Origin of the sequence: Baekduia sp. (assembly GCF_035685985.1) — a bacterium.
Lineage (GTDB): Bacteria > Actinomycetota > Thermoleophilia > Solirubrobacterales > Solirubrobacteraceae > Baekduia.
In genome coordinates this window covers 392,307-449,177 of record NZ_DASRZV010000024.1, presented here as the reverse complement: position 1 = coordinate 449,177, position 56,871 = coordinate 392,307, and the positions used below count along the sequence as shown (strand labels likewise).

Here is a 56,871-nt window from a genome sequence, read left to right as displayed (position 1 = left end):
CGCGCACCGAGCCGGTGGCCAGGACCGTCGCGCGCGCCGCCGACAGCACCCGGTCGCCGACGCGCACGTCGCCCTCGGGCGTCAGCGTCCCCGTCCCGGCGACCAGCGCGACGCCGTTCTTCTTCAACAACCCGGCGACGCCGCCGGTCAGGGTCTCGATGACCCGCGCCCGGCGCGCGCCGATCGCGCCCCAGTCGACCCGCGGCGCGCCGTCGACCTCGATGCCGAGCTCGGCCGCGTGCGCCACCTCGCTGAGCAGGTCGGCGCTGCGCAGCACGGCCTTGGCCGGGATGCACGCGTGGTTCAGGCAGCGCCCGCCGACGGTGCCCTCGCGCTCGACGACCGCCGTGCGCAGCCCGAGCTGCGCGGCCCGGATCGCCGCGACGTAGCCGCCCGGGCCGGAGCCCACGACGACGACGTCGAACGCGTCAGCGGGCACCGTCGTGCTCCTCCGCGGGCTCGCCTTCCAGCTCCTCGCGCAGCGCGGGCCCCGTCTCGGCGATCCCCTGCTTGAACTCGCGCAGCCCGCGGCCCAGCGAGCGCCCCGCCTCGGGCAGGCGCCTGGGCCCGAGGACGACCAGCGCGATCACCAACACCACCAACAGCTCCGCCGGCCCGACGCCCGGCATCACGCACCCACCGTCCACGCCGCGTCGGTCACCGGGAAGCCGCCCGCGGCGACCGCACCGGCGTCGCGCTTGAACACCATGAACGACCGCGTGAACTCGATCACGACCTCCGCGCGCTGGTTGATCCCGCGCGTGCGGATCGCGACGATCCCGCACTCCGGCCGCGAGCCCGACGGACGTGCGCCGGTCACCTCGGACTCGGCCCACAGCGTGTCGCCGGCGTGGACGGGCTTGGGCAGCTTGATGTCGCCCCAGCCGAGGTTGGCGACCGCGTTCTCGGACGTGTCGGCGACCGACAGCCCCACGACGATCGCCAGCGTCAGCGTCGACACGACCAGCGGCTTGCCGAACTCCGTCTCCTTGGCCAGCTCGGCGTTGAAGTGCATGGGGTTGGTGTTCATCGTCAACAACGTGAACCACGTGTTGTCGGTCTCGGTGACCGTCCGGCCGAGGCGGCCGCGGAACACCTGGCCGACCTCGAAGTCCTCGAAGAAGCGCCCGCGCCACTCGGCGGTCGGCGCGGCGGATGCGGGAAGAGCGTCAGCAGTCATGGGTCGTGAGGGGGTTGTGGGGATCGGAGAGCAGCTCCGCGCTGTGCTCGCCCAGGAACGGGCCGCGGCGCGGCGTTGGCGTATAGGTGGAGAAGCGCAGCGGCGAGCGGACCTGGCGGACCGTGCCGAGGACCGGGTGCTCGGCCTCCTGGAGCAGCTCGCGCGCGGCGACCTGCTCGTCGGCCAGCGCCTCGGCCACCGTGTTGATCCGCGCGCAGGGGACGCCGGCCGCGGTCAGCAGCGCCTCCCACTCGGCGACGGCGCGCGTCGCGAAGATCGCGTCGAGGATCTCCTCCAGCTCCTCGCGGTGCGCGTCGCGCGCCGCGAAGTCGGCGAAGCGCGGGTCGGCCGCGAGGTCCTCGCGGTCCAGCGCCCGGCAGAGCGCCCGCCACAGGCCCTGCTTCGGGCAGGCGACGACCATCCAGCCGTCGGCGGCCGGAAAGTTCTGGAACGGGACCATCGACTGGTGCGCCGACCGCGCGCGGCGGACCGGCTGCTTGCCGTGCGTCGCCGACCACGTCGCCATGTAGTTGAGCTGCGACAGCGCGGTTCGAAGAGCGACAGGTCGAGGTCGCAGCCGACGCCGTCGCGCCGCGCGGCGTGGATCCCGGCCAGCAGGCCGATCGCGGCGAGGTAGCCGCCGGAGAAGTCGACCAGCGACAGGCCCGAGCGCGCCGGCGGCGCGTCGGGCTCGCCGGTGATCGACTGCCACCCGGCCAGGCCCTGGACGGTGAAGTCGTAGCCGCCCTGCGCCGCGCGCGGGCCGGTCATGCCGAAGGCCGACAGCGAGCAGCAGACGATCCGCGGGTTGTGCGCCGCCAGCTGCGCGTAGGTCAGCCCGAGCCGCTGCGGCACGTCGCCGCGCAGGTTCGAGAAGACCGCGTCGGCCGACGCGACGAGGGCATGGAACGCGTCTCGGTCGTCCGCGTCGCGCAGGTCGAGCGCCACCGAGCGCTTGCCGCGGTTGAAGGACTCGAAGAACAGCGACGACTCACCCTCGGCGAACGGCGGGACGTAGCGCCCGACGTCCCCGCCGGCGGCCGGGTCCTCGACCTTGACGACGTCGGCGCCGAGGTCGGCCAGCTGCATCGTCGCCCACGGGCCGGCGCCGTACTGCTCGACGGCGACGATCCGGACGTCGGCCAGCGGGGCGGTCATGCCCGCGCCTCCGACGCCGACGATGCCGCCGACGACGCCAGCGTCTCCCGCGCCGCCCGCGCGGAGGCCGCGTCGACCATCGCGCCGTCGACCCGCGCCGCGGCGCCCGCGTCGAGCAGCGCGCGCGCCGCCGCGACCTCCGCGTCGGTCGGCGCGAACGCCCGCCGGCACGGCGCGACCTGCGCCGGGTGGATCAGGAGCTTGCCGTCGAAGCCGAGCGCGACCGCCCGCGCGCACGACGCGGCAAAGCCGTCCTCGTCGTCCAGCCGCGCGTAGGGCCCGTCGATCGCGACCAACCCATGGGCCTTGGCCGCGTTGACGACGCGCGCCTGGGCGTAGAGCCACTGGTCGGGCACCGCGGGCACGCCGATCGCCGGGGCGCGCTGACCCAGCGCCGCGGCGTAGTCGCCGGGCCCGAAGACCAGGGCCGCGACCCGATCCGGGGCCGCCGCCGCGATCGCGTCCACCGCGGCGACCGCGCGCGGCGACTCCACCAGCACGTCGATCGCGAGCCGCCCGCCGGCGGACCCCATCCGACGCTCCTCGTGGTCGAGCAGCGTCGCCACGAAGGCGACGTCCTCGGGGCCGGCGACCTTCGGAACCAGCACGGCGTCCGCCAGGCCGACGAGCCCGTAGACGTCGTCGAGCAGCTCCGCCGTCCCCAGGCCGTTGATCCGGACGGCGACGCGCGGCGCCGCCCACTCCAGCTCCGCCAGCGCGCGCCGGGCGATCGCCAGCGCCTCCGCCCCACGACGCTCGGGCGCCACCGCGTCCTCGAGGTCCAGGTACACGCAGTCGACCGCGGTCGACGCCGCGCGCCGGAGCTTCTTCTCGTCGTCCCCCGGGACGAACAGACCGCTGACCATGCTCACTGCAAACGTTTCCAATCGATCGGTGAAACACTCGACGGAGCGACGACGCGCGCGGCGACGCCCTTCCGCCCTACCGCGGCGCGGCCACGGACGCGCCGGACGCGTACGCGGTCGGCAGCGTCACGTCGCCCGGGCCGGCCTCGCCGTCGAGCAACGCCATCAACATGCGCGCGGCCTCGACGCCCGCGTCGCGCGGGACGCGGCGGACCATCGCGATCTGAGGGTCGTGGAACTCCGCGACCGCGACGTCGTCGCAGCCGACGAACGACAGGTCGGCCCCGACCCGCACGCCCGCCTCGCGCAACGCCCGCAGCGAGCCGTGCATCAGCACGTTGCCGCCCGCGATCAGCGCGGTCGGACGGTCCTCGGCGGCCAGCAGCTCCCGCGTCGCCTCGTAGCCGAACGGGATCGAGAAGTCGCCCTCGAGCACCGAGCAGTGCAGCCCCGAGCGCTTCCCGTACACGTCGACCACGCCGGCCTTGCGCTCGCGCGCCGGGCGGCGCGGGCCGCCGACGAGCATCGCGATGCGCTCGTGGCCGAGGTCGCGCAGCGCCTCGGCGGCCTCGCGCATCCCCGTGCGATGGTCGAACTTCACGCTCGGCAGCCTGGTCCCGCGCGGCGCGTCGCGGTCGATCAGGACCAGCGGCACGTCGACCTCGGCGATCGCCTTCTTGACCGCCGGGTGGCGCTCGTCGCCGTGCGCGAGCAGGATCGCGTCGACCCGGCGCCGCTGCAGCAGCGCGATGTTGGCGGCGTCCAGCTCCGGGTCGCCGCCCGCGTCGGTCAGCAGCAGCGAGTACCCGGCGCGCCGCAGCTCGCCCTCCGCGCCGATGACGGCGTCGGTCAGCACGGTGTTGCTGATGTTCGACGCGGCGAAGCCGATCGACATCGTGGTCTGCCGGCGCAGCCCCTGCGCGAGCATGTCGGGGTGGTAGCCCAGCTCCTCGACCACCGCCATCACCTTGTCGCGCATGTCGGTCGACACGTCGGGATGGCCCGACAGGACGCGCGACACCGACGAGATCGCGACCCCCGCCTGCTGGGCGACCTCGCGCATTCCGGGCCGACGACGGCGATCTTCTTGGAGGGCTCGCGGCATCAGTCGAGACGATACTAGGCGTGAACGTTCCCGGAAACCTTTGCACCGGTCGTTCGGTCAGGTGATCCCCAACCAATCCGGCGCGAGGTCACGGCCAATCTAACCGACCCTCTCGGACCGACCGCTGAGCGCGCTGCGATACGCCGCCGCGAGGATCTCCACCGTGCGGGCGCCGAGCTCGCCCGGCGCGCGGTTGACCGCGCCCTCGACGCCCAGCGCGAGGTCCAGGAGCGCGTGCGGCGGCCCGTCGCAGTCGTAGAGCCCGCCGGGCGGCCCGAGGTCGACCGTCTCCTCCCCGTCGTAGCGCCCCAGCCACGCGCGGCCGTTGGCGATGTCGAGCGAGAGCTGGCCCTCGCGGCCGACCACGTGGATCGTCAGCTCGTTCTCGACCACCCCGATCCCGTTGTGCGAGGACGTGCCCGACAGCGTGCCGATCGCCCCGCCGGCGAAGCGCAGGGCGATGGCGTCGTGAAGCTCGACCGGCGCGTCCAGCGGCGCGCTCATGAACGCGAAGACCTCCGATCCGCGCAGGCCCGTCAACCACAGCGCCGCGCCGAGCGCGTGCGACAGCTGGGCCTGGGCGTAGCCGCCGCCGCTGAGCGACGCGTCGGTCCACGTCGCCTGCTCGGGCAGCGCGTCGGTGGCCGCCTTCGGGTAGGCGCCGGAGTTCGACAGCAGCTCGCGCGTGAACGAGGACATGCGGATCGCGACGTGCTCGATCGCCCCCACGCCCCGATCCTCCATCAACCGCTTGGCCTCGCGCAGCAGCGGCCGGAAGTTCCAGCCGAACGACACCACCAGGTGGCGCTCCAGGCGGTCGGCGGTGGCGACCAGGTCCCACGCGTCGGCCGGGTCGATCGTCACGGGCTTCTCGACCAGCACGTGCGCGCCCGCCTCCAGCGCGGCCTTGGCGTGCTCGTGGTGCAGCGCGGTCGGCGACGCGACGACCGCGACGTCGATCCCGGCGGCCAGGACGTCCCGGTAGTCCTCGCTGACCACCGCGAACCCGAAGCGGTCGCGCAGGGCCGCCAGCAGCGCCGGGTCGCCGTGGCGCGCGGCGCCGACCGGCGTGACGTCCTTCGGGCGCTGCATGAGGTTGGGCAGGTGCGAGGCGACCGCCCACGAGCCGGCGCCCAGGACGCCGAGCCGCAGCGGCGTCACGACGCCCCTCCGCCGAAGTGGTACACCTCGCGCATCGCGGTGGACTCCGGCCCGTCCTCGCCGAAGGCCATCAGCGGGTCCATCAGCTCGCCCCAGCGGCGGTGCACGTCCGAGGACCACAACTTGGCCCACGCCTCGTCGTCGGCGACGTCGGACGCGACGACCAGGATCGGGTCGTCCTCGTAGATCGTGAACTCGCGGATGCCGGCAGCGACCATCTCGGCCTCCAGCTCCGGCCACACCGCGCCGTGGTGGCGGGCGTACTCGGGCAGCGCGCCCGGCTTGAGCTTCATGATGAACGCGCGGCGCATCAGATCCGGTACAGCTCCTCGGCGGTGCCCACGAAGAAGCGCCGCCGCTCGGCCTCGGTCAGGTCGGCCGTGATCGACGCATAGGCCTCGACCACGTCGCGGTAGCCCGAGTACAGGCGGTCGACGGGCCAGTTGGTGCCGAACAGGCAGCGCTCGATCCCGAACGCGTCGAAGCACCGATGCACCCACGGACGCAGCGAGTCGACCGTCCACTCCGGGTCGCCCATCCCCAGGCCCGAGACCTTGATGTAGGTGTTGGGCGCGCCCGCGAGCAGGTCGAGCGCGTCGGACCAGATCTCGAAGAAGCCGTCGGTGCGCTCCATCGGCACCGCCGCGTGCTCGAGGATGAACGTGACGTCGCCGAGGGCGTCGGCCGCGTCGCGCGCCTTGGCCATGTCGACGGCCTGCACGTCGATGTCGAGGACGAGCGAGCGCTCGGGCAGCAGCGCCGCGCCCCGCCGCCACGCGTCGTCGGCGAAGAAGTCGCCGTCGGGCCGCCGCCCGAAGTCGCGGATGCCGCGGAGGTTCGCATAGGCCATGTGTCGGTCCAGCTGCTCCGCCGCGTCGTCGGCCGCCAGGTCGACGTAGGCGACGATCCCGTTCGGCCAGCCGGTGCGGTCGGCCGCCGCCTGCAGGAACGCGGTCTCGGCGACCGGGTCCTCGGAGTCCAGCGCGGCCTGCACGTTGACGACCTTCGTCAGGCCCGTGAAGCGCGCCTCGGCCTTGAGGCCCTCGGGCTTCCAGGTCAGGTGCTTCATGTCGTCGATGTCGCCCAGCCGCGGGTGCACGAACTCCGGCTCCAGCCAGGAGAACCGCAGGTTGGGGTCCTTCTGGTCGATGAAGTGCACGTGCGTGTCGATGAACTCGATCATGCGCTCCCCCCTTTCAGTACATGAGCTGGCCGCCGCTCACGTTGAGCGTGGCGCCGGTGATGTAGGCCGCGTGGTCGGAGACCAGGAACAGGACGCTCGCGGCGACCTCGCGCGGCTGCGCCATGCGGCCGAGCGGGATCATCTTGACGAAGTCGGCGAGCTGCTCGTCGGTCTGGCCGCCGCGCATCATCGCGGTGTCGGCCGCGCCCGGCGCGACCGTGTTGACCGTGATGCCGTGCGGCGCCAGCGCCCGCGCCAGCCCGCGCGACATCGAGACCACGCCGCCCTTGGTCGCCGCGTAGACGACCGAGCCGCCGAAGCCGCCGCTCTGCCAGCCCTGCGAGGTGAAGTTGACGATCCGGCCGCCCTCCCCGCCCGCGATCAGCGCCTGGGCCACCGTCCGGTTCAGGAAGAACGTGGCCTTGAGGTTCGTGTCGACCTGGGCGTCCCAGTCGTCCTCGGTGATGTCGTCGATCGAGTCGCGCCGGCGCAGCACCGCGGCGGCGTGGACGAGCGCGTGCGGCCCGCCCAGCTCGTCGCGCGCCCGCTCCACCAGCGCGGCGTGCCAGGCAAGGTCCTTGAGATCGCCGGCGACCGCGACATGTCGACCCTCCGGCGCGCCCAGCTCGGCGAGCAGCGCGTCCAGCGGCTCTTGCGCGACGTCGACGGCGAGCACGCGCGCGCCCGCCTCGTGCAGCAGCGCGACGACCTCGCGCCCGATCCCGCCCGCCGCGCCGGTCACGATCACGACGCGGTCGGCCAGCCCGCTGACGATCGGCTCAGGCATCGAGTCGCAACCTCTCCACGACGTCCTCACGGACCTCGACGCCCAGCCCCGGGCCCCGCGGCTGGGGCATGAAGCCGCCCGAGTGCGCCAGCGGCTCGGTCACCAGCTCGAACTGCGCGACGTCGCGCAGCGGCTTGACCTCGAACTGCCGGCAGACCGGCGTCGACCACGAGATCGCCAGCGACGCGGCCGAGACGATCGCGGTCGACCACGCGTGCGCGTTGGCCTCGCGACGCGCGGCCTCCACCCGCGTCACCGCGTGGCGGAACGCCGTCAGCCCCTCGGCGCGGCCCGGGTCGAAGCCGAGCACGTCGCAGGTGCCGGACTCCAGCAGCCGCTGCACGCCTTCGAGGCCGAACTCCTTCTCGCCGTAGGCGATCTTCGTCTGCGTCTTGGCGCGCAGCTCGCGGTAGCCGTCGGGGTCGAAGTGGCCGAGCGGCTCCTCGACCCAGTCGACGGCGTGCTCCTCGAACGCGCGGATCCGCCGGACGGCCTCGGAGACGTTCCACTGGGTGTTGACGCCCAGGTCCACCATGAACGACTTGTCGGGGCCCATCGCCTCGCGCACGCGGCGGACGTACTCGACGTCGCGGTCGTGCTCGTAGCCCAGGCGCGCCTCGCCGCGCTTGCCGAAGCCGATCTTCATGCCGTGCAGCCCGGTCGCCGTCCACGCCGCCGCCTCCTCGGCGAGCGCGCCGAGGTCGGCCTTGGCCGCGTGGCCGGAGGCGATCGCCGGCAGCTCGTCCTTGACGGGACCGCCGAGCAGGTCGAGCACGCGCGTGTCGAGGAGCTTGCCCTTGAGGTCCCACATCGCGATGTCGATCCCGGCCAGCGCGATCGACGCGACGCCGCCGTTGCCGTACCACCACATGTGCTTGCGCAGGGCGCGCCAGGTGCCCTCGGTGTCGAGCGGATCGGCGCCGACGACGACCTCGCGCAGCCCGTCCACGAGCGCCACGACGGCGCGCGAGGCCTCCGGCCAGTAGGTCACCGACTCGCCCCAGCCGACGGCGCCGTCGTCGTGCACCAGCTTGATCAGCGTGACGTGCCGGATCCGCCCGTGGTCGTTGGGCTCCTCGTAGCCGATCGGGATCGCCTCGATCGACGCGACGCCGCTCACGCCGCCACCTCCGCCTCGCGACGCTGGGACGGCGGCGCGCTCACGCACGCCTCGCTGCCGGGGTCGAACAGGTACAGGCGCGCCCCGTCGACCCACAGCCGCGAGCGCCCGCCCTCGCGCGCCGGGCTCTGCGGCGCCAGGCGCGCGGTCACGCGCTCGGCGACCAGCCGGCCGGTCTCGTCCTCGCCGGTGTCCTCGTCGTCGACGCGCAGGACCGTCTCGGCGCCGAGCGAGAAGAACACGCAGATCTCCGAGCCCAGCGACTCCACCAGGTCGATCGTGGTGTCGAGCGCGAGCACCGGGCGGTCGGCGGGCTCGGGGTCGACCGCCGCGTCGTGGAGGTCCTCGGGCCGCACGCCGACGACGACGTCGCGCCCGGTCGGCGCGGCCGCGTCGAGCCGGCGCCGCTGCTCGTCGCTGAGCGCGACCGTCCCGAAGGGAAGCTCGAGCGCGTCGCCGGCGCGCGTGGCGCGCAGGAAGTTCATGGCCGGCGAGCCGATGAACCCGGCGACGAACATGTTGGCCGGGTTGTTGTAGACCTCGGATGGCGTGCCGACCTGCTGGAGCACGCCGCGGCGCATCACCGCCAGGCGGTCGCCCAGGGTCATCGCCTCGGTCTGGTCGTGGGTGACGAAGATCGTGGTCGTCTCCAGCCGCCGCTGCAGCAGCGAGATCCCGGTCCGCATCTGCACGCGCAGCTTCGCGTCGAGGTTGCTCAGCGGCTCGTCCATCAGGAACGCCCGCGGCCGCCGGACGATCGCGCGCCCCATCGCGACGCGCTGGCGCTGACCGCCCGACAGGGCGGCGGGCCGCCGGTCGAGGTACTCGGTGAGGTCGAGCAGCCGCGCGGCCTCGTCGACGCGCGCGGCGATCTCCTTCTTCTTGAGCTTGGCCACGCGCAGCGAGAACGCGATGTTCTCGCGGACGGTCAGGTGCGGGTACAACGCGTAGCTCTGGAAGACCATCGCGACGTCGCGCCGGGCGGGCTCGACGTCGTTGACGCGCACCCCGCCGATGTTCAGCGCCCCGTCGGTGATCGACTCCAGGCCGGCGACCATCCGCAAGGCGGTGGACTTGCCGCAGCCGGACGGGCCGACCAGGATCATGAACTCGCCGTCGGCGACCGTGAGGTCGAGGCCCTGGACCGCGACGTTGCCGGTCGGGTAGCGCTTGACGACGCCGTCGAACTGGATCTCCGCCATGTTCAGGCTCCTGCTCCTGCGATCGCTGCCGTTGTTGATGTGATGGCCTCGAAGCGACGCTGCACCGTCTCCCACCACGGGTCGAACACCAAGGCCTCGGTGATGATCTCGACATCGGCCTCGGCGTGCGCGGCGACGTCGATCGCCAGCTCCTGGCCGGACCACGTGACGCCGCCCGGCGTCGCGTAGCGGACCCAGGGCGAGCCGGGGCCGTTGCGCGAGCGCGTGCGCGGGACGGCGTCCAGCGGCGTCTCGATGCCGAGCATGCGCAGGCGCACGTCGAACAGCTCGCGCGGGTCGGGGTGGTAGAGCCACTGGCCGTCGCGCTTGAGCCGCACCACCAGGACGACGTGGTCGCCGCGCGCGACCTCCGGCAAGGTGATGGTCATGCTCGCGGCGCGCTCGCCGGCCGTCAGCGCGGCGCCCAGCGCCGCGACGTCGAGCGTCCGCGTCGGGCGGCCGAGCGGCGCCCGCGCCGTGCCGCCGGACCCCTCGCGGTCCAGCTCGACCACGCGCGTCTCGAACGGCGCGAGGTCGGCGGCGCCGTCGGCGCCGGGGACGGGATGCAGCTCGATGGCCCTGCCCTCCCCCAGCGCGGTGTCCTCCGGCACCGGCGCGTGCGCGAACGTCGGGTTGAACAGCGTGACGATCCGCCCCCGCGCGCCCTGCTGCAGGTAGCCGTAGGGCCGCGCGGTCCACGGGTCGGCGCCGACGCGGCGCGTCGCGCTGAGGTCGAGGTCGCGCTCCTGTGCCCAGGCCAGGACGTCGCCCAGGAACGCGCGATCGCCCGCGTCGAGCAGCTTCAGGTCGCCCCACAGCTGGAGCAGGCGCGAGCCGCGCGCGGCGTCGAGCAGGAACGCGTCGCGCCACTCCTCGCGGCCGAGGCGGTTGGCCCAGGCGACGTCGCCGACCCAGATCCCGAGGCTGTCCTGGCCCTCCAGCGGCAGCAGGTCGCGGGCGTGCTCGATCGACTGGTCGACGTTGAGGCTGATCGACTGGCGCGCCGACCACGCGGGCGCGCTGGCCGGCGACGCGGCCTCCAGCTTGATGCCCTTGTCGAACGTCAGGTCGCCGAAGCGCAGCCAGAACGGCGAGCGGAAGCCCCAGTACCAGATGACCCACAGGTCGGGGTTCGCGTCGCGCGCCCGCCGGGCGACGTCGATCAAGGCCTTCATCATCGGCTCGACCGAGTAGATGCCGGGGAGGTGGTCGTGCCCCGAGGCGGTGCAGTGCAGCGTGACGCAGTCGAGCTTGAGGAGCGACAACGACAGCTCCTCGGCGTGCCGCGGGATCGCCTCCAGCGCGGAGGTCCGGTACGGCTCGGCGGCCATGCAGTAGCGCGGCTCGTGCAGGAACAGCGAGGCGAACTCCTCGTTCCACGAGAACTTGCCGCCCGCCTCGTGCACGAGCGCCGCGGGCGCGGGCGCGACGCCGCCGGCCAGCGCGGCCTCCATGCCCGGCGCCTCGGCGGCGGTCCAGAGGCCGCGGGTCGTCGCCCACCACAGCCCGGCGCGCAGGCCGTGGCCCTCGATCGCGCGCGCCAGCGCGGGGCCGCCGCTGGGGAACGTCTCCCGGAAGGACGACAGGTCGGTCCGCGACCACCAGTCGTCGATGATCCACGTGTCGAAGCGGGCGCCCGCGTCGCGCAGGGCGTCGCCGTCGTCGAGGTTCTCGTGCGCGAGGTCCTCGGTCAGCTCCGGCAGCGGGTCGGCGAGGTTCGTGAAGTCGTACCAGCCCAGCGCGGAGTAGGCCGCGTGCGTCTCGCCGGGACCGCGGGTGGAGTAGGAGCGGACGAGGTCCAGGAAGCCGGTGCCGATCGCCGCCGGCTCCGAGGTGTAGGCCCCGCCGGGCGCGAGCCGCGCGCCGGGCAGCTGCCACAGCTCGACGCCCACGCCGTCGGTCCCCATGTTCACGCCGGCCGGATGCTCGATCGCGGCGAACAGGCCGTCCGGGCGCAGGACCGGGACGCCGCGCCCGCCGCGGGTCAGCGCCCCGTCGCAGGCCAGCGCCTCGACGCGCACCTCCAGCAGCGTGACCGGCTCCGCGCCGGCGTTGGCCACCGTCGCCTGCTTGCGCAGCACGCCGGTCTCGGCGTCCGCCCACCAGCGCAGCGAGACGTCGAGGCCGGGGGCGTTCCCGCTGCGGAGGAGGGCACGCAGGTCGTGGCCCCCGGCCTCGCTCTCCCGCACCCGCTCGACGGTGAAGTCGTCGACGACCACCCGCGGGTCGCCGACCGCGATCACCTGGTCGAGCAGGAGGCCTTGGAAGAGGTAGTGCTCGGACTCGACGCGCTGTCCGGCGGTCAACGGCCGGCGCAGGTCCGCGACGCGGACCGCGAGCACGTTGTCGCCGCCGAAGCGCGCGGCGCCGTAGTTGGGGTCCTCGCTCGTGAGCGTGAAGCGCGGCGCGTCGCGCCAGCGGCCCTGGGCGTCGGCCTGCGCCGCGTCGCGCGCGTGCAGCTCGGACCCGTTCAGGTACACCGTGTAGGAGCGCCAGTCCTCGTCGTCGCGGCCGCCGAGCAGGAACGTCAGCTCCTCGCCGTCCAGCTCGGCGGGCAGCGCGAAGCGGTGGCGCAGCCAGACCGCGCCCGCGTGCTCGGCGTCGTGGACGACGTGCAGGTGCGGCGCGCGCCGCCAGGCGGCGTCGTCGAACGCCGGGCCGGAGCAGTCCTCGTCGGTGGACGCGTAGCGCCACGCGTCCACGTCGTGGCGCCAGCGCGAGCGGTCCAGCACGAGGGCGACCTCGCTCGCGCCGGAGAGCCCGGCGCCGAGGCCCTCGACGGCGAGCGTGGCCGCGGCGGCGCCGGGCTCGAGGCTGAGCACCCGCGTCCCCGCGGGGCCGCCGACGCGATGCGTCGGCGGCCGCTGCGGCCCGGCCCCCAGGATGGACGGCGCCGCCATCGGCGCCTACGCGCGACGGCGGGCGCGCTGCACCGCCGTGTCGACCTTGGCCAGCTCGGACTGCGCGTCGGCGCCCTTGACGCACACGTTGGCGATCGCGTCCTGCAGCGCGGTGCGGGTCTCCGTGAACTGGAACTGCCGCGGCTCGGCGACGCCGGCCAGCGAGTTCATGAAGTCGTACTGCTCCTGGAACTCGGGGGTGACCAGCGGGTTGGCGACGTCCTTGCGCACGGGCGTGAACGTCTGGGCGCCGACCTTCTGGCCCTCCTCGCCGCACCAGTAGCGCGCGAAGCGGTACGCGGCCTCGGCCTTGTCCTTGGACAGGCCGGAGCGGACGCCCACGGTCAGGTTGTCGGTCTTCCACGGCAGCGCGCCGCCGGGGCCGGAGTCGACCGGGGCGCCGGTCTTGGCCGAGCCGAGCTTGCCGCTGTCGGGCACGCCGGTGATCTGCGGGAAGAGGAACACGCCGAAGTTCTTGAGGTCCTTGGGCTTGAACAGGTTCAGGCCCCAGGTGCCGTTGGAGGTCATCGCGGACTTGCCGCCGGTGAACGTGCCGTAGGCCTCCGGGAACGCGGTCGTCGCGAACGGCGCCTTGTTCCAGATGCCGTCGGAGAGCGACTGCTTCATGAACTTCAGGGCGTTGACGATCGCCTCGTCGGTGAACTTCGTCTTGCCGCGCTCGGCGGCGTCGACCACGCCCGGCTTGTACTGCGAGGCGAAGGCGATCAGCCAGTCGGTGTTCGGCCACTGGTCCTTGGCGCCCCACGCCATCGGGATCGTGCCCTTCCCGCGCAGCGCCGCCGAGATCGTCTTGAGGTCCTCGTAGGACTTGGGCACCTCGACGCCGGCCTTCTCGAACAGCTTCTTGTTGTACCAGACGAACCCGCCGACGCTGGCCTGCTGGGGCAGCGCGTAGAGCGTCTTGCCGTCCTGCGTCGACTGGCGGATCTCGGTGACCGAGCCATCGGCGAACTCCGACTCCCAGCTCGCGCCCCAGTCGGCCTTGACGCGCTCCTCGATCGGGCTCAGGAACTTCGCGTACTGGCGCAGCATCGAGCCGGTCTCCAGGTGCAGCACCTCGCCGGCGGTGCCGTTCGGGATGCCGGTCCGCAGGGCCGTGACGTAGTCCGGGTACGGGTACTGCTTGACCTTGAGCTTGACCATCGGCTCGGCCTTCTCGAAGGCGGCGACGAACGTCTTGGCGCCGGCGTCGGGGGCCGGCCAGGCCCACGTCCAGAGCGTGATGTCGACGGTCTTGTTGAGGTTGACCTTGGCGGGCCCGGCGGCCTTCTTGGCGCCGCTCGCCGTGCTCTTGGAATCGTTTCCGCCACAGGCCGCCAAGAACGAGCCGACCACCGCCGTGCCCGCTGCCGCGCTCCCGCGCGCCAGGACCTGCCGGCGCGAGTACCCGCCGCCCTTCGAGATGTTGACCACGACCTCTCCTGTTCCTCTACAAGTTGCGTGCGAACGACTAGCGGTTGACCGAGCCACCGGTCAGGCCACGGATCAGCCACCGCTGGGACACCACGAAGGCGATCACGACCGGCAGCATCACCAGCGTCATCACCGCGAACTGCTTCTCCTGCTGGGTGCTGAACTGACCCGTGAACGACACGAACGCGAGCTGGACCGTCTGCTTCGTGTCGTCGGTCATGAACAGCAGGGCCATCAAGTACTCGTTCCAGGACGTGACCGCCTGGAGGATCGCGACGGTCGCGATCGTGGGCAGCGCGAGCGGCATCGCGACGCGCGCGTAGGTGCGCAGCGTCGGCGAGCCGTCGACGCGCGCCGCGTCGAAGATCTCGGACGGGATCGCCGTGAACGCGTTGCGGAAGAGCAACAGGCCCACCGGCAGGCCGAGCGCCGTGTACGGCCCGATCAACCCCAGGTAGTTGTTGAGCAGCCCGAGGTCCTTGATCTCCGAGTACAGCGGCACGATCACCGCCGCCGGCGCGAGCATCAGCCCGGTCAGGATGACGAACTGCGCGAGCTGCGACCCCGGGAACGGGTGGCGCACGAGGCCGTAGGCGGCCAGCGACGACACCACGATCACCAGCGCGGTCGACAGCGCGGTCACGATCAGGCTGTTGAGGAACAGCCGCGGCAGGCCGGTGCTCTTCAGCACGTCGGTGAAGTTGGCGAGCGTCAGCCCCTTCGGCGCCAGCGTGAACGCCCCCGAGGCCGGGTGCAGCGCGCCGAGGACGACGATCGCCAGCGGGATCAGCCAGGCGATCGCGGCGACCGCGAGCGCCGCCTGGACCGGCGTGTCGCGCAGCCGTGCGGTCATCCGTTCACCCGCTTCTGGGACCGGCGCAGCCCGACCAGGATCAGCGCCGAGAGGATCGCGGTGCCGACGAGCAGGAGCGAGGCGATCGCCGCGGCGTAGCCGGGGCGCGCGTTCTCGAAGGCCTGCTTGAACACCAGGATGGACATCAGGTCGGTGGAGTCGGCGGGACCGCCGCGGGTGAGGATCCAGATCACCTCGAACTCGCGCAGCGCGCCGATCAGCCCGAGCAGGCTCAGCAGCCAGGTCATCGGCGCGAGCATCGGGAGCGTCACGCGCTTGGTCTGCTGCCACCAGGACGCGCCGTCGACGCGGGCCGCCTCGTAGAGCTGCGTCGGGATGCCCTGCAGCGCGGCGAGGTAGAAGATCATCGAGAAGCCGGCGTAGCGCCACACGCTCAGGACCATCGAGGCCCACAGCGCGTGGCCGGGCTCGTTCAGCCACTGCTGGCCGCCGGAGCCGAACCAGCCCAGGACCCAGTTGAGCACGCCCAGCTCCGGGTTGTAGATCCACGTCCACGCGAAGACGACGACGACCGACGACATCACCGCCGGCAGGAAGAAGATCGCCCGGAACGCGTTGCGGAAGCGGATGTCGCGGTCCAGCGCCAGGGCGAGGACGAGACCGACCGCCATCTGGGCCGGGACCGTGGCCAGCGCCCAGTAGATGGTGTGCTTGACGGAGTCGGTGAAGACCGAGTCGTGGAACAGCTCGCGGTAGTTGTCGAGGCCGATCCACAGCTTGCTGTTGATCCCGTCCCAGTCGATGAACGACAGGTGGACGGTCTCGACGATCGGGTACGCGACGAACAGGCCGAACAGCACCAGCGCCGGCGTGACGAAGGCCAGGCCGACGAGGTTGCGCTTGAGCGCCGCGACCAGCGCGGAGCCCCGGCGACCGGTGGGCATGGCGGAGGCGGCGGCCGTCTCCGGCGACCGCGGAAGGGACAGTAGATCTGACATACGACGCCCGCTCCTGGAAACGTTCCTAGAAACGGTTTCGCGACTCTAACCAGCGATGACCGTCGGCGTCAAGCAGAAGCTGGTGGAAGACGCGAAATCCTGGGCCTGGGCCCCCAGGAGGAAGAGCTGCCCGGTGGGCCCGCCGGGGTCGTCGACCAGCCGCGCGACGAAGCGCCCAGCGGCCGCCGGATCGTCGCCGCCCGTGTCGCCGACCGCGCGCGCCCACGCGGCGTAGCCATCGGCCGCCACCCCACCCCCGTCGGGCATCCGGGTCACTCCGGACGTCGATGTGACGTCGGGAGTGACCCGGATCCCCGAGGGCGGCTCGGCGGCGGCGCGAATCTCCTCCCACATGCGCGACTTCAGGTCGCCGGGATGGATGGCGTTGGCGGTCACGCCGGTGCCGGCCAGCTCCAGCGCGAGGACGGACGTCCAGGCGTTGAGCGCGACCTTGGAGGTCGCGTAGGCGCTGTTGAGCGCCGTGGGGACGGAGAGCGCAGCCAGGGACGACACGTTGATCACGCGCCCATGCCGCCGGTGGACCATGTCGGGCACGAGCGCGCGGGCAAAACGATACGGGGCGAGCGCATTGACTTGAAGGGTCTGCGCCCACGCCTCCGGATCGGCCTCGGCCAACGGCGCGAGCGGGCCGAAGATCCCGGCGGCGTTGACCAGGACGTCGATCGGCCCGACGGCCGCCCGCGCGGCCTCGACGGCGGCGAGCGGCGCCGCCGGGTCGCGCAGGTCGGCGACGACGGTGGCGACGAGGGCGGTGGAGGAGGCGGCGTCCGTCGCGCCACCGTCCGTCGCCGCGCCGCGCGCCGCCCCGTCCCCTCCGCCCCGCGCCGCCCCGTCCCCTCCGCCCCGCGCCGCGCGGCACGCGGCGGCCACCGCGTCCAGGCGCGTCGCGTCGCGGCCGACCAGCGCCAGGGGCCGGCCGGTGGCGGCGAGGGCCAAGGCGATGGCCTTGCCGACGTCGCCGGTCGCGCCCACGACGAGCGCCGCTCCCATCCCGTTTCCCACGAACCTCTCCCCACGCTGGAATCGTTTCTAGGTAGGGTACCGGCGTGAACTTCGCCGCGCAGGTCTTCCGTCGCCATCGCCCCCACGAGCCGGCCCTGCTGGCCATCGACCGCGAGGGCGCCCGCCGCACGGTGACGTTCGGCGAGGTCGAGGAGCGCTCGGCGCGGATCGCCGGCCGGCTGGAGGAGCTCGGCGTCGGCAAGGGCGACATCGTCATGACCGTCATGGGCTCCAGCCCGGACTGGGTCGCGGGCGTGATGGCGGCGTTCCGGATCGGCGCGGTCGCGCTGCCGTGCGTGACGCAGTCGCGCGCCTCCGACCTCGCGCTGCGGGCGTCGGTGGTCGATCCGGCCGCGGTCCTGACGACCCCGGAGCACGCGGGCCAGGTCGAGGACGCCGCGCTGTCCTGCCCGACGCTCGTCCTCCCCGACGCGTCGCTGGACGCCGCGCCGCGCGCCGGCTACGCCGAGGTCGCCGACGACGATCCGGCGTTCCTGATCTTCACCTCGGGCACCTCGGGCGCGCCCAAGGCCGTCGTGCACGGCGCGCGCTACCTCTTCGGCCAGGCGCTCCAGGCCGAGCACTGGCTCGACGTGCGCCCCGGCGACCTCGTCTGGTGCACCGCGGCCGCCGGCTGGTCGAAGTCGGCGCGCAACTCGTTCATCGCCGCCTGGCTGCGCGGCGCGACCGCGGTCGTCCACGACGCGCGCTTCGACCCCCAGCAGCGCGTCGACCTGATCCAGGACCTCGGCGTGAACGTGTTGTGCATGGCCCCGACCGAGTACCGCATGGTGTTGCGCCGCGCCGAGGTCTCGGCGCTGCCCCGGCTGCGCTCGTCGGTCGCCGCCGGCGAGGCGCTGGAGGCCACGACCGTCGACGCCTGGCACGCCGCCTCCGGCACGTGGCTCCGCGACGGCTTCGGCCAGACCGAGACCGGCGCGATCACCACCAACCGGCCCGGCGAGGCACCGCGCCCCGGCTCGATGGGCCGCCCGCTGCCCGGCCTGCGCACGTTCATCGACGACGGCCAGCTGCACCTCGACCCGACCACGTCCCCCACGTTCTTCCTCGGCTACCAGGGCCACGACGCCCCGGCCGGTCCGTGGGCCACGGGCGATCTCGTCGACGAGGACGAGGACGGCTACCTCTGGTTCCGCGGCCGCGCCGACGACATCATCTTGAGCGCGGGCTACCGGATCGGCCCGACCGAGGTCGAGGCCGCGCTGGCGGCGCACCCCGCGGTCGCCGACGTCGGCGTCGTCGGCGCGCCCGACCCCGAGCGCGGCCAGGTCGTCCGCGCCGTGATCGTCCTCGCCGACGACACCGCGCCGTCGGACGCGCTGATCCGCGACCTCCAGGACCACGTCAAGGAGCGCACCGCGCCCTACAAGTACCCGCGGCTGGTCGACTTCGTCGGCGAGCTGCCGCGCACGCCGAGCGGCAAGCTGCGCCGCGCCGCGCTCCGGGGCTGAGGCCCCGGGGCGGGCGTGCGTGTCGCCTCGTGGTGATCTATGCACCACGAGACGACACGCACAACGGTTCGCGTGCGAACCGTCCGGGCCCTAGACGAGGATCGTCAGCGGGTCGGCCAGCAGCTCGCCGACCGTCGCCAGGAACTTCGCGCTGTCGGCGCCGTAGAGGATCCGGTGGTCGGCGACGAGCGTCAGCGTCGCCACGGGGCGCACGACGACCGCGCCGTCGACCGCCCACGGCCGGTCGGAGACCGCGCCGACGCAGAGGATCCCCGCCTGCGGCGCGTTGACGATCCCGCCGAAGGCGCTCGCCCCGAACATCCCCAGGTTGCTGACCGTGAACGTCCCGCCCGCCAGCTCCGGCGGCGTGACCGTGCCGGCCCGGACCTTCTCGGCCAGCCGCCGCGTCTCGGCGGCGATCGTGCCGAGCGTCGCCCGGTCGGCGTCGAACAGCGTCGGGACGACGAGCCCGTCGTCGGTCGCGACCGCGACCCCGACGTTCACGCGCTCCCACAGCTCGAAGGCGCCGTCGCGGTAGGACCCGTTGACGCGCGGATGGCGCCGCAGGGCGCGGGCGGTCGCGGCCACGATGATGTCGTTGATCGACGGCGGCCGCTCCATCGACGCCTTCAACCGCGTCCGCAGCTCGAGGACCGCGGCCATGTCGACGTCCAGCGACGTCCAGAAGTCCGGGATCGTCGCCTTGGCCTCCGCCATGCGGCGTGCGACCGTCGTCTGGATGCGGCTGAGCGCGACGGCCTCGACCGCGCCGCGCGCGCCGGTGGCGTCGGCGGCCGGCGACGCGGCGGGCGCGGCGACCGGCTCGGGCGCGGGCCGCTCGCTTGCCGTGCGGACGTCGGCCTTCAGGATGCGGCCGTTGCGGCCCGTCCCGACGACCGTCGCGATGTCGATGCCGAGCGCCTCGGCCAGGCGCCGGGCCAGCGGCGAGGCGGGACCGGCGTTGCCCTTCTCATGGCCATTGCCCACCGCGGGCGCCGGCGGAGCGGCGGCGGGAGCCGCGGCCACCGCGGCGGCCACCGCGGCCGAGGCGGGCACCGCGGTCGCGGCGGCGGCGGCGACCGGCTCGGCCGCGCCGCGCTCGCCCACGTGGGCGATCACCGCGCCGACCGGCACCGTCGACCCCTCGGGCACGACGATCGACAGCACGCCCGCGTCGGAGGCCTCGAACTCCATCGTCGCCTTGTCGGTCTCGATCTCCACGACCGGCTCGTTGCGCGCCACCTCGTCGCCGTCGGCCTTCAGCCAGCGGACGATCACGCCCTCCTCCATCGAGTCGGAGAGGCGGGGCATCGTGATCTCAGGCATCGTCGGCCTCCAGGGGGTGGACGGCCAGGGCGTCCACCGCGATCGTGGCGTACTTGTAGGTCGGCAGCGAGGTCAGCGCCTCGTGCAGCGCGGTCGCGTCGGGCGCACGCCAGATCGCGACGTTGCGCAGGCCGCCGGGCAGCCGCCAGATCCGCTGGATCGTGCCGGCGCCGCGCAGCTCGCGGCCGCGCACGCGCTCGGCGTCGATCAAGGCCTGCAACTCGTCGTCGGGCAGCGTCGGCGGCAGCGCGACGTCGATCCGCACCAGGTAGTCGTGCATCAGTAGGCGACGGTGGCGCGGACGGCCTCGACGATCGTCCGCACGGTCGGCATCCACGCGGTCTCGAGGTTCTCCGCGTAGGGCACCGGCGTGTCGTCGGCGGCGTGCAGCCGCGGCGGCGCGTCGAGGTACTCGAAGTTCTCCTGGACCACGCGCGAGATCACCGACGCGCCCCACGACCCGTCCGGCGACGCCTCCTGCAGCACGATCAGCCGGCCGGTCCGCTGGACCGAGTCGATGACCGTGGCGTGGTCGAACGGCGCGATCGTGCGCGGGTCGATGACCTCGACCGAGATGCCCTCGTCGGCCAGCGCCTCGGCGGCCCGCTCGGCCTTGAAGCGCATCGCCTGCGTGCCGACGAGCGTGACGTCGGTGCCCGCGCGCACGACGTCGGCGACGCCGAGCGGCACGATCGCCGGCCGCTCCGGGAACGGCCCCTTGTGGTTGAACAGGTGCTTGTGCTCGAAGAACAGCACCGGGTCGGGATCCTGGATCGACGCGCGGAGCAACCCGTAGGCGTCGGCCGGCGTCGCGGGCGTGACGAGCTTCAGGCCCGGCACGTTGAGGAACCAGTTCTCGGCGTTCTGCGAGTGCTGGGCGCCGAAGCCCGCGCCGACGCCGCCGCCCAGGCGGAGCGTCACCGGCAGCGTGACCTGGCCGCCCGTCATGTAGCGGTACTTGGCCAGCTCGTTGGCGATGCCGTCGAAGCAGACGCCCGCGAAGTCGGCGAACATGATCTCGCCGACCGGGCGCAGGCCCTTGACGGCGGCGCCGATCGCCGCGCCGACGATCGCCTGCTCGGAGATCGGCGTGTCCATGACGCGGCCCGCGCCGAAGCGCTCGTAGAGGCCGTCGGTCATCTTGAACGGGCCGCCGGCCGCGCCGACGTCCTCGCCGAGGAGGAAGACCGACGGGTCCGCCTCCAGCTCGTCGCCCAGCGCGCGGATGATCGCCTGGCGGTAGGTGGCCGTCGTGGTGGCGGCCTCAGGGGTGATGGTGCTCATGCGAAGACGTGGTGCAAGCGGGTCGACAGGTCGGGGTCGGGCCAGCTCTTGGCGGTGTCCAGGGCGGCGACGACGCGCTGCTCGGCGTCGTCCTTCAAGGCATCCAACTGGCCTTGCTCGACGCCCGCCTCGGCGAGCTTGGCCTCCAGCAGGACGATCGGGTCGCGCTTGAGCCACTCCTCCAGCTCGCCCTCCGGCCGGTACTTGGCCGGGTCCGTGCGCGAGTGGCCCTTGTGGCGGTAGGTCTTGGCCTCGATCAGCGTCGGGCCCTCCCCCGCGCGGCCGCGACGGACCGCCTCGCGCGTGGCCTCGAAGACGACGTCGACGTCGTTGCCGTCGATGATGGCCTTCGCCATGTTGTAGGAGTCTGCGCGGTCGGCCAGGTCGGTGATCGGCGTGGTGTTGGCCAGCGGCGAGTACTCGCCGTAGAGGTTGTTCTCGCAGAAGAAGACGACCGGCAGCTTGAAGACCGACGCCATGTTCAACGCCTCGTGGAACGCGCCGATGTTCGTGGCGCCGTCGCCGAAGTAGCACAGCGACACGCGGTCGCTGTCGGTATAGCGCTCGCCGAGCGCGAGGCCGACGGCGATCGGCAGGTGGGCGCCGATGATCGCGAACGAGCCGTAGGCGCCGACCGAGACGTCGGTCAGGTGCATCGACCCGCCCTTGCCGCCGCAGAGGCCGTTGGCCTTGCCCATGATCTCGCCGAACGTGCGGTCCAGCGGCGCGCCCTTGGCGAGCACGGCGCCGTGGCCGCGGTAGGTGCAGGTCATGGTGTCGCCGGGCTCCAGGGCGGCGCAGCCGCCGACGGCGGTCGCCTCCTGGCCCTGGCAGAGGTGCGTCGAGCCGCGGACCGACCCGTCGGTGAAGAGGCGTTGGCACTCCTCTTCGAAGAAGCGGATCTCGTGCATGCGCACGAGCCACTCCAGCTTGGTCTCGACCGGGACCTGACCCTCGGTGGGCGCGTGGGTCGCGCTCATCGTCTCTCCTGACTGGCTGCTGCTGGACACGGCTGGAAACGTTTTCTATCGCACCGGCGCGGTCGCCGTCAATCGCTGGGAGACGAACGTGCCGACGCGCGCGACGTCGGCACGCGCCGCGTCGAGCGTCGCGACCTGGAGGTGCCACACGTGCGTGAGCCCGGCCCGCGTGACGAGCCGCGCGTCGGGCGCCGCGGCGGCGATCGCGCGGGCGTCGTCGCGCAGCGCCTCGGTCTCGGAGGCGAACACCAACAACGGCGGCAGGCCATGGAGGTCGGCCCGCGCGGGCGAGATGTAGGGGTCGGCGACGAGGTCGCCCGACGTGTAGAGCCCGACGATCCGCGCGAACGTGTCGCGGTCGATCACGGGGTCGTCGGTCTCCGGCGCCGTCCACGACGGGTTGGTCAGCGTGAGGTCGGCGAACGGGCACAGCAGGACCGCGCCCGCCGGCAGCGCGTGCCCGGTGTCGCGGTGCAGGAGCATCGCGGCCAGCGCGAGCCCCGCGCCCGCCGAGTCGCCGCCGAGGACCACGGCCTCCGGCCCGCCCCGCTCCGCCGCCAGCGCGTCGAGCGCCGCCGACACGTCGTCCAGGCCGGCCGGGAACGGATGCTCGGGCGCCAGGCGGTAGCTCGCCAGCACGACCTCCACCCCGGCCGCCGCGGCGAGGTGCGACGCGAAGCCCACGTTGGCGTCGACGCTCCCGGCGACGTACGCCCCGCCGTGGATCCACAGCAGGGCGCCGGCGCCAGCGCGATGGCGGACGGCGGAGGCCCGAGCCTCCGCCGTGACCGCCAGCGCCCGCCGGCCCGCGAGCGTGCGCTCGCGCGCCCGCGTCCCGGGCGCGGGAGGCACCGCGCGCAACAGCGCCTCCGTCGCCCGGCGGTTGGCCGCGATGTCGAAGGCGGCCGTCACCCCGCCGTCTCGAAGGCGTCGAGGTCGACGTAGTAGTCGGACGCCGACGCGTTCTTGGTGTGGTCGATCGTGACCCGGATCGTGTGCGACCCGGGCGACAGGCCCGTGCGCTTGAACAGCTCCTGGCGCGGCTGCACGGACGCGGCGTAGGCGTCGACGGTCACGGGCGTGCCGCCGTCGATCGACACGTCGGCCTTGCCGTGGTCGGGGCTCAGCCCGCCGAGCACGCGCACGGCCGTCCCCGTGAACGTCCACTGCGCGTAGTCGCCGGCGACGTTGCTGTAGTGGGCGTCGCCGTTGACGTAGTCGGTCGGGGTCGTGGTCGTCTGCCACCCCGAGGTGTAGGTGATGCCCGACGCCATGTCGTTGGTCGTCGTCCACCCCGTGTCGACGTCGATCGCGTCGAGGTCGACGTAGGTGTTGCTCGACGACGCCGACTTCGTCCCGTCCACCGTGATCCGGATCGTGTGCGACCCCGGCGTCAGCCCGGAGCGCCGGAACAGCTCCTGCTGGGCCAGCGCCACGTTGGCGTAGGTCTCGATCCCGGAGGCGACGGTCGTCCCGTCGATCGACACGCTCATCCGCCCGTGGTCGAGGCCCTTGCCGCCGATCACGCGGACGCCGGTGCCGGTGAACGCGTACTGCGCGTAGGCGCCCGTGCTGTTGGTGTAGTGCGCGTTGCCGTTGCGGTACGCGGAGACCGTCGTCGAGTACGACCACGCCGGGTTGTAGGTGATCGCCCCGCCGTTGTCGTCGGCCGAGGAGATCACCGGGTCCGGGTCCGGGTTCGCCAGCTCGACGGTGGTCGTCCCCGCACTCGTGATCGCCTTGTGGACCGTGCCGTCGGCGTCGGCGCTCACGGTGGCGGCCGACGACCCCGTCTTGACCACATAGCCGCCGCGCGACGGCGTCTGGTTGAGGAAGCGCACGTCGACCGACGCGCCGCTGGGCATCGACGGGATCGTGACCGTGAACTTGTCGAGCCCGTTGTAGGCCACGGTCACGGCCTGGCCGCGCCAGGTGTAGTTGACCGTCGAGCCGACCAGGTCGCTCCAGATGAACGGCGCGATCACGAGCTTCTGGTCTCCCGGCTGGAAGCCGAAGATGTCGTGGTACAGCCCGGCGCCCATGTTGCCGATCGACGGGAAGTCCGTGTCGGCCCCCAGCTGCGCGGCCGAGCGCGAGAAGTTCGACGACCCGTACCAGTTGGACATCGCCTTGCCGAGCCACTTCTCCGTGAAGTACTTGGCGTTGGCGCGGTCGTCGGCCGCCGGGAACGCGGCGTAGCCGTCGCCGACCCCCTGGCCGTACATGCCGCCGTCGGTGCCCAGGTGCGTGTAGTCCGAGAACGCGCCGGAGCCGTCGAGGTCGAAGACGTTGTTGACCAGGAAGTCGGTCCCCGTCGAGCGCAGCGACTGGATGTAGGCCGCGGCCATGTCGCGACGCCGCTGCGCGGAGAGCAGGTCGCTCTTCAGCGCCGCGCCGATCACCGGCAGGTACGCGGGCTGCCCGGGCTGCGCGCTGAACCGCGGCGCGTTGGCGGCCCCCGACCACGTCCCGCCGCTGCCCGCGTCCAGGTTGTAGTTGGTCTTCAGCGTGTTGGCCAGGCCGTTGTAGTACGCCGCCTTGGTCGTGTCGGAGAAGACCGTGCCCTCGACCGTCGCCCAGCGCCGCAGCGCGTCGTAGTACATGGCCGACGTGTAGGCGTTGGGCTGCCCGATCACGCCGGTCCCGATCTCACCGGTCCACCACGCCGCCTCCCAGTACTCGTTGGAGTGCAGGCCGGGGTTGTGCGCGGCGTAGCTGACCGGGATCAGGTTGGTGGACGACGAGGCGTAGGCCGACTGCTCGTAGTCCAAGGCCTTCTCGACCGAGGTCCGGAACCCGCCCAGCCACGACGTCGAGCCGTTCATGTAGTACGTGCCGAGCACCGCGAGCGCGTAGCCGGTCTGCGAGTCGGGCAGGTTGCGCCCCCAGCTCGTCGCCTGGTTGACGGTCGTCACGCCCGTGTAGAGGTGGCCGGAGGAGTCCTGCAGGGAGTCGCGCTGGTCCTTCAACCCGCCCTCCATCGCCCCGATCGCGCCGGCCTTGTCCTGCTGGAAGCCGTCGACGAGCTGGGCGATCCAGTGCTCCTCGGAGGGCACCAGCTCCGAGCGCCAGTTCGGGCCCTCGTAGTACCCCAGCTGCGCCTTGTCGGTGATCGTGAAGCGCCCGAGGTCGTTGATCGACTTGGACAGGTTGGCCACCGAGCCCAGGCCGGTCAGCGTGCCGAGGTCGTAGTAGGAGGAGTACGAGGCGGGCGCGAGCGTCAGCTGCGTCCAGACCGTCGTGCCGCTGGTGACGCTCACCGGCGCGTAGAGGTCCTCGCCGCGCGTGCTGGTGTGCGACCAGTAGCCGGTCGGCGCGGGCGTGCTCGCGCTCGTGTCGTAGTTCGGCGGGTCCGCCGGCGCCGAGCCGTCGGGCATCGTCGGCGTCAAGGCGTAGGACTGCCCGGCGTTGGCCGTGTAGAGGTTCATCCGCAGCATCCCGCCGGTCCCGGAGTCGGGCAGCCGCTGGGCGACGGTCGTCGCGCCGCGCGCCGTCGCGCCCGCGCTCGAGGTCCCGGTGACCTTCAGGGCGTAGGCGCCGCTCTCGTTGAGCACCGAGAACGACTGCTGCTCCTTGGACACGCGCATCGACGTCCGGTGGGGCGACGTCGAGCCGATCCAGTAGTCGCCGAAGCCGCCGCTGCTGATCGACGCGGGCTCCACCGGCCACGACGAGCCGTCGCCCGGCCAGCGCACGACGTCCGCGGTGTGCTGGGCGAGGTTGATCGACGGCGTGCCCTGCTGCTTGATCGACGCCGAGCCGCTGTAGGTCCGGCTCAGCTTGAAGACCACGTCGTTGCCGTTGGCCGTCAGCGTCCACGTCTCGGACGCCAGCGAGGTCGAGAACGAGACCGTGACCACGTTGCCGGAGATCGACCGGGTGAGCCCGGTGACGCCCGACAGCGACGTCACCCACGTGCTGTCGTCGGTGGTCAGCGCCGAGTAGATGCCGCCGCCGGTGGCGGTCCCCAGCGTCTCGTGGGTGCCCACCTTGTAGGAGGTGATGACGGCCTTGTTGTTGTAGTCCAGCTTCAACTGGTAGGACGACGCGTCGCCGGTGATCGTGATCACCTTGTTGGTGGTGTCGTCGCTGATCGTGGCCGCGGCGGAGGCGGTCGAGGCGCCGACCGCGAGGCCCAGCGCGCTGCAGGACAGGATGGACAGGATGCGCCGGCGGCGCATGGCGTGCTCCTACTCGTCGGGAAGGTTGCTGTCGCCCGCTGTCGAGGCGTGGTAGATCCGGTGGTCCTCCCGGCCGCGGGCGCGAGACAGCGCGCGCAACATCCCGTAGCCGTGGTCGACGTCGGGCAGCAGGTACTGGCCCTCGGTCCACTCGTTGAAGCACCCGATCGTCACGACCCTGTGGTCCTCGGGGTTGCGCCGCGCGAGCGCCAGCGAGGCCTTCACCAGGTCCTCGAACTCGGCCGGCGTGCCGCCCTCGACCAGGAGCAGCCCCTGGTCGGGGTGGCGGTGGACGTCGTCTCCCGGCTGGGGATACGGCATCCGCGGCGTGGTGTCCCAGCCCGGCGAGGCCGCCGGCCAGAACGGGACCGGCGCGGCCTCCAGCAGCGCCGGGTGCAGCTCGTCGGTGGCGCGTCGCGCCAGGCCGGAGTAGGTCGGCGCGCCCTCGGCGGGCGGCGTGACCGACAACAAGGGGTTGTAGAGCCCGCACGAGTCGAAGCCGAGCGCGTCGAGCCCCGCGGTGGCCTTCACGGGGTCGTTGCCCGCGCGCCACAAGGCCATCGTGATGTTCGCGTGCAGGTGCACGCCCGGGTGGCCGAGCGCCCGGGCGTGCTCCCGCAGCCGCGCGATCAGCGCGCGCGTCGTGTCGAGGCCATGGTGTTGCACGATCCGGCCGACGTCCCAGATCACGAAGACCGGCTCGCCGTCGATCCGCCAGAAGTGCGGGTGGTGGAAGTAGCGCGACGCGATCAGCGACCACCCGCGCCAGATGTCCGGCTCGCTGTCCGGCGCGTGGAACGCCTGCTCCAGCCCGGTGCGATCGCGCAGCGTCGTCGGGAAGAGCGTCATCCAGTGGTGGTTGATCCACGCGATCGAGAACGTCTGCGGCGGCCCGCCCGCGCGCAGGAAGCCGTCGTCGAGCGCCTCGTGCAGCGCCGGGCCGTCGTCGAGCCAGTACCAGTCCCAGATCAGGACGTCGACGCCGTGGTCGGCGGCCAGCTTGTTGTAGGTCTCCCACGTCTCGGGGCGCGACTCGTCGAGCGCGCCGAGCAGCGGTTGGCGCGGCTGGCGATGGCCGGCGAAGCGCGGGCGGGCGCCGCGCATCAGCTCGTACTCGGACCAGCCGGGGGTGTACTGGCCCGCGAACAGCGCGGAGGGGTGCCACAGCGGGCAGGTGTAGGCGGCGACGGTGGAAGTCATGTGCTGGACCTTGAAGAGGGAGGGTGGTGACACGCGCGCCGCGCCGGAGCAAGGGAGAGCGCGGCGCGCGTGTCGGCGGGGATCGGCTAGCGATCCACCCGGTGGCGCTCGATGTAGTCGGCGTCGAGCTCCCAGCCGAATCCGGGGCCGGTCGGCAGCGCGAGCTCGCCGTCGACCAGCTCGGGGCGGTTGGCGATCAGGTTCCACCAGATCGGGTCGCGATCGGGATGGAAGACCTCCATGTAGGTCCCGTGCGGCTGGCTGGCCAGCAGGTGGGCGGCCGCCTGCGGCTCCTCGTGGTGGCCGAGCTGGACCGAGTACAGCTGCGCGGTCGCGGCCATGCGGCGCCAGTTCGTGTAGCCGCCCGACCACGACGCGTCGAAGTTGCACACGTCGACCGCGCCGGCCTCGAAGAGGTCACGGCAGCCGGCGGGCGAGTACTCGCTCTGCCCCGCGCAGACCGGCACGCCGCCGCGGGCGCGCACCTCGCGCATGTCGCGACGGTCGTTGGTCCAGACGCACGGTTCCTCGAACCAGCGGATGTCCAGGTCCTGCACGCGTGAGCAGAAGTCGAGCGCCTGGTGCAGCGTCCAGCCCTGGTTGGCGTCGACGGTCAGCACGAAGTCCTCGCCCGCGGCCTCGCGGCACTCGCGGACGCGCTCGGCGTCCTGCGCCGGCGACTTCCCGCCGATCTTGAACTTGCAGCCCTTGAACCCCATCTCCCGCCACCAGGCGACCTCCTCGGCGATCGACGGCAGGCCCTCGCCGTAGTAGCCGCCGATGATGTTCACGCCGATGCGGTCGCGGTAGCCGCCCCACAGCTGCCAGAGCGGGACGTTCAGCGCCTTGCCGATCGCGTCCCAGATCGCGAGGTCGACGCCGGCCAGCGCGACGAGCGACACGCGGCGGTCGCGCAGCTGGTCGTAGGTCGCCGGGTAGCCGAGCTGCCAGCAGCGCTCGAACGAGAACGCGTTCTGGCCGATCAGCTTGGGTGCGATCTCGACCCGGACGATGTCCATGATCTCCTGGAGCGTCGCGTCCTCGTCGCCCGCGTAGGCCTCGCCGACGATGCCCTCCTCCGTGTGGACGCGGGTGATGATGGTCGAGCGGTTCTTCATGCGGTAGTAGCTGCCGCGGTACTCGTGCTCCAGCGGCACGACGACCGGGATCAGCTCGATCTCCCGGATCGTCAGCCGCCCGACGGCGCTTCCGAACGCGCCGTCGGGCGGGACGGCCAGCCCCGCGCCGCCGTGTTGTGTGTTGTCGTCGGTCAACGCCCTGCTCCTTGTCAAACGTGTCTGTCTTGGGTGGTGGGTGCGGCCGGGCCAGAAGCCCGGCAACCCCATCTGCTGAGCGGACCGCACGAACTCGCTCTGCAGCTTGTCGCCGACGTCCTGCGGCGACATGCGCCCGGCGACCATGTCCGCCAGGTACTTCTCGAAGGCCCCGTAGGTGGCCTGGAGGGTCTGCTGGAACTGCGGGACCGGGTCGGCCTCCAGCAGCTTGCGCGCCTCCTGATGGGCCGTCGGGATCCCGTCCGGCGTCGTGGCGCCCTTCGGGATCGGGAAGACCTTGGAGTCGCCCACGGTCTTGCCGACGAACGCCATGCTCGACAGGTCGGTGAGGTTCTGCTCGGGGTTCAGCTGGACCAGCTCGGCGCCGATCTGCGCCTGAAAGTCCTTCATCATCTTCTTCTGGCGCACCGCCGGCGAACGGCGGCGCCGTGGCGGCCGACGTAGGTGGCGTCGAGGTCGACGTGCGTCTCGGGGCCGAAGCCGGCGCTCCAGCCGCGGCGGGCCGCCACGGGAGCTGCAATCGTTTCCGGTGCAACTGGCGTTGGCGCGCGCGACGGCGACATCTCCCTGATTTCCTCCCGTGACCCGACGATCCTGGAACCGTTTCCGAGACTCTAGGCTTTCTGAGCGGCCCGTGTCAAGGAAAGGTTTCCAGCCCTTGCGGCGCAAGGGACCCGGGACGTCGCCGCCCCGGGTCCGATGGCCGCCCCGAGCCCGGTCGGCAGCACGTCGGCGTCGGCGAGGCGGCGTCGTCCCGGCGTCAGTGGATGCTGTATCCGGCGTCGACGGCCAGGACGGCTCCGTGCGCGGAGCTCGCGTGCCCGGAGCCGAGGAACGCGATCGCCTCGGCGATCTCGTCCGGTCGCGACGGACGGCCGCTGAGGGTGCGGTCGATGACGCGCTGGACCTCGCCGGCCTGCCCGGCGCCGGCGTCGAGGTCGCCGAGCAGCATCGGCGTCTCGGTCGGGCCCGGGCAGACCGCGTTGACGCGGATGCCCTCGGGGCCGTGGTCGACCGCCATCGCGCGCGTGAGGTGGATCAGCGCGGCCTTCGACGCGCAGTACGCGACGTAGCCGCCGGTCGCCACCAGGCCGAACTGCGACGCGACGTTGACGATCGCGGCGTCCCGGCCCTGCCGAAGGTGCGGCAACGCGGCGCGCGCGCAGAGGTACGCCGCGCGGACGTTGACCGCGAAGACGTCGTCCCACTCGGCGGCCTCGGTCGTCTCGACGCTCCCGCGCCGGCTGACGCCCGCGCAGCAGACCAGCACGTCGATGCCGCCGAGCATCGTCGCCGCGGTGGCGATCGCCCGCTCCACGGCCTCGGGGTCGCGGAGGTCGACGTCGACGATCGGGAAGCCGTCCGCCGCCCGCGTCGCCTGGACGTCCAGCCCGACGACGTGGTCCTGCCGCGCGCGATGCAGCTCGCAGGTCGCCAGCCCGATGCCCGAGCCCGCGCCGGTGACGACAATCCGCCGCCCGCGCGCGCTCATGCCGCCGCCCGCGTCCGCGGCGGACCGGCGGCGATGCGCCGCTCCACGAGGTCGAGGTCGCCGCGGAACCAGCCGAGCTTCTCGACCCACCAGGTCAGGCCCGCCTCGCGATAGCGCTGGATGCGCTCGGCCTCCCGAACCGGATCGGTGCCGGCCGTCTCGCCTTCGAGGACCACGTCGACCGGGCCGAGGGCGGGATCGCGGTGGCGCCGCACGAACGCGACGATCTCCGCGAGCACCTCCGGCGGCATCGCCGTCGCGGTGCCGTAGGCGCCGTAGGCCGGGAAGACCCCGTCCCACCGCGCCGCGCGCCGAAACGGCCGGCGGCTGGGCCAGCGGCCCGCGATCCAGACCGGCATGCGGGGCTGCTGGGGGCTGGTCGGCAGGAACGTCTGGTCGCGCACGGTGAACCACCGGCCCTGGACCGTGCACCGCTCGCCCGTCCACAGGCCCACGAGGACGTCGAGCGCCTCGTCGAGCTTCTCGCCCCGCACGACCGGATCCGGGTCCTGGCCGAAGCACGCGAACTCGTCCTCGGCATGGCTGCCGAGGCCGGCGCCGAAGATCAGCCGCCCGCCCGAGAGCACGTCCACGGTGACCGACTGCCGCGCGACCTCGGCCGGAAGCCGCCGGGGCAGGACGGTGACCATGACGCCCAGCCGGACGCTCCGGGTGGTGACCGCGAGGGCGGCCATGACCGCCCACGGGTCGGCGACCGGATACGGGGCCTGCCCGTCGCGGACCGCGAGGTTGTCCCACACGAAGACGCCGTCCCATCCGGACCGCTCGGCCAGCTCGCCCAGCCGGACGAGCGCGCGCGGGTCGCCGTACGCGCGGACGTTCGGCAGCCCGACCGCGAACCGCAGCGGGCGGCCCATCACGCCGACAGGACCGTCAACGCGCGCGCGAGCACGCGCGCGCCCGCCGCCAGGTCCGCGGTCTCGGTGAATTCCTCCGGCGCGTGGCTGATGCCGCCGGCGCTCGGCACGAACAGCATCCCCGCCGGGAACCGCGTCGCCAGCACCATCGAGTCGTGCGAGGCGCCCGAGGGCATCGCCGTCGCCGAGATCCCGAGGGCGTCGCACGCCGCGCGCAGGACCGCCACGATCGCCGGGTCGGTGGGAGACGGGTTGGTCCCCCACGGGTCGCGCAGCTCGAGCTCCAGGCCGCGGCGCTCGGCGATGTCCCGTGCCGCCTGCTGGATCTCGGCGACCGCCGCTTCGAGCGCGTCCTGGGCGATGCAGCGCACGTCGAGCGTCAGGTCGGCGCGGCCGGGGATCATCGCGATCTCCCTCGGCGCGTGCTGTAGGAAGCCCGAGGTGGCGACCACCGGCGGATCGGTCTTGGCGGTCGCGATGGCCTCGGCCGCGAGCACCAGCTCGGCGACGCCGGTCAGGGCGTCGTGCCGGTAGGCCATCGGCATCCCGCCCGAGTGCGCCTGCCGGCCGCGGAGCGTCAGCGGCACGCGCCGGTTGCCGGCGATCGCGGTGACGACGCCGACCTGGATCCCCGCCTCCTCCAGCAGCGGCCCCTGCTCGATGTGCAGCTCGACGACCGCGGCGAGGCTGCCCTCGGGGCGCTCGGCCTCGCCGAGGCGGTCGACGTCCAGGCCGCACTCCCGCATCAGCTCGCGCAGCGTGCGCCCGCGGTGGCGGCAGCGGAGGTCGAGGTGCTGCTCGGTGAGCGCCCCGACCATCGCCCGGCTGCCGATCACGCCGACATCGAAGCAGCCGCCGCCCTCCTCCCCCGCCCACGACACCAGCTCGATCGCCGCGCGGGGCCGGAGCCCGGCCTCGCGCATGGCCTCCAGCGCTTCGAGGCTCGCCAGCACGCCCGCCACGCCGTCGAACCGGCCGCCGCCGGGCTGGGTGTCCAGGTGCGAGCCGGTGAGGACCGCCGGCGCTTCCGGGTCCGTGCCCTCCAGGCGCCCGAACACGTTGCCCGCCGGGTCGACCCAGACGGTCAGCCCCGCGGCCTCCAGCCACGTCGTCAGCAGGTCCTGGGCCGCGCGGTCCTCCGGCGAGTAGGGCAGCCGCTGAAGGGCGCCGTCGTCGCGCAGGCCGATCTCGGCCAGGCGGGCGAGCCGCTCGGCCAGCCGCTCCTCCGAGATCACCAGCTCGTGCTGCGTTCCGGACACCTGCATCTCCTTGCTCTGGTCTTCAGGGGTCATGCGCTCGCCTGCTCGCGGTAGCGGTCGACGATCTCGCCGGCGGTCGCGCACCACGCCCGCGGCCGGCCGGCGACGTGGTCCAGCGCCGCCTCGACGTGGCGCATCCGGAACGGCTGGCCCGTCAGCCACGGGTGCAGGCTGATGACCAGGACGCGCCCGGACTCGGCGCCGTCCCGCTCCAGGCGGTCGTAGGCGTCGACGATCATCTGGCTCCAGCGCGCCGGGGGCACCCGGCGCATGTGGATCGTGTAGACGTCGTCGAGCTCGATCGCGGTCGGCAGCGCCACGACGCCCGCGCCGTCGCCGACCAGCTCGTAGGGCTGCTCGTCGTTGGGCCAGTCGCACATGTACCGGACGCCGGCCTCGGCCAGCAGCCGGATCGTCCGCGCGGACTGGGCGTACTCGATGCTCGACCAGCCGACGGGACGCTGCCCGGTCGCGCGCTGGACGGCGTCCAGGGAGCGCGCGATGTAGGCGCGCTCCTCCGGCTCGCTCATCGCGCCCGAGATCATGCGGCTGGCGCTGAGCCCGTGCCCGAGCAGCTCCCACCCACGGTCGACGCAGCGCCGCACGATGCCCGGGTAGCGCTCCGCCGAGGCGGCGTCGATCGGCACCGACGCCGGGATCGACCGGGCGTCGAGGGCCTCGATGAGGCGGAAGATCCCGACGCGGTTGCCGTACTCGTGCGGCGAGACCTCGTGCGGGTCGGGCAGCCGCGGGTACGGCGGGCGCCGCACGGCGCTCGGCGGCACGAAGACGCCGTCGGGCGGCAGCCACTCGACGTGCTCGACGTTGAGCAGCACGCAGACCGCGACGCGCGCGCCGCCGGGCCAGCGGACCGGGCGCCGGTCGCGCAACGGCGACCAGGCGGTGTAGGGGTTGTCCATCGCGCCGGCGCGCGGATCAGCGGGCATCCGGCGCCCCCTTCGGATCGACGAGGCTCGGCGCGGCCGGGACGACCGACCGCGCGAGGGCGTCGTCGTGGTAGTGCGCCAGGTAGTGGTCGGCGACCTCGCCCGCCGTCGTCACCCACACGTCCTCGTGGGACAGCATGTGCTCCAGCACCTCCTCGAGGTAGCGCTGGCGGTAGGGCTGGGAGATCAGGTAGGGGTGCAGCGCGAGCGTCATCACGCGGCCGCCCTCGGCGTAGAGGCGGTCGAACTGATCGCGGCACATCTCCGCGAACTCCGGCCCCTCGAAGCCGAAGAACGGGTGCCCGCCGAACAGGAACGCGTCGTTGATCTCCTTGGCGTAGGGCACGCCCACCAGCCGCCCCTCCGGGACGACCATCGGGAAGGGCTGGTCATCGATGAACCAGTCCATGCAGTACGTGAAGCCGGCCTCGGCCAGCAGCGCGGGCGTGCGCGAGGTCGAGGTGAACCCGGGCCCGAGCATGCCGCGCAGCCGTTGGCCGGTCGTGCGCTCGGCGATCTCCAGGGTCTGCGCGTAGAGCGCCCGCTCCTGCGCTTCGGAGAGCCCGTAGAGGTAGCGCGTGTTGTAGAGCCCGTGGCTCATCAGCTCCCAGCCCCGCTCCACCATCGCCTCGCGGATCTCCGGGAAGTGCTCCAGGACGGCGACGTTCAGCGAGGCCGTGGCGGGCAGCCGGTAGCGGTCGAAGAGGTCGAGCATCCGCCAGAACCCGACGCGGTTGCCGTGGTCGCGATGCCCGTACCAGACGACGTCCGGATGCGTGGGGAACCGCGGATACGGGTTCTTGTAGGGGTTGGCGGGCGGCTCGAACTCGTAGAACTCGATGTTGGGGATCACCAGCAGCGCCAGCCGCGCTCCCCCGGGCCACCGCAGCGGCGGGCGGTCGACGATCGCCGAGTAGGGCACGAGCTCGTCGATCTCGCGCGACGTCGGGCGGCTCATCGCTCGCGGCCCCCGGTCAGCGGGGTCGCCGCGAAGGTGAACGGGCGCTCCGTGCTGAGCACCGCGACGCTGAGCCCGCGGTGACGCCGGGTGACGACGTCGACGAGATGGCCCGGGTATCCGAGGTTGTCGATGAACATGTCGTAGTGCGTCGGGATCAGGAGGTCGACCCGCAGGTCGGCCGCCAGCTGCGCGGCCTCCCGCGGGTCCATGTTGCCCACCAGGTTGCGCCGCTCCCGGTAGTAGTCGCGGCCGTTGATCGGCAGCAGCGCGACGTCCAGGTGAAACGGCGCGAGCGCGTCGATGAGCTCGTCGAACACCAGCGTGTCGCCGGCGTGGTAGACCGACACCCCGTCGAGCTCGATGACGTAGCCCAGGTAGCGCACGAGCCCGTCCGAGAGCGCGCGACCGTCGTCGTAGGCGTCTGAGACGTCGACGCCGTGGACGGCGGGGATCGGATGCAGCACGACGCCGGGCAGCTCGACGGGCGTGCCGGGCTGGGCGCCGATCACGCGCGCCCACGCGCTCGTCGAGTCGCGGAACGCGTCGGCCAGCGGCGTCGGCAGCACCGCGACGGCGTCCGGGAAGCGCTCGAGCGCCGCCCGGACGAACTCCGGGTCGAAGTGGTCCCAGTGCTCGTGCGTCACGGCGATCGCGTCGAGCCGCGTCACCTCCTCCAGCCGGAACGCCGGCGGGACGAGCCGCGACGGGCTCGGCGTCAGGAACGGGTCGACGAACACCGTCGCGCCGGCCCCGCGCAGGACGTGGCTGTGCTGGCCGCACCACCACAGCCGGACCTGCCCGTCCGCGACCTCCCCGGCCTGCAGCCGCTCCAGCGGACTGATCGCGTCGACCATCAGTAGACCAGCGCCACCGCGAGCGCCTCCTCGGGACGCTCGTCGACCAACCGGTAGGCCTCGGGCCCCTGCTCGAAGGGGATCCGGTGCGTGATCATCTCGTCGGCGTGCAGCCGCGGGAGCGCCTCGACGGCGACGCGCAGCTTGCGCGCGAGGTCCCAGCGGGGCTGGAGCCCGGAGCCGACGAGCATCACCGTCGAGCTGACGACGCGCAGCCGGCGGATGTGGAACTCGGGCGCGAGCACCAGCGGCACGGTCTTGTTCCCGTACCAGCCGACGACCGCCACGCTCGCCTCCTGGCCGGCGCACGCGAAGGAGGACTGCAGCGCCGGCGGCGCCCCGCTGGCCTCGATCACGACGTCGGCGCCGCGGCCCTCGCTGGCCTCCATCGCCGCCTCGACCGCGTGCTCGGGCGCGACCGCGAGGTCCGCGCCCCACCGCAGCGCGAGCTCGCGGCGCGACTCCAGCGGGTCCACGACCACGAGCTTGCCCGCGGTCTGGCGGGCGAACTGCGCGCAGAACATCCCGACGACGCCGAGGCCGAAGACGACCGCGACGTCGCCGATGCGCACCGGCACGTCGAGCAGGACGCTGAGGCTGACGTCGGCGAGGTTGCCGAGCACCGCCATCTCGACGGGGTCGACCTCGGGAAGCGGGCTGACCAGCTCGGGGTCGACCGCGTCGATCGTGAAGTGGTCCTGGTGCGGGTAGCGGCAGAAGACCAGGTCGCCGGCCTGGTAGGCGGTGTTCCGCCCGGCCTCCAGGACGCGCCCGACGTTCTGGTAGCCGAACTTCGCCGGCAGCGCCCAGCTGCCCTCGCACGTCGACGGCGTCAGCGGCTGGTCGGCGGGGCCGTCGCCGCGGTACATCACCATCTCGGTGCCGTGGCTGATCCCGGAGGCGATGGCCTTGACGGTGATGTCGTCGGGACCGCAGTCCCGGACGGTCTCGGGGCGGATCTCGGACTGACGAGGCGCCGAGATCCACAATGCACGTGCGTCCACTACATCTCCTGTTGTTGGTGTTGCAAGTTCCGGTGTGCGGCTAGTAGGCGGCGAGCGTGCCGCCGTCCACGTAGACCGCGGACGCCGTCATGTACGCGGCCTCCTCGGAGGCGACGAACAGCACGGCGCCCGCCACGTCGGCGGGCACGCCCCAGCGGCCGAGGGGCACGCGCCGGCGTTGGTAGTCGTCGAGGTCGCCGGGGTCGCGGGCGTCCCCCGCCTGGGGCTTGGCCATCGCGCCCGGCACGACCGAGACGACGCGGATGCGATGCGGCGCCAGCGCCACCGCCAGGCTGCGGGTCGCCATCGCGACCGCGCCCTTGGAGGTGTCGTAGGGCACCGACGCCGCGTCGGAGACCACCGACGCGATCGACCCGAGGTTGACGATGACGCCGCCGGTGGCCTGCCGCCGCACGAGGGAGGCCGCGACCCAGCGGGCGGCGAGCAGCATCCCGCGCACGTTGATGGCCAGGACGTCGTCGATGTCCCCGGGCGTCAGCTCCAGGAACGGGACCGGGCGCAGGACCGCCGCGCTCTGGACGAGCACGTCGATCGGGCCGAGCTGCAGCGCGACCTGCCCGAAGGCCCGGTCGATCTCCTCGTGGCGGCCGAAGTCCGCGGTGATCGCGAGGCCACCGGGCGGGGCGGTCGCGGGCGCCACGTCGATCGACGCGACCCGCGCGCCTTCGGCGACGAAGCGCTCGACGCACGCCGCGCCGATCGCCCCCGACCCGCCGGTCACCGCCACCACCTTGTCCTTGAACCGTCGCATGGCTGTCCTCCACCGCGGGGCGAGGGGAGGAGGGCGAGAGCCCGCCCTCCTCCCCGGGCCGAGCTCCTAGAAGTCGAAGTCGTCCATGTTCGACTTGGTGAACACCGCCGGCTTGCCGAGCAGGATGGTGTCGTCGCTGATGTACTTCAACGTGCCCAGCCGCCCGGCCGGGAGCCCCTGGTCGCGGTTGAGCTTGCCCTCCGCCTGGGCCTTCTCGAGGTAGACGGTCGCGTAGCCGAGGTCGACCGGGTTCCACAGCACGAGGGCGTCGGCCGAGCCGTCGGCCAGCACCGTCTTGCAGCAGCTCGGCGGCCCGATGCCGATGACCGGCATCGTCTTCTTGATGCCCAGCTGCTTCTTGGCCTCGGCCGGTCCGGACACGGCGGCGTCGGTCATGCCCCAGATGCCCGCGGTGTTCGGATGGGCCCGCAGGTAGCCGAGGGCCACGTCGCGGCTCTTGGCCTGGTCCTCCTGGCCGGGCAGGATCGCGCCGATCTTCACGCCCGGGTACTTGGCGGCGATGTACTTCTTCATCTCGTCGATCCACTGCGACTGGTTGGGTGCGGTCAGGGTCGACGTGACGACCAGGAACGTCCCCTGGTCCCCCGCGCGCTTGACCATCTCGTCGACGAGGGTCTGGCCGACCCCGGCGAACGTGACCTGGTTGAGGAAGACGGCGCGCGCGCTCTTGGCCGTGTCGGCGTCGAACGTGGAGACCTTGATCCCGGCGTGGGCCGCGCGCTGCAGCGCCGGGACCAGCGCGTTGGGGTCGTTGGCCGAGACCGAGATCGCGCAGTACTTCTTCTGGATCCAGCTGTCGATGAACTCGGTCTGGCCGGCGGCGTCCGCCGACGTCGGGCCGTTGTAGTCGACCTTCACGTCCAGCGCCTTGGCCGCCTCGCGGGCGCCCTTGCCGACGGCGGCCCAGTACTGGTTGCCGACCGCCTTGGGCAGCACGCCGTAGGTACAGCCCTTGCCGCCGTTGCTGGCGTTCGCGGCGCCGCCGCCACCCGAGCCGCAGCCGCCGGCGAGCACCGCCGCCAGCACGCAGACCATCACCACGAGCGTCACACGCGACGCTCGCGCACTCCTCCGAGTATGCATCCCTCTCCTACCTCTTGGTTGTGGTGGGTACAGCCGTTCGTCGCCAGCGGGTGCGCGGGGTCATCTCGCCCGCCCGACCCGTGCGTTGAGGAAGACGCCGATCAGCAGCGCCGCTCCGACGATCACGCTCTGCAGCTCGCCGGGGACGCTCGCGATGATCAGGCCGTTCTGCAGGAACGTCAGGAGGAACGCCGCCAGCAGCGTGCCGACGACGGTCCCGCTTCCGCCCATGATCGAGGCGCCGCCGAGCACGACCGCCGTGATCGCCGTCAGCTCGATGCCGACGCCGGCGTCGGCGCGCGCGCTGAACACCCGCGACGTGTAGATCAACGAGGACAGGCCCACGAGCCCACCGGCGATCACGTAGACCGCGGTCTTGACCCGCCGCACCGGGACGCCCGAGAAGCGCGCGGCCTCCTCGTTGAACCCGATCGCGCTCACGTAGCGGCCGAACCGCGTGCGGTTCATCAGCAGCCACACCAGCGCGCCGACGATCAGGAAGAAGATCAGCTGGTCGGGCACCTGGCCGACGTAGCTGCCGCCGATCTGGGAGAACCAGAGCGGGAAGGTCGAGACCGAGTCGGCGCCGGTGATCGCGTAGGCGAGCCCGCGGAACAGCGCCAGCGTGCCGAGCGTCACGGTCAGCGGCAGCAGACCGAGCCGCGCGATGAACACGCCGTTGAAGAAGCCGCACACCAGGCCGGTCAGCAGGCCGAGCGCGATCGCGAGCTCCAGCGGCACACCGGCCTTGAACGAGAACCCGATGACGACCGAGACGAGCGCGAGCACCGACCCGACCGACAGGTCGATGCCGCCGGTCATGATCACGAGGCTCATGCCCAGCGCGATGAGCCCGGACTCCGCGAAGTACCGCGACGCGTCGAACAGGTTCGACACCGTCAGGAAGTACGGGCTCATCTGCCCGAGGACGATCAGCTCGACGACGCACGCCAGCAGCAGCGCCATCTCGCGGTTGGCGAGCCGGCGCCAGAGCGCGCTCCTGCGCGGGCCGCTGCTGCTCGGCGCGGTCGGGATCTGCTGGTTGCTCGTGACCTGGGTGCTCATGGGATGCGCTCCACGATGTGCCGCCGGACGACGTCGACGGAGATGGCGATCAAGATGACGGCGCCGAAGACGAGGTCCTGCAGCGTCCCGGGCACCGCCAGCAGCGCGAGGCCGCTGTAGATCAGGCCGATCAGCAGCGCCCCCACGAACGGCGAGACGTTCGATCCGCGGCCGCCCATCGGGCTGGTGCCGCCGACGACGGCCGCGGCGATGATCTGCAGCTCCAGGCCCGTGGCCACGGACGGCTGCGCCGCGCCGGCCTGCCCGAGGTAGATCACGGCGGCCAGCCCGGTCGCGGCGCCGACGCCCAGGAAGGCGAGGAACCGCGTCCGCCCGGTCCGGATCCCGGCCAGGCGGGCCGCGGCGGCGTTGTCGCCCAGGGCGACGACCTCGCGGCCCCAGCGCGTGCCGTTGGCGATGAAGGCGTACACGAGCAGGAAGACCAGGAAGATGAGCCCCGGCGCGAAGTAGCCGAGCCCCTGGCCGAGCGCGCGCGTGGCGTCCGGGATGCTGTTGATCGTCTCGTTGCGCGACAGGACGAGCCCGCGCAGGATCGACATCGTGCCGAGCGTCGCGACGATCGACGGCATCGCCGCCCGGACGACGAGCGTGCCGTTGATCGCGCCGAACACCAGCCCGGCGGCGACGCCGGCCAGCAGCGGCAGCCACAGCCCGCCGACCGCGTGGGCGACCCATCCCGTGACGTAGATGCAGGCCGCGAGCACCGAGCCCATCGAGATGTCGATGTCGCCGCACAGCAGCACCTGGTTGAGCGCGAAGGCGACGATGCCGACCACCGCGACCTGGGACAGCAGCGACTTGACGTTGTCGGCGCTGAAGAACCCGTCCGCGACGATCGACAGCACGACCGCGAGCAGGACCAGGAAGATCAGCGACGGCGCCTCCGGCCGCAGCATGAAGCGCGCCAGGCGCGAGCCCGCGCCGGCCGCGGCCTCGACGGGCGCCGGTGGCGCGACCGCGGGCCGGGCCAGGTCGGTGTCCTCGGCGGGCGTGCCGACGCTGGGCGTGACGCCCATCGCGGCGGCGAGGCAACCCTCGGCCGTGGCCTCCTCGACCGGAAGCTCCGCGGCCTGCTCGCCGCCGGCCATCACGATCACGCGGTCGGCGATCGCCAGGACCTCCTGGAGGTCGGACGAGATGAACAGGATCGCCTTGCCCTCGTCGACCAGGTCGTCCATGAGGCGGTAGATCTCGGCCTTGGCGCCGACGTCGATGCCGCGGGTCGGCTCGTCGAGCAGCAGCACGCGCGGCTCGGTCGCCAGCGACTTGGCCACGACGACCTTCTGCTGGTTGCCGCCCGACAGCACGTTGACCGGCGCGTCCAGCCCGGCCCCGCGGATCGTCAGCTCACCGGCGAAGCGGTCGGCCAGCGCGCGCTCGCTGGACGGCCGCAGGTAGCCGTGGTGCGACAGCGCGCGCAGGCGGCTGAGCGTGATGTTCTGCTCGATCGAGTGCTCGAGCACGAGCCCCTGCGACCGGCGCTCCTCGGGCACGTAGACGACGCCGTGGCGCAGGCCGTCGGCGATGCTGCGGACGCGGACGGGCTCGCCCTCGATGACGAGCTCGCCCGAGCGCGCCGGATCGACGCCGGCGATGGCCTGGGCCAGCTCGGTCCGCCCGGCGCCGATCAGGCCCCAGACGCCGACGACCTCCCCGGCGTGCAGGCGCAGGTCGATGCCGTCGAAGCCGCCGGGCCGACCGAGATCGCGCGTCTCCAGCAGCAGCTCGCCCGGGTCGCGCCGGCGGCGCGCGTAGAACTGCGACAGTGGCCGGCCGACCATCAGCCGCACGAGGTCGTTCTCGGTGACGGCCGACGGCAGCTCGCTCGCCACGCGCTCGCCGTCGCGCATGACCGTGATCCGGTCGGCCAGCTCGAAGATCTCGTCGAGCCGGTGCGAGATGTACACGATGCCGACGCCGCGGCCGCGCAGGTCGTCGATGATCCCGAACAGGTGCTTGGCGTCGCGGTCGGGCAGCGCCGCCGTCGGCTCGTCCATGATCAGCACGCGCGCGTCGCGCGCGAGCGCCCGCGCGATCGCGACGATCTGGCGGTTGCCCGCCGACAGCCGCTTGACCGGCAGCGTGACGTCCATCGAGAAGCCCAGGCGATCGAGCAGCTCGATCGCCTGGCGGCGCATCGCGCGCCCGTCGAACGTCCCCCAGCGGTTCCGCGTGCGCGGCAGGCCCATCACGAGGTTCTCCGCGATGGTCATCTCGGGGAACAGCTCGAGCTCCTGCGGGATCATCACGATGCCCGCCATCTCGGCGTCGTGGGCCGAGTCGAACGCCACGGCCTCGCCGCCGGCCCGCATCTCGCCGGAGTCCGGCCGGTGCACGCCCGCGAGGATCTTCATGAGCGTGCTCTTGCCGGCGCCGTTCTCGCCGACGAGCGCGTGGACCTCGCCGGCCCGGACGTCGAAGTCGACGTCCTGGACGGCCGTGACGCCGCCGAAGGACTTGGTCACCGACGTCAGCGCGCAGTGCACCGTGCCGTCCGCGCGGCGGCCGACGTCCTCGGGACGAGGCGCCGTGGCGGGGGTCATCGCGGGCCTCCTCCGCCGGAGACGGCCTCCTCGACCAGCGACGGCTCGCCGGACAGGTCCTCGATGATGGTGATCACCCCGGAGTGGTCGAAGTCGCCGCGGCCGGTCGCCTTCATCGCCCCGAAGGTCTCGCGCACCGACGCGGTCAGCGGCAGCGTGGCGCCGAACTCGCCGCCCGCCGCCAGCGCGAGGCCGAGGTCCTTGTGGTGCAGCTCGCAGCGGAAGCCCGGGCGGAAGTCGCGCCGCAGGACCGACGGGCCGCGGACCTCGAGCGCCCAGCAGCGGGCCGCGCCGCCGAGCAGCGCCTCGACGATGACCGCCTGGTCGACGCCCGCCTTGGCCCCGAGGACCAGCGCCTCGGCCATCGCCTGGAGCGAGATGCCGACCATGATCTGGTTGCAGGCCTTGACGATCTGGCCGGCGCCGGGGCCGCCGACGTGGGTGGCGCGGCTGCCGAGGCACTCGAAGATCGCCCCCGCGCGGGCGAACGCCGACTCGTCGCCGCCGCACATGATCGAGAGCGTGCCCTCGACGGCGCCGACCTCGCCGCCGGACACCGGCGCGTCGAGCGCGTCGACGCCCCGCTCGGCGGCGTTGGCGTGGACGCGGACCGCCGTCCCCGCGGCGATCGTGCTCATGTCGACGAACAGCGCGCCGGCGCGCATCGCCGCCAGGACGCCACCGCCGCCGAGCACGACCTGCTCGACGTCGGGCGTGTCGGGGAGCATCGTGATGACCACGTCGCAGCGCGAGGCGAGATCCGTGGCCGAGGTCGCGGCGGTCGCCCCCAGCTCGACGAGCTCCTCGACGGCCGCCTGGCTGCGGTTGTGGACGACGACCTCGAACCCGGCCTCCACCAGGCGCCGCGCCATGGGCTTGCCCATGACCCCGAGTCCGATGACGCCGACGATGCGATCTGAAGCCAAGTGACTGCCTTTCTAGTCGTTGCTCGTTGCGAGCTGATCGAGGACCGAGCGCAGCGCCTCGCGCGCGTCCGGTCGAAGTGGGTGCACGGGCCGGCGGGGCGCCCCGACCGGGCACCCCTGGAGCGCGAGCGCCTCCTTGATCACGGCCACGGGGAAGCTCGCCAGGTCGAAGGCCTCGCGGAGCGTCGCGACGCGCGCCTGGAGCCGCGTCGCCTCGGCGGCATCGCCGTTCCGCACGGCCTCCCAGATGCCGCACAGCTCCGGTGCCGCGAAGTTCCCGCTGGAGGCGATCGACCCGTCCGCCCCGCCGAGCAGGGCGTAGGCGACCAGGCTGTCGTGCCCGATGAGGACGGTGAAGTCCTCCGGCAGCGCCTGGCGGTAGGCCAGGCACTGGGCCAGGCTGCCGCTGGAGTCCTTGATCCCGGCGATGTTCGGCGTGGCCGCCAGCGTCGCGACCGTTGCGACCGACAGCGCGACGCCGACGCGCGCCGGCTGGTTGTAGAGCAGCAGCGGAAGCTCGACGCTCGCCGCGAGGGCCTCGTAGTGGTCGATGACCTCGGCCGGCCGCGGCTGCACGAAGAGCGGCGGCAGCGAGAGCAGGCCGTCGGCCCCGGCCGCTTCGGCGGCGCGGGCGAGCGCGATCGCGTCCCGGGTGGCGGCGGCGCTGACCCCCGCGAAGACGGGGACCCGCCCGCCGGCCGCCGACACCGCGGCGCGCACGACCTCGCGGTGCTCGTCGCGGTCGAGCGCGAAGAACTCGCCCTGGCTGCCCAGGACGCAGAGGCCGTGGACGCCCTGCGCGATCAGCCGGTCGATCAGCCGTTCGAGCGCGTCGAGGTCGAGCGCCTCGTCCGCCCCGAACGGAGTGACCACGGCCGGGACGATGCCGCATAGGGTTCGCGCGTTCGGAACATCACGCTTCAATCCACGATCGTTCTCGTTCGGTGCGACACGCTCGGAATCCCGTCCCAGCATCAGGGCTCTCCCTCCCGTTTCCAACAATTGGTCCGGCCACCTGGCCGGTGCGGAGCCTTGCAGAAACGACCGTCGCGTGTCAACCACATGAAAACCAGCTTGCTATCGGGATTCTTGCGCTACCATCTCCATCCACTCAGGCCAGGGGGCCAGACCAATGTCGTCCTTTGAACTACGAGCCATCGACCGCAACAAGCTCACCGACTCGATCGTCGACCAGATCGTCGACGGCATCCGGAGCGGCTCGTTCCCGGCCGGAACGGCGATCCCCGCGGAGCGGACCCTGGCCGCGCAGCTGGGCGTCAGCCGCAGCTCGGTGCGGGAGGCGATCCGCGTCCTCGAGCACGCCGGCGTCCTCGACGTCCGCACCGGCAGCGGGACCTACGTCACCGAGGCGAGCCTGTCGCAGGCGGTGATGCTGCGTGCGCACGCGGCGCTCGCCGGCGACGAGAGCCCGCTGGACGTCATCGTGGCGCGGCGTGGCCTGGAGCCGGTCGCCGCCGAGATCGCGGCGATCAACCGCACGCGGAACGACATCGAGACGCTGCGCCGCGCGCTCGCCGACCACGCCGCGGCGCTGGAGCAGGACCAGGACCCCGAGGACGTCGACTTCTCCTTCCACCTGGCGCTGGCGGCCAGCTCGCACAACCCCGTGATCTACATGTTGGTCGAGCGCGTCGTCGAGCTGATGCGCCAGCAGACCTGGCGCCACCTCAAGTACCGCTCACGGGAGCGGGCCGGCGCAGGGATCTTCCTCGAGCAGCACCGCGCGATCCTCCGCGCGGTCGAGCGTTCGAACGCGGCCGAGGCGGCCGCGGCGATGCGCGCGCACATCGACTCGATCGAGTCCGGGCTGCTCGCGGAGGTGAGCGAAGAGTGACGCACCACGACCCGGAAGGACACCAAGAACAGCATGGCTGACGAGCTGACGACGATCGACGAGTGGGGCCCGGAGAAGATCATCTGCGTCTCCGACACCAGGACGGGCATGCAGGGCGTGCTGGTCATCGACAACACCGCGCGCGGCATGGCCAAGGGCGGGACGCGCATGAGCCCGTCGGTGACGGTCACCGAGGTTCGGCGCCTGGCTCGGGTGATGACCTGGAAGTGGGCGATCGCCGACGTCTACCTCGGCGGCGCGAAGGCGGGGATCCGCGCGGACCCGACCGCGTCCAACCGCACCGCGGTGCTGCGCGCCTGGGCGCGCGCGATGCGCAAGCACATCCCCAGCGAGTACGTGCTCGGGCTCGACATGGGCCTCAGCGAGCAGGACGCCGCGATCGTCCAGGACGAGCTCGAGGACCGCGGCGCCGCCGTCGGCGCGCCGGGCTTCCTCGGCGGCGTCCCCTACGACGACCTCGGCTTCACCGGCTTCGGCGTCGCCGAGTGCGCCGAGGTGGCCGCCGAGCACGCCGGGTTCGCGCTGGCCGGCTCGAAGGTCGCGATCCAGGGCTTCGGCGCGGTCGGCCACGCCGCCGCCAAGCGCATCGTCGAGCTGGGCGGGATCGTGACCGCGATCTCGACGGCCGACGGGGCGCTCCACGCCCCCGACGGCCTCGACGTCGACCGCCTGCTGGAGCTGCGCGCGTCCGTCGGCGACGCGCTCGTCGCCGAGTACGAGGGCGCCGAGCGGATCCCGGCGGGCGACGAGCTGCTCGTCGACGCCGACGTCGTGATCCCGGCCGCGCGCCAGGACGTCATCGACGAGCGGGTCGCGGAGCGGATGAAGGCCAAGGTCATCGTGGAGGGGGCGAACCTGCCGACCGACGAGGCGGCCAAGGCGCTCTTCGCCCGCCGCGGGGTCGTCGTCGTCCCCGACTTCGTGGCCAACGCCGGCGCGGTGATCAGCACCGGGCCCGCGATGGACAGCCGCTACTCCACGCTGGCGCCGGACACCGCGAGCATGTACGACACGATCTCGGTCAAGCTCCGCGACAACACCCGCACGGTCCTCGAGGACGCGTCGCGGGACGGCGTGACCTCGCACGAGGCCGCGCTCGCGCTCGCCCAGAGCCGCGTGCGGCAGGCGATGGACGCCAAGGGCCGGCTCCCCCACGCGGCCTAGCCGACCCGCGCACGGACACCGGTCGCTCGGCATGGCCCATGCACCGAAGCTCCTCCTCGCGGCGTTCGACAGCTTCAAGGGGACGTTCTCGGCCCGCGAGGTGAGCGCCGCCGTCGCGGCCGGCGCCCGTGCGGCCGGCCTGGCGGCGCGTGCGCTGCCGATCGCCGACGGCGGCGAGGGCACCATGGACGCCCTCGTCGCCGCGGGCGGCGGGGACGTCCGCGAGGCGCGCGTCGAGGATCCCCTCGGCCGCGCCGTCGACGCTCGCTTCGCGCTGCTCGACGGCGGCGCGACGGCGGTGGTCGAGACGGCCCAGGCCAGCGGGCTGGGGCTCGTCGCGCCCGAGGAGCGCGACGCGTGGGCCGCCAGCACGTTCGGCACCGGCCAGCTCGTCGCGGCCGCGGTCGCCGCCGGCGCCGAGCACGTGCTGGTGAGCGTCGGCGGCTCGGCGACGACCGACGGGGGCGCCGGCGCGCTCGCGGCGATCGAGGCGGCCGGCGTCCGCCCGCGGATGACCGTGCTCTGCGACGTGACGACGCCGTGGGAGGACGCGCCCCGCGTCTACGGCCCTCAGAAGGGCGCGGACGCGATCGCCGTCGGTCGGCTGGAGCGCCGCCACGACGACCTCGCCGACCGCCTCCCGAACGACCCGCGCGGACGGCCGATGACCGGCGCCGCCGGCGGGCTGTCCGGCGCCCTGTGGGCCCGCTTCGACGCCACCCTCGTGCCGGGCGCGCGCTTCGTCCTGGATCGCCTCGGGTTCGACGCGCTGCTCGAGGACGCCGCGCTCGTCGTCACCGGCGAGGGCTCGCTGGACGAGCAGACCTTCGCGGGCAAGGCGGTGGCGGAGGTCACCTCGCGATGCGCCGCCCACGGGATCCCCTGCCACGCGCTGGTCGGACGAAGCCGGTTGTCCCCGGAAGGCCAACGCCGCCTCGGGCTCACCGGCGTGGAGACCGCGACGACGCTCGCGGAGCTGCGCGCCGCGGGCGAGGCGCTCGCGCGGCGGTACCGGTGACAGCTCGGGCCGGCCGCGCCTCTCTGACGCGTGGTCCACCGCGCGTCGCACACGGCGAGGTCGGCGTCGCTCAGCCCGGTCGTCGCCCGGCGGCCAGCGCGGCGCCCGCGTCGGCCAGGACGTCCTCGACCGGAGCCACCGCCTCGGGCTCCGGGTCGAAGCCCAGCGGCAGGTACCAGGCGCGTTCGACCTCGACGAGCGTGTCGCTGGCGTCGACGACGATCGCCTCGACCCGGGCGCGCAGCGCGGGGTCGGCGTCCGGCGCGCCGAGGGCGCGCACCAGCTCCGACAGCGCGGCGGCGAGCGCGCCGCCGGCGTCGCGCAGCGGGCGCACGCCGGCCTCGGGGTCGGCGAGCGTGCGGCGACCGGTGACGACCGCGCCGGCCAAGGATGGCGCGGCCGCCTCCGGCACCTCTCCGATGGCCTCGGCCATCGCGAGGTAGTGGCGCAGCGTGACCCGCTCGCGATCCCAGAGCAGGTCGGTGCGCGAGCGCACGAGGTCGAGGTAGTCGACGACGAGCTGGAGCTGCTCGCGCGCCAGCGGGTCGTCGGCGTCCAGGCTGGGCGCGACGACGTCGGTCAGCGCCTTGATCGCGGCGCCCAGGCCGTTGTGCACGTGGTCGGCGTTCACATTCGCTCCTTCAGCAGTTGGCGCAGCTCACCGACGACGATCGGCACCTCGCCCTTGACGCGCGCGAGCAGGATGTCCTGGTGGGACTTCCCGAGGCGCGCGACGCGGTAGGCGGTCGCCAGCGTCGAGACCACGATCTGGTAGCAGTTGAGGATCCGGTAGAACGCGAGCGCGTCGTGGTCGACCGGCAGGCCCGACGCCTCCTCGTAGCGCGCGAAGAACTCGTCGCGCGGGATCAGCCCGCACACGTAGTAGGTCCCGCGGTCGGCGCCCTCGCCGTAGTGCCCGAACAGCGCCTGGGTCGTCCACGCCAGGTCGCGGTGCCGGTCCCCGAGGTGCGCGCGCTCCCAGTCCAGCCACGCGCGGATCTCGCCCGTGGCCTCGTCGAACAGGAAGTTGCCGCTGCGGAAGTCGCCGTGCACGACGCTGACGACGTCGGTCGCGGGCAGGTTGCGCTCCATCCAGTTGGCGGCGACCTCCATCAGCGGCAGGTCGTCGGCGCGGTCCTCCTCCCACACGCGACGCGCGCGGTTGAGCTGCCAGAGCGCGCTCTCGGTGGTCCCCGCGCGGGGACGGTCGAGCGCGGTGAACGCGGCCTCCTCATGGTCGAAGGTGTGGATCCGGACCAGGTGGTCGAGGAACTGCGGCGCGAGGCGCTCGCGCAGCGCCGGCCCGAAGTTGGTGCCCAACCCGGACACCTTCCCCGAGGTGGCGCCGGTCGGCTTGGTGACGCCGTCGACGAAGGCGTACACCAACGCCGGCTCCGGGAACCAGCGCGCGTCGGCGTCCAGCGCGAACACGCCGGGCACCGGCAGCACGCCGTGAAACGCGCGCAGCAGCTCCGCCTCGCGCACGCGGCTGGTCGCGTTCAGCGACTCCGACGGATCCATCCGCACCATCAACCGGTCGCGCGACGGCCCGCGCTCCGGGTCGTCCCAGGCCAGCGTGAACCCGAGCTGGATCTTCGACACGCCGCCGGTGAACCAGCGCGTGTCGGAGATCTCGAACGGGCCGTCCAGCCGCTCCGCGAGCATCGCCTCCAGGCAGGCGGCCAGCTCGTCCTTGGCGATCCGGCGGTACGGCGGCCCGGCCCGCCGCCGCAGCTTGCGCACCAACAACGCGTCGGTCTCGCGCTCGGTCGGGAAGCGGCGGCGCATCTCCTCGATGAACGCCGCCGACGGGCGGTCGCGGTCGACGGCCGCCGCCGTCATCGCCGCCGCCCGTGCCGGGACTTGCGCTCGGCCAGGAACTCCAGGCCGAAGATGTCGCCCTTCTCGCCGTAGCCGACCCGGTCGCCGTGGTGCCAGCGCATCAGGCTCTGGAAGCACACGTGCGAGGGGTTGAACGAGTACCACGGGTGCCCGGCCAGCGCGGCCCCGTGCAGCTCGTGCCGCTTGCCGCGCACGTCGGTCGCCCGGATGTGGCTGTTCATCGGCAGCATGTCGGTCCCCGACGAGGCGACGACCTCCGCGTCGGTGACGCCGAACAGCTCGCCGTCCTCCATCACGTAGCCGAGCCGGAACCCGTCGTAGACCGTCTCCCCCGCGGTGACCTCCATCGGCACCGCGAGGTGGATCCCGTAGTCGTCGCCGAACACGGCCGAGATGTAGGACACGGCCCGCTTGCTGGTCTCGGTCCGCGTGCCGAAGCTGTGGTCCATGACGTCGTAGCAGTCGACCGCGTAGGTCTTCCCGCGCAGCGTCAGCTCGCCGGTGACGCGGCCCATCATCTCGTAGTGCCCCTTGCGATAGGCCTCCTCGCCGCCCGCCGCGTTGCCCCACTCGTCGCCCAGGCGCTCGTCGGCGCCCCCGCCCGCCTCGGTGAGCAGCGCGGGGTTCTGGTCGGGGTCGGTCGCGTCGAACGGGTCGTGCAGGGCCCGGAACTCCAGGTCGAACGAGCACGCGTCGCCGAGCTGGTACTCGTAGGTGAAGCGGTACTCCCGCGGCGGCTTGGTCAACTCCACCGACAACCCGTTGGGCAGCGAGTACTTCAGGAACGACTCGGGACACGGCAGGTGCATCTGCGCGTCGGTGAAGTCCATCTCGTAGGGCTGCCGGCAGAAGCCCTGCCCGACGGCCACCGACGAGAGCGCCACGCCGAGGTTCGGCCGGGCGGCGACGTAGACGTTGGCCAGGATGCCCGCCTCGGGGACCGAGAAGATCAGCGGGGTCGTCTCGGTCCAGCGCCAGTTGGCGGGATCGCTCGGGTGGAACTCGGAGTCAGCTGCGGTGATCATGTTGTAGGTCCTCGCCCTCTCTAGAGCTTGCAGGCCGGATCGGGCTGCGGTCGGTTGACGCTGCCGGGCACCTCGGCGACCGTCTTGAAGACGTAGCCGTCGCCGCCCTTGGCGACCTCGGCGATGTAGGAGGGCCGCACGAGCTGGTGGTCGGCGCCCATCTTCACCGCGCCGACGAACGAGTCGAAGGAGATGCCCTCCAACGCCGCCTTGACCTTCTGCGGGTCGACGCTGCCCGCCTTCTCGACCCCGGCGAACAGCAGCTGCGCCGAGAGGTAGTTGTCGGCCGCGACGGTCTCCGGCACGGCGCCGAAGCGCTTCTGGAAGCCGGCCACGAACGTCTTGTTCATGGGGTTGCCGGACGGCTCGTCGTAGCCCAGGTTGGACAGGAAGCCGACGGTCTTGGCGCCGAGCGCCTGCAGGTTGGGCTCGGTGACGATGTTGTAGGAGAAGATCGACTTGAAGCTGTCGAAGAGCTTGTACTGCGACGCCTGGTTGACGAACGCGACGCCGTCCGCCGAGGGGACCAGGCCGAAGAAGCCGTCGGCGCCCGACGCGCGGAGCTTGGAGATGAAGGACCCGAAGTCGGTCGTGCCCAGCGGCGCGAACTGGGTCAGGACGACCTTCTTGCCCGCCTTCTCGGCCGCGGCCTGGAAGACCTTGGCGGCGGTGTGGCCGGTCGAGTAGTCGACCGCCTGGATCGCCCACCGCTGCGCCTTGGACTGCTTCAGCATCTGCTGGAAGCCCGCCAGCAGCATCGACGCCGACTGCGTCGCGCGGAACGCGTTGGCGCTGCAGTTCTCGCCGGTGATCGCGTCGTCCTGGCCGTTGCCCAGCAGCGCCAGCGCGCCCAGCGCCGGGAGCTGCTGCGCCAGCGCGCCGACCTCCGGCGAGGTGACGATCCCGCTGACGTACTTCGCGCCGCTCTGGGTGACGAGCTTGCGCACGGCGCGGATCGTCGTGTTCGGCTGGCCGTCGGTCGAGCTGGTGAGGACCTCGACCTTGTGGCCGTCCACGCCGCCGTGGGCGTTGGCCTCGGCGGCCGCGTACTGCCAGCCGCGCACCGCGTTCTTGCCCAGCTGCTCCAGCGCGCCGCCGCTCGGCGGGACCAGCGCGATCTTCAGCGGCGCGCCGCCGCCACCGCTCTTGCTCGCGCCGCCGGCCTCATCGCCCGACCCGCACGCCGTCACCCCGCCGACCGCGGCGGTCAACGCCAGCGCCATCGTCCATCGCTTGTACCGCATGTCTCCTCCGGTTCTTGTCGCACAACCCATCGCTGCGCGGGCATGCGGCGGCCGACCCCGTCCGGGGTCGCGTCGCGCGCCCGCCTTCCGTCCTCCGTGCTACTCGGGCGCCGCCAGCGCCGCCTCGATCGGCGGCACCGACCCCGGGTCGGGGTCGAAGCCCAACGGCAGGTACCACGCCCGGTCGGCGGTGATCGTCGCGCGCGCGGCGCGCACGGTCTCCCGCTCGATCGCGTCGCGCGCGGCCGGGTCGGCCGTCGCGGCGTCACGGATCAGCTCGCGCAGCGCGGCGGCGACCGCCGCGCCCGCCTCCGCCACCTCGGCGCGACGCGCGGCGGCGCGCTGAAGCGCGTCCTCGCCGCGGGCGATCGCGTCGTCGAGCGCCGCCGCGCACGCGGGCGTGCAGGCGGCGGCCGGCGCGCGCACCGCGCGGGCCAGCGCGAGATCGTGCTCCAGCAGGAAGCGCTCGCGCTCCTCCAGCAGCGCCACGCGGGCGCGCAGGAAGTCCAGCGCGTCGACCACCAGCGCCAGCTGCTCGGAGGCCTGGGCGGCGTCCGGGTCCAGCGCCGGGGCGACGACCTCGCGCAGGGCCTTGATCGACGCCCGCAGCGTCGTGTCGGTCGCGTCGATCACCGCACGTCCTCCAACAGCGTCCGCAGCTCCTCCAACACCACGCCGCGCATCCCCTCCACGCGCGCGAGCAGGATGTCCTGGTGGGTCTTGCCCAGGCGCGCCACGCGCCAGGCCGACCCGACGGTGCTGGCGACCATGCTGTAGGCATTGAGAACCCGATACCAGCGCAGGCGCTCCGGGTCGACCTCCAGCCCCGACAGCTCCGAGTACCGGTCGTAGAACTCGTCGAGCGGGACGAGCCCGCAGACGAGGTAGGTCCGGCCGTCCTCGGCGTAGTGGCCGCAGACCGGCTGCGTGGACCACGCGAGGTCGCGGTGGCGGTCGCCGAGGTGCGCGCGCTCCCAGTCCAGCCAGCCGGTGATGCGCGCGGAGCCCTCGTCGAAGAGGAAGTTGCCGCTGCGGTAGTCGCCGTGGACGAGGCTGACGTGGTCGAGCGTCGGGAGCGTGCGCTCCAGCCATCCGGCCGCGACCTCCATCAGCGGCACGTCGACGCCGCGGTCCTCCTCCCACAGCCGGCGCGCGCGGTTGAGCTCCCACAGCGCGCTCTGGGTCGTGCCCACCGCGGGCACGTCGAAGCTCGGCAGCGACGCGTCGCGCAGGTCCAGCGTGTGGATCCGGGCCAGGTACTCCAGGTACTGCGGCGCCAGCCGCTCGCGCAGGCCCGGGCCGAAGTTCGTGCCCAGCCCGGCGACGTTGGCGCCCACGCCGCGGCTCGGCTTGGCGACGCCGTCGATCAAGGCGTACACCAACGCCGGGTAGGGGAACCAGCGCGCGTCGTCGTCGACCCAGAACGCCTCGGGCACCGGCAGCCGCCCGTCCAGCGCCCGCAGCAGCTCGAACTCGCGCAGCTTGCTCGTCGCGTTGTGGGACTCGGCGGGGTCCATCCGGACCATCAGCCGATCGGTCCGTGGACGGCCGCCGTCCTCCCACTCCAGGACGAAGCCCATCTGCACCTTCGAGGCGCCGCCCGTGAACCACCGGGCGTCGGACACCGAGAACGGCCCGTCGATCGTGTCCTCCAGCATCCGCGCGACCGCGTCGCTCAGCTCCTGGAGCGAGACCGGCGCGTACGGCGCCCCGCCCCGGCGGCGGAGCTTGCGCACCAGCTGCCGATCGGTCTCGCGCTCGACCGGATAGCGCCGCCGCAGCTCCTCGATCAGCTCCGGCGGCGGATCGTCCAGCGACGCGAAGTCCCAGCCGCGTGTGATGTCCATGACCCCCATCGACCCTCCCACTTCCTGACGCTCGCAGTCGTCACCACCGCGTGGGGCGTTGGTGACTTCTCCAGCCGGACCACCGTATGGCGGGCCGCGAAATCCGCGCGAAATGGCCGGATCGGTGATAGTCGGCCGGTGACCGTGTTGAAGGCCAAGGTCCGGCCGCCGGCGGTGCGCGGCGCGGTGGTCGCGCGCCCGCGGCTGGCGTCGCGGATCGCCGAGCTGACCGAGCGGACCCGCCTGGTGTGGGTCCGCGCCACCGCGGGGGCGGGCAAGACGACGGCGGTCGTCGAGGCGATCGCGGCGTCGCCGCGTCCGGTCGCGTGGCTGACGCTCGACGCCTCCGAGACGGCGCCCGGACGGCTGCTCGCGCACCTGGAGTCGGCGCTGGCGGGCGCGGTGCCCGGCCTGCGCGCGGTGGCGACCACGGCGCTGGCCGACGACGTCACGCACGTGGAGGCGGCGGGCCTGCTCGCCGAGGCGCTCGGCGAGCGCGACCTGACGCTGGTCGTCGACGAGGTCGAGCACCTCGCCGAGGCGCGCCAGGCGCGGGCGGCGCTCGGCGCGTTCCTGCGCTACGCGTCGCCGGCGCTGCGCGTGATCCTCATCTCGCGCCGCGACGTGGCGCTGCACATGGGCGGCGCGCGGGACGCGGGCGCCGGGCACGTGACCGAGGCCGATCTCGCGTTCACCACCGAGGAGGCGGCGGGCGCCATGGAGGCGCTCGGCCAGCGCGCCGACGACGCGGCCACGGCCGTCGCGGCCACCGGCGGCTGGGTCGCCGGCGTGCTCTTCGAGGCCTGGCGCTCGCCCGCGCACGCCCACGGGGCCGGCGGCGAGTCCGACCCCCTCAGCGGCTACCTCGCGACCGAGATCATGGCGGCGCTGCCGGAGGCGCAGCGGCGCTTCCTGGTCGTCACGTCCGTGCTGGACGAGGTGACGCCGGCGCGCGCGGAGGCGCTCGGCGTCCAGGACGCCGGCGCGCTGCTGGCCGGCCTGCGGTCCCACCACGTGCCGGTGGCGTTCGGGGCCGACGGCCTGGAGATGCGCTGCCACCCGCGCTTCCGCGAGTTCCTCCAGCAGCGCCGCCTGCTGGAGCTCGACCTCCGGACCGTGCGCGACCTGCACCGGCGGCTCGGCGCGCTGCTGGTGTCCGAGCAGCGCCTCGACGACGCGGTCGCCGCGTTCCTGGAGGGCCACGACGTCGCGGCCGCCGAGGCGGTCGGCGAGCGCGCGATGCCCGGGGTGCTGCGCCGCCGCGACTTCGTGGTGGCGTCGTCCTGGCTGGTCGCGTTCCGGCCGGAGGTCGTCCGCGCCTCGCGCGCGCTGACCTACGCCGAGCTGATCGTGGCGATGGAGCACGAGGAGTTCACGGCCGGCACGGAGGCGGCCGATCGCCTGCTGGAGCTGGGCGCCGGCGGGCCGCTGGAGCCGACCGCGGCGGGCGCGATCGCGATGTGCCTGCTGCACGTCGGCCGCCTGGACGACGCCTACGAGACGATCGAGCGCCTGCCGCCGGGGCCCGAGCGCGACGTCTGGCGCTTCCAGCTCGGCGTCGCGATGGCCGACGACCCGCAGCACTACCGCGATCGCCCCGACCACACCGGGCTGCACGGCTTCCTGGCGCGGCTCGACCTGTACCAGGGTCGCTTCGACCGCCTGCTGGAGCCGATGACGGCGCCGTGGGCGGCCGCTCGGTCCAGCCGCGTGGAGGCGCTGCGCGCGGTCGGGCGCCACGAGGAGGCGCTGGCGCTGCTGCACGAGTCGGCGACGACCGGGTGGACGTCCTCGCGCGTCCGTCAGCTCGGGGAGATCATGGCCGACCTCGGGCGGGTGGCGGAGGCCGAGGCGGCGGCGCGCGAGGGCCGGCAGCTGCTGGCGCGCAGCGGCGCCCTGAGCGCCATGTTGCACTACCTGTTCGAGACGACGCTCGCGCTGCGCCTGCACGGCGACACGGCGGCCGCCGCCGCGGCGCTCGCCAAGGTCGAGGCGGACCCGACCGCGCGCCGGCGGCTGCGGACGCTGGAGCAGATCGAGCTGTGGCACGGCCTGATGGCGCTGCTCGACGACGACGCGGTGAAGGCCGCGGTCCACCTGCGGAGGGCCGTCGCGCTCCTCCAGCATTGGGATCGCCTGTTCTTCCTGCCCGCCGCGGCCGTCTACCTCGCCGAGGCCGAGTGGCGGCTCGGCGACGAGGCGGCGGCCGACGCGGCCGCCGACGTCGCGCTGGCCGCCGCGCGGCGCCAGGGCTCCAACCACCTGGTGTTGCAGGCCCTGCGGGAGTTCCCGGCGGTCGTCTCGCGCCGGCTGGACGCCGAGGCCGGCGCCGACTCGCCGTGGCATCGGCTCGGGCGGGCGCTGATGAGCGCGGGCGCGCTGCGCGACGTGGCGCTGCTGCCCCGCGTGCACGTGCGCGAGTACGGGACGCCGGCGCTCCTCGTCGACGACGCGGAGGTCGTCCCGAAGCTCAGCAAGAGCGTCGAGCTGCTCGCCTACCTCGCCGCGCACGGCCGGCGCGCGAGCCGCCAGACGTTGTTGTATGAGCTGTTCGACGGGCGCGACGACGCGTCGGCGCGCAGCTACGTACGCCAGGCGCTGACGCGCCTGAAGGCCTCGCTGCCCGACGACGCCCCGCTGGAGGTCAGCGCCGAGGAGGTCGTCTGGCGCGACGAGCACCTCAGCGGCGACGGGCTGCGGTTCGAGCGGCTGGCCGAGAGCGCCCGGCAGCTCGAGGGCGCCGCGCGCGCCGAGGCGCTGGAGGCGGCGCTGGCCCTCGTCGAGGACGGCGGCGAGTACCTGCCGGGCGTGACGTCCCCGTGGGTCGAGCGCCGGCGCGCCGCGCTCGCCGCCCGCGCGACCGACGCGCGCCTGGACCTGGCCGAGACCGCCTTCGCCCTCGGCGACCTCGGCCGCGCCGACCGTCGCGTCCGCGCCGTCCTGGCCGCCGACCCCTACCGCGAGAGCGCCTGGCGCCTGGCGATGCGCGTCGCCGCCGCGCTGGGCCAGGACGACGAGGTGATCGCGTGCTTCCGCGGCTGCCGCGACGCGCTGGCCGAGCTGACCACGGGCCCGGCCGAGTCGACGCGCAGGCTCCTGGAGCACCTGCGGCGCTGAGTGTCGGCGCTAGCGACCCTCCACGCCGTGGGGCCGGAAGATGACGGCGGGCTCGACGTGGCGGGCGCCGGGGATGGCGTAGAGCGCGTCGACGTCGGTCATCACGGCCGGGAGCATCGCCGTGTAGACGGCGACCTCGGCGGGGCTGGCGGCCAGGTCGTTGCGGGCGGCCAGCAGCGTCACGAGGCGCCGCTGGGCGTCGGCGTCGCGGTGAAACGGCGTCATCGGCGGGCCTCCGTCGCGGCCATGGTGGGCGTGCGCAGGTGCCAGTCGGTCGCCTGCTGGAACGCGTCGCCCACGCGCAGGACGAGGTCCTCGCGCAGCGCGGGGCCGGCGATCTGCAGGCCCATCGGCAGGTCGTGGTCGGTGAACCCCATCGGCACGGTCAGCGCGGGCAGCCCGAGCGCGTTCCAGTAGGGCGTGAACATCGCCGGCCACTTCGGGCCGAGCGCGACGTCGGCGGCCTCCTCGATCGGCACCGCGCCGACGCCGAGGGTCGGCGTGACCACCAGGTCGAGCCCGCCCTCGGCCAGCAGCGCGGCGAACGCGTGGCCGCCGGCCTCCCGCGCGCGCTGCGCCTGGACGTAGTCCGCGCCGCTGTACAGCGGCGCGGATCCGAGGACCATGCGGGTCCCGGCGGCGTAGTCCTCCCACCGCCCGCGCAGGTCGGACAGGTGATAGGCCGCACCCTCGGAGATCAACATGACGATGTCGGCGGTGCACAGCTCCGCGTAGAGCGGCAGCTCCACGTCGACGACCTCGGCGCCGCGCTCGCGCAGCACGTCCGCGGCCGCCGCCAGCGCCCCGTCGACCTCCGCCTCGCGGCAGTGCGCGGCCGGGGCGAGGAGCGGATCGAGCCCGATGCGCAGCCCGCGCAGGTCGCCGGTCAAGGCCTTCGTGTACTCCCCCACCGGCGCGTCGAGCGCCTGCCGGTCGTCGGCGTCGGCGCCCGCCATCACCTCCAACATGAGCGCGCAGTCGCGCGCCGACCGCGCCATCGGGCCGACGTGGTCCAGCGTGAACCCGAGCGGCAGGCAGCCGGTCCGCGGCACGCGCCCGAACGTCGGCTTCAACCCGCTGATCCCGCAGAACGCCGCCGGCATGCGGATGCTGCCGCCGGTGTCGGTGCCGATCGCGCCGAGGAACAGCCCCGCGGCGACGCCGCTCGCGCTGCCCGAGCTCGACCCGCCCGTGTAGCGGCCCGGGTCCCACGGGTTGCGCGGCACCGGGAACGGCTTGCTCG

At 73.2% G+C, this 56,871-nt stretch carries 50 protein-coding genes and 1 pseudogene (2 of these 51 running past the window's edge); 5 read left to right on the top strand and 46 right to left on the bottom strand.

Annotation, left to right across the window (positions count from 1 at the left end):
* The 17 genes and pseudogenes from lpdA to VFG42_RS14455 form a co-directional block, all read right to left on the bottom strand.
* Positions 1–439, bottom strand: the beginning of a protein-coding gene (lpdA, locus tag VFG42_RS14535) for a dihydrolipoyl dehydrogenase (protein WP_324909455.1). The gene continues 893 nt to the left of window position 1, outside the view; only the first 439 of its 1,332 coding nucleotides appear in the window; its start codon is at positions 437–439; its stop codon lies off the left edge, out of view.
* The gene (gene tatA / locus VFG42_RS14530; RefSeq protein WP_324909673.1) at positions 429–629 is read right to left on the bottom strand and encodes a twin-arginine translocase TatA/TatE family subunit; all 201 of its coding nucleotides are present in this window, start codon (positions 627–629) and stop codon (positions 429–431) included. Before tatA ends, lpdA begins: the two co-directional genes overlap by 11 nt.
* A complete protein-coding gene (locus VFG42_RS14525; protein WP_324909454.1) occupies positions 629–1,180 on the bottom strand; it encodes a MaoC family dehydratase in 552 nt (183 codons plus the stop codon). Before VFG42_RS14525 ends, tatA begins: the two co-directional genes overlap by 1 nt.
* Positions 1,170–2,269 (bottom strand): annotated as a pseudogene (locus VFG42_RS14520) (CaiB/BaiF CoA transferase family protein). Before VFG42_RS14520 ends, VFG42_RS14525 begins: the two are co-directional and overlap by 11 nt.
* A gap of 65 nt (positions 2,270–2,334) precedes the next feature.
* Positions 2,335–3,204, bottom strand: a complete 870-nt coding sequence (locus tag VFG42_RS14515) for a CoA ester lyase (protein ID WP_324909453.1) — start codon at positions 3,202–3,204, stop codon at positions 2,335–2,337.
* Positions 3,205–3,280: 76 nt separating this feature from the next.
* Positions 3,281–4,309 carry a LacI family DNA-binding transcriptional regulator gene (locus VFG42_RS14510; protein WP_324909452.1) on the bottom strand — a complete coding sequence of 343 codons (1,029 nt, stop codon included), beginning with the start codon at positions 4,307–4,309 and terminating at the stop codon, positions 3,281–3,283.
* Positions 4,310–4,408: 99 nt separating this feature from the next.
* A complete protein-coding gene (locus VFG42_RS14505; RefSeq protein WP_324909451.1) occupies positions 4,409–5,470 on the bottom strand; it encodes a Gfo/Idh/MocA family oxidoreductase in 1,062 nt (353 codons plus the stop codon).
* Positions 5,467–5,781, bottom strand: coding sequence for an L-rhamnose mutarotase (locus VFG42_RS14500; RefSeq protein WP_324909450.1), 315 nt, complete (start codon positions 5,779–5,781; stop codon positions 5,467–5,469). The genes VFG42_RS14505 and VFG42_RS14500 overlap by 4 nt, the downstream gene beginning before the upstream one ends.
* Positions 5,781–6,653, bottom strand: a complete 873-nt coding sequence (locus VFG42_RS14495; RefSeq protein WP_324909449.1) for an amidohydrolase family protein — start codon at positions 6,651–6,653, stop codon at positions 5,781–5,783. The genes VFG42_RS14500 and VFG42_RS14495 overlap by 1 nt, the downstream gene beginning before the upstream one ends.
* 13 nt (positions 6,654–6,666) lie before the next feature.
* Entirely contained in the window at positions 6,667–7,440 is a 774-nt protein-coding gene (locus VFG42_RS14490; RefSeq protein WP_324909448.1) for an SDR family NAD(P)-dependent oxidoreductase, read from the bottom strand.
* Positions 7,433–8,560: a mandelate racemase/muconate lactonizing enzyme family protein gene (locus VFG42_RS14485; protein ID WP_324909447.1), complete on the bottom strand. Its 1,128-nt coding sequence runs from the start codon at positions 8,558–8,560 to the stop codon at positions 7,433–7,435. Before VFG42_RS14485 ends, VFG42_RS14490 begins: the two co-directional genes overlap by 8 nt.
* The gene (locus VFG42_RS14480) at positions 8,557–9,762 is read right to left on the bottom strand and encodes a sn-glycerol-3-phosphate ABC transporter ATP-binding protein UgpC (protein ID WP_324909446.1); all 1,206 of its coding nucleotides are present in this window, start codon (positions 9,760–9,762) and stop codon (positions 8,557–8,559) included. Before VFG42_RS14480 ends, VFG42_RS14485 begins: the two co-directional genes overlap by 4 nt.
* A 2-nt stretch (positions 9,763–9,764) precedes the next feature.
* Positions 9,765–12,662 (bottom strand): hypothetical protein, encoded by a 2,898-nt coding sequence (locus VFG42_RS14475; RefSeq protein WP_324909445.1) that lies wholly within the window; start codon positions 12,660–12,662, stop codon positions 9,765–9,767.
* Between the two features lie 6 nt (positions 12,663–12,668).
* Positions 12,669–14,096: an ABC transporter substrate-binding protein gene (locus tag VFG42_RS14470; RefSeq protein WP_324909444.1), complete on the bottom strand. Its 1,428-nt coding sequence runs from the start codon at positions 14,094–14,096 to the stop codon at positions 12,669–12,671.
* Positions 14,097–14,133: 37 nt separating this feature from the next.
* Positions 14,134–14,949 (bottom strand): carbohydrate ABC transporter permease, encoded by an 816-nt coding sequence (locus tag VFG42_RS14465; RefSeq protein WP_324909443.1) that lies wholly within the window; start codon positions 14,947–14,949, stop codon positions 14,134–14,136.
* Positions 14,946–15,854, bottom strand: a complete 909-nt coding sequence (locus tag VFG42_RS14460) for a sugar ABC transporter permease (protein ID WP_324909442.1) — start codon at positions 15,852–15,854, stop codon at positions 14,946–14,948. The genes VFG42_RS14465 and VFG42_RS14460 overlap by 4 nt, the downstream gene beginning before the upstream one ends.
* A gap of 99 nt (positions 15,855–15,953) precedes the next feature.
* Complete coding sequence (locus VFG42_RS14455) at positions 15,954–16,901, bottom strand: SDR family oxidoreductase (RefSeq protein ID WP_324909441.1); 948 nt, start codon at positions 16,899–16,901, stop codon at positions 15,954–15,956.
* Positions 16,902–16,975: 74 nt separating this feature from the next.
* Here VFG42_RS14455 and VFG42_RS14450 point away from each other — a divergent pair, with 74 nt between their 5' ends.
* The gene (locus VFG42_RS14450; protein WP_324909440.1) at positions 16,976–18,403 is read left to right on the top strand and encodes an acyl-CoA synthetase; all 1,428 of its coding nucleotides are present in this window, start codon (positions 16,976–16,978) and stop codon (positions 18,401–18,403) included.
* Between the two features lie 90 nt (positions 18,404–18,493).
* On the opposite strand, the gene VFG42_RS14445 is transcribed toward VFG42_RS14450, so the two are convergent.
* The 21 genes from VFG42_RS14445 to dapA all read right to left on the bottom strand — a co-directional run bounded on the left by VFG42_RS14445 (position 18,494) and on the right by dapA (position 43,470).
* A complete protein-coding gene (locus VFG42_RS14445; protein WP_324909439.1) occupies positions 18,494–19,714 on the bottom strand; it encodes a dihydrolipoamide acetyltransferase family protein in 1,221 nt (406 codons plus the stop codon).
* A gap of 7 nt (positions 19,715–19,721) precedes the next feature.
* The gene (locus VFG42_RS14440) at positions 19,722–20,009 is read right to left on the bottom strand and encodes a muconolactone Delta-isomerase family protein (RefSeq protein WP_324909438.1); all 288 of its coding nucleotides are present in this window, start codon (positions 20,007–20,009) and stop codon (positions 19,722–19,724) included.
* Positions 20,009–21,013 carry a pyruvate dehydrogenase complex E1 component subunit beta gene (locus VFG42_RS14435; RefSeq protein WP_324909437.1) on the bottom strand — a complete coding sequence of 335 codons (1,005 nt, stop codon included), beginning with the start codon at positions 21,011–21,013 and terminating at the stop codon, positions 20,009–20,011. The genes VFG42_RS14440 and VFG42_RS14435 overlap by 1 nt, the downstream gene beginning before the upstream one ends.
* Positions 21,010–21,993 (bottom strand): thiamine pyrophosphate-dependent dehydrogenase E1 component subunit alpha, encoded by a 984-nt coding sequence (locus VFG42_RS14430; protein ID WP_324909436.1) that lies wholly within the window; start codon positions 21,991–21,993, stop codon positions 21,010–21,012. The genes VFG42_RS14435 and VFG42_RS14430 overlap by 4 nt, the downstream gene beginning before the upstream one ends.
* Before the next feature lie 45 nt (positions 21,994–22,038).
* On the bottom strand, positions 22,039–22,905 hold the full coding sequence (locus VFG42_RS14425; protein ID WP_324909435.1) for an alpha/beta hydrolase fold domain-containing protein: 867 nt from the start codon (positions 22,903–22,905) through the stop codon (positions 22,039–22,041).
* Positions 22,902–26,174: a hypothetical protein gene (locus VFG42_RS14420; RefSeq protein WP_324909434.1), complete on the bottom strand. Its 3,273-nt coding sequence runs from the start codon at positions 26,172–26,174 to the stop codon at positions 22,902–22,904. Before VFG42_RS14420 ends, VFG42_RS14425 begins: the two co-directional genes overlap by 4 nt.
* 9 nt (positions 26,175–26,183) lie before the next feature.
* Positions 26,184–27,374, bottom strand: coding sequence for a glycoside hydrolase family 99-like domain-containing protein (locus VFG42_RS14415; protein ID WP_324909433.1), 1,191 nt, complete (start codon positions 27,372–27,374; stop codon positions 26,184–26,186).
* An 86-nt stretch (positions 27,375–27,460) separates the two neighbouring features.
* On the bottom strand, positions 27,461–29,059 hold the full coding sequence (locus tag VFG42_RS14410) for a mandelate racemase/muconate lactonizing enzyme family protein (protein ID WP_324909432.1): 1,599 nt from the start codon (positions 29,057–29,059) through the stop codon (positions 27,461–27,463).
* A 370-nt stretch (positions 29,060–29,429) separates the two neighbouring features.
* Entirely contained in the window at positions 29,430–30,161 is a 732-nt protein-coding gene (locus tag VFG42_RS14405; RefSeq protein WP_324909430.1) for an SDR family oxidoreductase, read from the bottom strand.
* Positions 30,158–31,039: an LLM class flavin-dependent oxidoreductase gene (locus VFG42_RS14400; protein WP_324909672.1), complete on the bottom strand. Its 882-nt coding sequence runs from the start codon at positions 31,037–31,039 to the stop codon at positions 30,158–30,160. Before VFG42_RS14400 ends, VFG42_RS14405 begins: the two co-directional genes overlap by 4 nt.
* Positions 31,039–32,331, bottom strand: coding sequence for a M20 family metallo-hydrolase (locus VFG42_RS14395; RefSeq protein WP_324909429.1), 1,293 nt, complete (start codon positions 32,329–32,331; stop codon positions 31,039–31,041). Before VFG42_RS14395 ends, VFG42_RS14400 begins: the two co-directional genes overlap by 1 nt.
* Complete coding sequence (locus VFG42_RS14390) at positions 32,328–33,245, bottom strand: polysaccharide deacetylase family protein (RefSeq protein WP_324909428.1); 918 nt, start codon at positions 33,243–33,245, stop codon at positions 32,328–32,330. The genes VFG42_RS14395 and VFG42_RS14390 overlap by 4 nt, the downstream gene beginning before the upstream one ends.
* Entirely contained in the window at positions 33,235–34,203 is a 969-nt protein-coding gene (locus VFG42_RS14385; RefSeq protein WP_324909427.1) for a polysaccharide deacetylase family protein, read from the bottom strand. The genes VFG42_RS14390 and VFG42_RS14385 overlap by 11 nt, the downstream gene beginning before the upstream one ends.
* Entirely contained in the window at positions 34,200–35,060 is an 861-nt protein-coding gene (locus VFG42_RS14380) for an MBL fold metallo-hydrolase (protein WP_324909426.1), read from the bottom strand. The genes VFG42_RS14385 and VFG42_RS14380 overlap by 4 nt, the downstream gene beginning before the upstream one ends.
* On the bottom strand, positions 35,060–36,064 hold the full coding sequence (locus VFG42_RS14375; RefSeq protein ID WP_324909425.1) for a zinc-binding alcohol dehydrogenase: 1,005 nt from the start codon (positions 36,062–36,064) through the stop codon (positions 35,060–35,062). The genes VFG42_RS14380 and VFG42_RS14375 overlap by 1 nt, the downstream gene beginning before the upstream one ends.
* Positions 36,065–36,104: 40 nt before the next feature.
* A complete protein-coding gene (locus VFG42_RS14370; RefSeq protein WP_324909424.1) occupies positions 36,105–36,836 on the bottom strand; it encodes an SDR family oxidoreductase in 732 nt (243 codons plus the stop codon).
* Between the two features lie 66 nt (positions 36,837–36,902).
* Positions 36,903–37,907, bottom strand: coding sequence for a substrate-binding domain-containing protein (locus tag VFG42_RS14365; RefSeq protein ID WP_324909423.1), 1,005 nt, complete (start codon positions 37,905–37,907; stop codon positions 36,903–36,905).
* A gap of 93 nt (positions 37,908–38,000) precedes the next feature.
* Entirely contained in the window at positions 38,001–39,005 is a 1,005-nt protein-coding gene (locus tag VFG42_RS14360) for an ABC transporter permease (RefSeq protein WP_324909422.1), read from the bottom strand.
* Positions 39,002–41,569, bottom strand: coding sequence for an ATP-binding cassette domain-containing protein (locus VFG42_RS14355; protein ID WP_324909421.1), 2,568 nt, complete (start codon positions 41,567–41,569; stop codon positions 39,002–39,004). The genes VFG42_RS14360 and VFG42_RS14355 overlap by 4 nt, the downstream gene beginning before the upstream one ends.
* Positions 41,566–42,495 carry an NAD(P)-dependent oxidoreductase gene (locus VFG42_RS14350; RefSeq protein WP_324909420.1) on the bottom strand — a complete coding sequence of 310 codons (930 nt, stop codon included), beginning with the start codon at positions 42,493–42,495 and terminating at the stop codon, positions 41,566–41,568. Before VFG42_RS14350 ends, VFG42_RS14355 begins: the two co-directional genes overlap by 4 nt.
* Positions 42,496–42,507: 12 nt before the next feature.
* The gene (gene dapA / locus VFG42_RS14345) at positions 42,508–43,470 is read right to left on the bottom strand and encodes a 4-hydroxy-tetrahydrodipicolinate synthase (RefSeq protein ID WP_324909419.1); all 963 of its coding nucleotides are present in this window, start codon (positions 43,468–43,470) and stop codon (positions 42,508–42,510) included.
* Between the two features lie 157 nt (positions 43,471–43,627).
* Here dapA and VFG42_RS14340 point away from each other — a divergent pair, with 157 nt between their 5' ends.
* From VFG42_RS14340 to VFG42_RS14330, 3 genes are read left to right on the top strand one after another with little or no spacing between them, the layout of a single operon-like run.
* Positions 43,628–44,350: a FadR/GntR family transcriptional regulator gene (locus tag VFG42_RS14340; RefSeq protein ID WP_324909418.1), complete on the top strand. Its 723-nt coding sequence runs from the start codon at positions 43,628–43,630 to the stop codon at positions 44,348–44,350.
* Between the two features lie 33 nt (positions 44,351–44,383).
* The gene (locus VFG42_RS14335) at positions 44,384–45,535 is read left to right on the top strand and encodes a Glu/Leu/Phe/Val family dehydrogenase (protein ID WP_324909417.1); all 1,152 of its coding nucleotides are present in this window, start codon (positions 44,384–44,386) and stop codon (positions 45,533–45,535) included.
* Positions 45,536–45,566: 31 nt separating this feature from the next.
* Entirely contained in the window at positions 45,567–46,553 is a 987-nt protein-coding gene (locus VFG42_RS14330; RefSeq protein ID WP_324909416.1) for a glycerate kinase, read from the top strand.
* A 70-nt stretch (positions 46,554–46,623) separates the two neighbouring features.
* Here the strand turns inward: VFG42_RS14330 and VFG42_RS14325 are convergent, their stop codons facing one another.
* From VFG42_RS14325 to VFG42_RS14300, 6 genes are all read right to left on the bottom strand, one after another.
* Positions 46,624–47,184 (bottom strand): hypothetical protein, encoded by a 561-nt coding sequence (locus VFG42_RS14325; protein ID WP_324909415.1) that lies wholly within the window; start codon positions 47,182–47,184, stop codon positions 46,624–46,626.
* Positions 47,181–48,395 (bottom strand): phosphotransferase family protein, encoded by a 1,215-nt coding sequence (locus tag VFG42_RS14320; RefSeq protein WP_324909414.1) that lies wholly within the window; start codon positions 48,393–48,395, stop codon positions 47,181–47,183. Before VFG42_RS14320 ends, VFG42_RS14325 begins: the two co-directional genes overlap by 4 nt.
* Positions 48,392–49,420, bottom strand: coding sequence for a DUF7064 domain-containing protein (locus VFG42_RS14315; RefSeq protein WP_324909413.1), 1,029 nt, complete (start codon positions 49,418–49,420; stop codon positions 48,392–48,394). Before VFG42_RS14315 ends, VFG42_RS14320 begins: the two co-directional genes overlap by 4 nt.
* Positions 49,421–49,440: 20 nt before the next feature.
* On the bottom strand, positions 49,441–50,664 hold the full coding sequence (locus VFG42_RS14310; protein ID WP_324909412.1) for an ABC transporter substrate-binding protein: 1,224 nt from the start codon (positions 50,662–50,664) through the stop codon (positions 49,441–49,443).
* A gap of 99 nt (positions 50,665–50,763) precedes the next feature.
* Complete coding sequence (locus VFG42_RS14305; RefSeq protein WP_324909411.1) at positions 50,764–51,297, bottom strand: hypothetical protein; 534 nt, start codon at positions 51,295–51,297, stop codon at positions 50,764–50,766.
* Positions 51,294–52,511: a phosphotransferase family protein gene (locus VFG42_RS14300; protein ID WP_324909410.1), complete on the bottom strand. Its 1,218-nt coding sequence runs from the start codon at positions 52,509–52,511 to the stop codon at positions 51,294–51,296. The genes VFG42_RS14305 and VFG42_RS14300 overlap by 4 nt, the downstream gene beginning before the upstream one ends.
* 138 nt (positions 52,512–52,649) lie before the next feature.
* Here VFG42_RS14300 and VFG42_RS14295 point away from each other — a divergent pair, with 138 nt between their 5' ends.
* Positions 52,650–55,628 (top strand): BTAD domain-containing putative transcriptional regulator, encoded by a 2,979-nt coding sequence (locus VFG42_RS14295; RefSeq protein ID WP_324909409.1) that lies wholly within the window; start codon positions 52,650–52,652, stop codon positions 55,626–55,628.
* A 9-nt stretch (positions 55,629–55,637) separates the two neighbouring features.
* Here VFG42_RS14295 and VFG42_RS14290 read toward each other — a convergent pair whose 3' ends face one another.
* Together VFG42_RS14290 and VFG42_RS14285 are read right to left on the bottom strand one after the other, a co-directional pair.
* Positions 55,638–55,853, bottom strand: a complete 216-nt coding sequence (locus VFG42_RS14290) for a hypothetical protein (RefSeq protein ID WP_324909408.1) — start codon at positions 55,851–55,853, stop codon at positions 55,638–55,640.
* Positions 55,850–56,871: the 3' portion of an amidase gene (locus tag VFG42_RS14285; protein ID WP_324909407.1), read on the bottom strand. 409 nt of this gene lie beyond the right edge of the window; 1,022 of the gene's 1,431 nt are visible here — the last part of the coding sequence; its start codon lies beyond the right edge, outside the window; its stop codon occupies positions 55,850–55,852. The genes VFG42_RS14290 and VFG42_RS14285 overlap by 4 nt, the downstream gene beginning before the upstream one ends.

Coding starts and splice junctions, on each gene's coding strand:
- VFG42_RS14385 (WP_324909427.1), bottom strand. CDS start 34,203: ATGAGCCGCCCGACGTCGCGCGAGATCGACGAGCTCGTGCCCTACTCG.
- VFG42_RS14400 (WP_324909672.1), bottom strand. CDS start 31,039: ATGGGCCGCCCGCTGCGGTTCGCGGTCGGGCTGCCGAACGTCCGCGCG.
- VFG42_RS14410 (WP_324909432.1), bottom strand. CDS start 29,059: ATGAAGGACTTTCAGGCGCAGATCGGCGCCGAGCTGGTCCAGCTGAAC.
- VFG42_RS14445 (WP_324909439.1), bottom strand. CDS start 19,714: ATGCCCCGCCTCTCCGACTCGATGGAGGAGGGCGTGATCGTCCGCTGG.
- VFG42_RS14480 (WP_324909446.1), bottom strand. CDS start 9,762: ATGGCGGAGATCCAGTTCGACGGCGTCGTCAAGCGCTACCCGACCGGC.
- dapA (WP_324909419.1), bottom strand. CDS start 43,470: ATGCTGGGACGGGATTCCGAGCGTGTCGCACCGAACGAGAACGATCGT.
- VFG42_RS14430 (WP_324909436.1), bottom strand. CDS start 21,993: ATGAGCGCGACCCACGCGCCCACCGAGGGTCAGGTCCCGGTCGAGACC.
- VFG42_RS14440 (WP_324909438.1), bottom strand. CDS start 20,009: ATGCACGACTACCTGGTGCGGATCGACGTCGCGCTGCCGCCGACGCTG.
- VFG42_RS14495 (WP_324909449.1), bottom strand. CDS start 6,653: ATGATCGAGTTCATCGACACGCACGTGCACTTCATCGACCAGAAGGAC.
- VFG42_RS14320 (WP_324909414.1), bottom strand. CDS start 48,395: ATGACGGCGGCGGCCGTCGACCGCGACCGCCCGTCGGCGGCGTTCATC.
- VFG42_RS14500 (WP_324909450.1), bottom strand. CDS start 5,781: ATGCGCCGCGCGTTCATCATGAAGCTCAAGCCGGGCGCGCTGCCCGAG.
- VFG42_RS14370 (WP_324909424.1), bottom strand. CDS start 36,836: ATGCGACGGTTCAAGGACAAGGTGGTGGCGGTGACCGGCGGGTCGGGG.
- VFG42_RS14300 (WP_324909410.1), bottom strand. CDS start 52,511: ATGGACATCACACGCGGCTGGGACTTCGCGTCGCTGGACGATCCGCCG.
- VFG42_RS14290 (WP_324909408.1), bottom strand. CDS start 55,853: ATGACGCCGTTTCACCGCGACGCCGACGCCCAGCGGCGCCTCGTGACG.
- VFG42_RS14415 (WP_324909433.1), bottom strand. CDS start 27,374: ATGACTTCCACCGTCGCCGCCTACACCTGCCCGCTGTGGCACCCCTCC.
- VFG42_RS14340 (WP_324909418.1), top strand. CDS start 43,628: ATGTCGTCCTTTGAACTACGAGCCATCGACCGCAACAAGCTCACCGAC.
- VFG42_RS14395 (WP_324909429.1), bottom strand. CDS start 32,331: ATGACCCCTGAAGACCAGAGCAAGGAGATGCAGGTGTCCGGAACGCAG.
- VFG42_RS14335 (WP_324909417.1), top strand. CDS start 44,384: ATGGCTGACGAGCTGACGACGATCGACGAGTGGGGCCCGGAGAAGATC.
- VFG42_RS14390 (WP_324909428.1), bottom strand. CDS start 33,245: ATGCCCGCTGATCCGCGCGCCGGCGCGATGGACAACCCCTACACCGCC.
- VFG42_RS14465 (WP_324909443.1), bottom strand. CDS start 14,949: ATGACCGCACGGCTGCGCGACACGCCGGTCCAGGCGGCGCTCGCGGTC.
- VFG42_RS14315 (WP_324909413.1), bottom strand. CDS start 49,420: ATGATCACCGCAGCTGACTCCGAGTTCCACCCGAGCGATCCCGCCAAC.
- VFG42_RS14525 (WP_324909454.1), bottom strand. CDS start 1,180: ATGACTGCTGACGCTCTTCCCGCATCCGCCGCGCCGACCGCCGAGTGG.
- VFG42_RS14515 (WP_324909453.1), bottom strand. CDS start 3,204: ATGGTCAGCGGTCTGTTCGTCCCGGGGGACGACGAGAAGAAGCTCCGG.
- VFG42_RS14360 (WP_324909422.1), bottom strand. CDS start 39,005: ATGAGCACCCAGGTCACGAGCAACCAGCAGATCCCGACCGCGCCGAGC.
- VFG42_RS14475 (WP_324909445.1), bottom strand. CDS start 12,662: ATGGCGGCGCCGTCCATCCTGGGGGCCGGGCCGCAGCGGCCGCCGACG.
- VFG42_RS14510 (WP_324909452.1), bottom strand. CDS start 4,309: ATGCCGCGAGCCCTCCAAGAAGATCGCCGTCGTCGGCCCGGAATGCGC.
- VFG42_RS14420 (WP_324909434.1), bottom strand. CDS start 26,174: ATGCGCCGCCGGCGCATCCTGTCCATCCTGTCCTGCAGCGCGCTGGGC.
- tatA (WP_324909673.1), bottom strand. CDS start 629: ATGCCGGGCGTCGGGCCGGCGGAGCTGTTGGTGGTGTTGGTGATCGCG.
- VFG42_RS14330 (WP_324909416.1), top strand. CDS start 45,567: ATGGCCCATGCACCGAAGCTCCTCCTCGCGGCGTTCGACAGCTTCAAG.
- VFG42_RS14310 (WP_324909412.1), bottom strand. CDS start 50,664: ATGCGGTACAAGCGATGGACGATGGCGCTGGCGTTGACCGCCGCGGTC.
- VFG42_RS14405 (WP_324909430.1), bottom strand. CDS start 30,161: ATGAGCGCGCGCGGGCGGCGGATTGTCGTCACCGGCGCGGGCTCGGGC.
- VFG42_RS14380 (WP_324909426.1), bottom strand. CDS start 35,060: ATGGTCGACGCGATCAGTCCGCTGGAGCGGCTGCAGGCCGGGGAGGTC.
- VFG42_RS14355 (WP_324909421.1), bottom strand. CDS start 41,569: ATGACCCCCGCCACGGCGCCTCGTCCCGAGGACGTCGGCCGCCGCGCG.
- VFG42_RS14435 (WP_324909437.1), bottom strand. CDS start 21,013: ATGAGCACCATCACCCCTGAGGCCGCCACCACGACGGCCACCTACCGC.
- VFG42_RS14490 (WP_324909448.1), bottom strand. CDS start 7,440: ATGCCTGAGCCGATCGTCAGCGGGCTGGCCGACCGCGTCGTGATCGTG.
- VFG42_RS14460 (WP_324909442.1), bottom strand. CDS start 15,854: ATGCCCACCGGTCGCCGGGGCTCCGCGCTGGTCGCGGCGCTCAAGCGC.